At 41.8% G+C, this 57,671-nt stretch carries 52 protein-coding genes and 2 pseudogenes (2 of these 54 running past the window's edge); 36 read left to right on the plus strand and 18 right to left on the minus strand.

Going from position 1 to position 57,671, the window contains the following annotated elements:
• Positions 1-1,315: the 5' portion of a Na+/H+ antiporter subunit A gene (locus tag AC1DOK_RS03155; protein ID WP_477553088.1), read on the minus strand. 1,079 nt of this gene lie to the left of the window's left edge; 1,315 of the gene's 2,394 nt are visible here — the first part of the coding sequence; its start codon is at positions 1,313-1,315; the stop codon falls past the left edge of the window.
• Positions 1,316-1,445: 130 nt separating this feature from the next.
• Between AC1DOK_RS03155 and AC1DOK_RS03160 the strand changes: the two genes are divergently transcribed.
• The 7 genes from AC1DOK_RS03160 (at position 1,446) to AC1DOK_RS03190 (ending at position 8,998) form a co-directional block, all read left to right on the plus strand.
• Positions 1,446-2,099, plus strand: coding sequence for a histidine kinase (locus AC1DOK_RS03160; protein WP_477552781.1), 654 nt, complete (start codon positions 1,446-1,448; stop codon positions 2,097-2,099).
• 137 nt (positions 2,100-2,236) lie between these two features.
• Positions 2,237-2,920: a Crp/Fnr family transcriptional regulator gene (locus tag AC1DOK_RS03165; protein WP_477552782.1), complete on the plus strand. Its 684-nt coding sequence runs from the start codon at positions 2,237-2,239 to the stop codon at positions 2,918-2,920.
• Positions 2,921-3,260: 340 nt separating this feature from the next.
• Positions 3,261-4,106, plus strand: a complete 846-nt coding sequence (locus tag AC1DOK_RS03170; RefSeq protein WP_477552783.1) for a DNA alkylation repair protein — start codon at positions 3,261-3,263, stop codon at positions 4,104-4,106.
• 261 nt (positions 4,107-4,367) lie between these two features.
• On the plus strand, positions 4,368-5,150 hold the full coding sequence (locus AC1DOK_RS03175; protein WP_477552784.1) for a sensor domain-containing protein: 783 nt from the start codon (positions 4,368-4,370) through the stop codon (positions 5,148-5,150).
• A gap of 128 nt (positions 5,151-5,278) precedes the next feature.
• Complete coding sequence (locus tag AC1DOK_RS03180) at positions 5,279-6,802, plus strand: spore germination protein (RefSeq protein ID WP_477552785.1); 1,524 nt, start codon at positions 5,279-5,281, stop codon at positions 6,800-6,802.
• Entirely contained in the window at positions 6,783-7,877 is a 1,095-nt protein-coding gene (locus tag AC1DOK_RS03185) for a GerAB/ArcD/ProY family transporter (RefSeq protein WP_477552786.1), read from the plus strand. Before AC1DOK_RS03180 ends, AC1DOK_RS03185 begins: the two co-directional genes overlap by 20 nt.
• Positions 7,874-8,998, plus strand: a complete 1,125-nt coding sequence (locus AC1DOK_RS03190) for a Ger(x)C family spore germination protein (protein WP_477552787.1) — start codon at positions 7,874-7,876, stop codon at positions 8,996-8,998. Before AC1DOK_RS03185 ends, AC1DOK_RS03190 begins: the two co-directional genes overlap by 4 nt.
• A gap of 47 nt (positions 8,999-9,045) precedes the next feature.
• Here AC1DOK_RS03190 and AC1DOK_RS03195 read toward each other — a convergent pair whose 3' ends face one another.
• Both AC1DOK_RS03195 and AC1DOK_RS03200 read right to left on the minus strand, forming a co-directional pair.
• Positions 9,046-9,423, minus strand: a complete 378-nt coding sequence (locus AC1DOK_RS03195; protein WP_477552788.1) for an ArsR/SmtB family transcription factor — start codon at positions 9,421-9,423, stop codon at positions 9,046-9,048.
• Positions 9,386-9,808, minus strand: a complete 423-nt coding sequence (locus tag AC1DOK_RS03200; protein WP_477552789.1) for an SRPBCC family protein — start codon at positions 9,806-9,808, stop codon at positions 9,386-9,388. The genes AC1DOK_RS03195 and AC1DOK_RS03200 overlap by 38 nt, the downstream gene beginning before the upstream one ends.
• Positions 9,809-9,997: 189 nt before the next feature.
• On the opposite strand from AC1DOK_RS03200, the gene AC1DOK_RS03205 reads away from it, so the two are divergent.
• From AC1DOK_RS03205 to AC1DOK_RS03235, 7 genes are all read left to right on the plus strand, one after another.
• Positions 9,998-10,654, plus strand: coding sequence for a response regulator transcription factor (locus AC1DOK_RS03205; RefSeq protein WP_477552790.1), 657 nt, complete (start codon positions 9,998-10,000; stop codon positions 10,652-10,654).
• A 4-nt stretch (positions 10,655-10,658) separates the two neighbouring features.
• Positions 10,659-12,098 carry a sensor histidine kinase gene (locus tag AC1DOK_RS03210; protein WP_477552791.1) on the plus strand — a complete coding sequence of 480 codons (1,440 nt, stop codon included), beginning with the start codon at positions 10,659-10,661 and terminating at the stop codon, positions 12,096-12,098.
• The gene (locus AC1DOK_RS03215; RefSeq protein WP_477552792.1) at positions 12,095-12,868 is read left to right on the plus strand and encodes a hypothetical protein; all 774 of its coding nucleotides are present in this window, start codon (positions 12,095-12,097) and stop codon (positions 12,866-12,868) included. Before AC1DOK_RS03210 ends, AC1DOK_RS03215 begins: the two co-directional genes overlap by 4 nt.
• A gap of 231 nt (positions 12,869-13,099) precedes the next feature.
• On the plus strand, positions 13,100-14,512 hold the full coding sequence (locus tag AC1DOK_RS03220) for an ABC transporter substrate-binding protein (RefSeq protein WP_477552793.1): 1,413 nt from the start codon (positions 13,100-13,102) through the stop codon (positions 14,510-14,512).
• 14 nt (positions 14,513-14,526) lie between these two features.
• Entirely contained in the window at positions 14,527-15,420 is an 894-nt protein-coding gene (locus AC1DOK_RS03225; protein WP_477552794.1) for a carbohydrate ABC transporter permease, read from the plus strand.
• A gap of 55 nt (positions 15,421-15,475) precedes the next feature.
• On the plus strand, positions 15,476-16,309 hold the full coding sequence (locus AC1DOK_RS03230; RefSeq protein ID WP_477553089.1) for a carbohydrate ABC transporter permease: 834 nt from the start codon (positions 15,476-15,478) through the stop codon (positions 16,307-16,309).
• Between the two features lie 20 nt (positions 16,310-16,329).
• Entirely contained in the window at positions 16,330-17,469 is a 1,140-nt protein-coding gene (locus AC1DOK_RS03235) for an efflux RND transporter periplasmic adaptor subunit (protein WP_477552795.1), read from the plus strand.
• Between the two features lie 236 nt (positions 17,470-17,705).
• Here the strand turns inward: AC1DOK_RS03235 and AC1DOK_RS03240 are convergent, their stop codons facing one another.
• Positions 17,706-18,233 (minus strand): GNAT family N-acetyltransferase, encoded by a 528-nt coding sequence (locus AC1DOK_RS03240; RefSeq protein ID WP_477552796.1) that lies wholly within the window; start codon positions 18,231-18,233, stop codon positions 17,706-17,708.
• Between the two features lie 238 nt (positions 18,234-18,471).
• On the opposite strand from AC1DOK_RS03240, the gene AC1DOK_RS03245 reads away from it, so the two are divergent.
• Together AC1DOK_RS03245 and AC1DOK_RS03250 are read left to right on the plus strand one after the other, a co-directional pair.
• A complete protein-coding gene (locus tag AC1DOK_RS03245) occupies positions 18,472-18,810 on the plus strand; it encodes a S1 RNA-binding domain-containing protein (RefSeq protein ID WP_477553090.1) in 339 nt (112 codons plus the stop codon).
• Positions 18,811-18,822: 12 nt separating this feature from the next.
• A complete protein-coding gene (locus tag AC1DOK_RS03250) occupies positions 18,823-19,527 on the plus strand; it encodes a hypothetical protein (protein ID WP_477552797.1) in 705 nt (234 codons plus the stop codon).
• Between the two features lie 83 nt (positions 19,528-19,610).
• Here AC1DOK_RS03250 and AC1DOK_RS03255 read toward each other — a convergent pair whose 3' ends face one another.
• Positions 19,611-20,318, minus strand: a complete 708-nt coding sequence (locus AC1DOK_RS03255; protein WP_477552798.1) for a hypothetical protein — start codon at positions 20,316-20,318, stop codon at positions 19,611-19,613.
• Positions 20,319-20,507: 189 nt separating this feature from the next.
• Between AC1DOK_RS03255 and AC1DOK_RS03260 the strand changes: the two genes are divergently transcribed.
• Entirely contained in the window at positions 20,508-20,744 is a 237-nt protein-coding gene (locus tag AC1DOK_RS03260; RefSeq protein WP_477552799.1) for a hypothetical protein, read from the plus strand.
• Positions 20,745-20,915: 171 nt separating this feature from the next.
• Here AC1DOK_RS03260 and AC1DOK_RS03265 read toward each other — a convergent pair whose 3' ends face one another.
• Positions 20,916-21,158, minus strand: coding sequence for a hypothetical protein (locus tag AC1DOK_RS03265; protein ID WP_477552800.1), 243 nt, complete (start codon positions 21,156-21,158; stop codon positions 20,916-20,918).
• Positions 21,159-21,552: 394 nt separating this feature from the next.
• Positions 21,553-22,746 carry a multidrug effflux MFS transporter gene (locus tag AC1DOK_RS03270; RefSeq protein ID WP_477552801.1) on the minus strand — a complete coding sequence of 398 codons (1,194 nt, stop codon included), beginning with the start codon at positions 22,744-22,746 and terminating at the stop codon, positions 21,553-21,555.
• 185 nt (positions 22,747-22,931) lie between these two features.
• On the opposite strand from AC1DOK_RS03270, the gene AC1DOK_RS03275 reads away from it, so the two are divergent.
• Positions 22,932-23,114 (plus strand): hypothetical protein, encoded by a 183-nt coding sequence (locus tag AC1DOK_RS03275; protein WP_477552802.1) that lies wholly within the window; start codon positions 22,932-22,934, stop codon positions 23,112-23,114.
• A gap of 28 nt (positions 23,115-23,142) precedes the next feature.
• On the opposite strand, the gene AC1DOK_RS03280 is transcribed toward AC1DOK_RS03275, so the two are convergent.
• Positions 23,143-24,333 (minus strand): coenzyme F420-0:L-glutamate ligase, encoded by a 1,191-nt coding sequence (locus AC1DOK_RS03280; protein ID WP_477552803.1) that lies wholly within the window; start codon positions 24,331-24,333, stop codon positions 23,143-23,145.
• A gap of 124 nt (positions 24,334-24,457) precedes the next feature.
• On the opposite strand from AC1DOK_RS03280, the gene AC1DOK_RS03285 reads away from it, so the two are divergent.
• On the plus strand, positions 24,458-25,342 hold the full coding sequence (locus tag AC1DOK_RS03285) for a LysR family transcriptional regulator (RefSeq protein WP_477553091.1): 885 nt from the start codon (positions 24,458-24,460) through the stop codon (positions 25,340-25,342).
• Positions 25,339-25,458, plus strand: a complete 120-nt coding sequence (locus AC1DOK_RS03290; protein ID WP_477553092.1) for a DUF4272 domain-containing protein — start codon at positions 25,339-25,341, stop codon at positions 25,456-25,458. Before AC1DOK_RS03285 ends, AC1DOK_RS03290 begins: the two co-directional genes overlap by 4 nt.
• 146 nt (positions 25,459-25,604) lie before the next feature.
• Here AC1DOK_RS03290 and AC1DOK_RS03295 read toward each other — a convergent pair whose 3' ends face one another.
• Positions 25,605-27,449: a DUF2264 domain-containing protein gene (locus AC1DOK_RS03295; protein WP_477552804.1), complete on the minus strand. Its 1,845-nt coding sequence runs from the start codon at positions 27,447-27,449 to the stop codon at positions 25,605-25,607.
• Positions 27,440-28,588: a glycoside hydrolase family protein gene (locus AC1DOK_RS03300; RefSeq protein ID WP_477552805.1), complete on the minus strand. Its 1,149-nt coding sequence runs from the start codon at positions 28,586-28,588 to the stop codon at positions 27,440-27,442. The genes AC1DOK_RS03295 and AC1DOK_RS03300 overlap by 10 nt, the downstream gene beginning before the upstream one ends.
• 361 nt (positions 28,589-28,949) lie before the next feature.
• On the opposite strand from AC1DOK_RS03300, the gene AC1DOK_RS03305 reads away from it, so the two are divergent.
• Both AC1DOK_RS03305 and AC1DOK_RS03310 read left to right on the plus strand, forming a co-directional pair.
• The gene (locus AC1DOK_RS03305; protein WP_477552806.1) at positions 28,950-29,231 is read left to right on the plus strand and encodes an alpha/beta-type small acid-soluble spore protein; all 282 of its coding nucleotides are present in this window, start codon (positions 28,950-28,952) and stop codon (positions 29,229-29,231) included.
• 154 nt (positions 29,232-29,385) lie between these two features.
• Positions 29,386-30,009 (plus strand): class I SAM-dependent methyltransferase, encoded by a 624-nt coding sequence (locus AC1DOK_RS03310; protein WP_477552807.1) that lies wholly within the window; start codon positions 29,386-29,388, stop codon positions 30,007-30,009.
• 39 nt (positions 30,010-30,048) lie between these two features.
• On the opposite strand, the gene AC1DOK_RS03315 is transcribed toward AC1DOK_RS03310, so the two are convergent.
• Together AC1DOK_RS03315 and AC1DOK_RS03320 are read right to left on the minus strand one after the other, a co-directional pair.
• Positions 30,049-30,900: an alpha/beta hydrolase gene (locus AC1DOK_RS03315; protein ID WP_477552808.1), complete on the minus strand. Its 852-nt coding sequence runs from the start codon at positions 30,898-30,900 to the stop codon at positions 30,049-30,051.
• A 554-nt stretch (positions 30,901-31,454) separates the two neighbouring features.
• The gene (locus AC1DOK_RS03320; protein WP_477552809.1) at positions 31,455-32,405 is read right to left on the minus strand and encodes a DsbA family protein; all 951 of its coding nucleotides are present in this window, start codon (positions 32,403-32,405) and stop codon (positions 31,455-31,457) included.
• Between the two features lie 168 nt (positions 32,406-32,573).
• Here AC1DOK_RS03320 and AC1DOK_RS03325 point away from each other — a divergent pair, with 168 nt between their 5' ends.
• The 5 genes and pseudogenes from AC1DOK_RS03325 to AC1DOK_RS03345 all read left to right on the plus strand — a co-directional run bounded on the left by AC1DOK_RS03325 (position 32,574) and on the right by AC1DOK_RS03345 (position 36,198).
• Positions 32,574-33,176, plus strand: coding sequence for a TetR/AcrR family transcriptional regulator (locus tag AC1DOK_RS03325; RefSeq protein WP_477552810.1), 603 nt, complete (start codon positions 32,574-32,576; stop codon positions 33,174-33,176).
• Between the two features lie 24 nt (positions 33,177-33,200).
• A complete protein-coding gene (locus AC1DOK_RS03330) occupies positions 33,201-33,884 on the plus strand; it encodes a response regulator transcription factor (protein WP_477552811.1) in 684 nt (227 codons plus the stop codon).
• Positions 33,885-34,516 (plus strand): annotated as a pseudogene (locus AC1DOK_RS03335) (sensor histidine kinase).
• 101 nt (positions 34,517-34,617) lie between these two features.
• Positions 34,618-35,556 carry a VanZ family protein gene (locus AC1DOK_RS03340; protein WP_477552812.1) on the plus strand — a complete coding sequence of 313 codons (939 nt, stop codon included), beginning with the start codon at positions 34,618-34,620 and terminating at the stop codon, positions 35,554-35,556.
• Positions 35,557-35,580: 24 nt separating this feature from the next.
• Positions 35,581-36,198, plus strand: a complete 618-nt coding sequence (locus AC1DOK_RS03345; RefSeq protein WP_477552813.1) for an ABC transporter ATP-binding protein — start codon at positions 35,581-35,583, stop codon at positions 36,196-36,198.
• A 317-nt stretch (positions 36,199-36,515) separates the two neighbouring features.
• Here AC1DOK_RS03345 and AC1DOK_RS03350 read toward each other — a convergent pair whose 3' ends face one another.
• Positions 36,516-37,964 (minus strand): serine hydrolase domain-containing protein, encoded by a 1,449-nt coding sequence (locus AC1DOK_RS03350; protein WP_477552814.1) that lies wholly within the window; start codon positions 37,962-37,964, stop codon positions 36,516-36,518.
• Between the two features lie 147 nt (positions 37,965-38,111).
• Positions 38,112-38,357, minus strand: a complete 246-nt coding sequence (locus AC1DOK_RS03355) for a hypothetical protein (RefSeq protein WP_477552815.1) — start codon at positions 38,355-38,357, stop codon at positions 38,112-38,114.
• 112 nt (positions 38,358-38,469) lie between these two features.
• Between AC1DOK_RS03355 and AC1DOK_RS03360 the strand changes: the two are divergent.
• A pseudogene (locus AC1DOK_RS03360) lies at positions 38,470-38,652 on the plus strand (TetR family transcriptional regulator); the annotation flags it as partial.
• Positions 38,653-38,705: 53 nt separating this feature from the next.
• On the opposite strand, the gene AC1DOK_RS03365 reads toward AC1DOK_RS03360, so the two are convergent.
• Positions 38,706-38,987, minus strand: a complete 282-nt coding sequence (locus AC1DOK_RS03365) for a helix-turn-helix domain-containing protein (protein WP_477553093.1) — start codon at positions 38,985-38,987, stop codon at positions 38,706-38,708.
• Positions 38,988-39,513: 526 nt separating this feature from the next.
• Here AC1DOK_RS03365 and AC1DOK_RS03370 point away from each other — a divergent pair.
• A complete protein-coding gene (locus AC1DOK_RS03370) occupies positions 39,514-40,350 on the plus strand; it encodes a CPBP family glutamic-type intramembrane protease (RefSeq protein ID WP_477552816.1) in 837 nt (278 codons plus the stop codon).
• A gap of 233 nt (positions 40,351-40,583) precedes the next feature.
• Here AC1DOK_RS03370 and AC1DOK_RS03375 read toward each other — a convergent pair whose 3' ends face one another.
• Both AC1DOK_RS03375 and AC1DOK_RS03380 read right to left on the minus strand, forming a co-directional pair.
• Positions 40,584-41,993, minus strand: coding sequence for an MFS transporter (locus AC1DOK_RS03375; protein ID WP_477552817.1), 1,410 nt, complete (start codon positions 41,991-41,993; stop codon positions 40,584-40,586).
• A gap of 24 nt (positions 41,994-42,017) precedes the next feature.
• A complete protein-coding gene (locus AC1DOK_RS03380; protein ID WP_477552818.1) occupies positions 42,018-43,472 on the minus strand; it encodes an aldehyde dehydrogenase family protein in 1,455 nt (484 codons plus the stop codon).
• Between the two features lie 252 nt (positions 43,473-43,724).
• Between AC1DOK_RS03380 and AC1DOK_RS03385 the strand changes: the two genes are divergently transcribed.
• Positions 43,725-45,344, plus strand: coding sequence for a PucR family transcriptional regulator (locus tag AC1DOK_RS03385; RefSeq protein WP_477552819.1), 1,620 nt, complete (start codon positions 43,725-43,727; stop codon positions 45,342-45,344).
• Between the two features lie 175 nt (positions 45,345-45,519).
• On the opposite strand, the gene AC1DOK_RS03390 is transcribed toward AC1DOK_RS03385, so the two are convergent.
• Entirely contained in the window at positions 45,520-48,666 is a 3,147-nt protein-coding gene (locus AC1DOK_RS03390) for a hybrid sensor histidine kinase/response regulator (RefSeq protein ID WP_477552820.1), read from the minus strand.
• Positions 48,667-48,801: 135 nt separating this feature from the next.
• Here AC1DOK_RS03390 and AC1DOK_RS03395 point away from each other — a divergent pair, with 135 nt between their 5' ends.
• The 6 genes from AC1DOK_RS03395 to AC1DOK_RS03420 form a co-directional block, all read left to right on the plus strand.
• Complete coding sequence (locus tag AC1DOK_RS03395) at positions 48,802-49,791, plus strand: substrate-binding domain-containing protein (RefSeq protein ID WP_477552821.1); 990 nt, start codon at positions 48,802-48,804, stop codon at positions 49,789-49,791.
• Positions 49,788-51,248: a sensor histidine kinase gene (locus tag AC1DOK_RS03400; RefSeq protein ID WP_477552822.1), complete on the plus strand. Its 1,461-nt coding sequence runs from the start codon at positions 49,788-49,790 to the stop codon at positions 51,246-51,248. The genes AC1DOK_RS03395 and AC1DOK_RS03400 overlap by 4 nt, the downstream gene beginning before the upstream one ends.
• Entirely contained in the window at positions 51,223-52,590 is a 1,368-nt protein-coding gene (locus AC1DOK_RS03405) for an AraC family transcriptional regulator (RefSeq protein ID WP_477552823.1), read from the plus strand. Before AC1DOK_RS03400 ends, AC1DOK_RS03405 begins: the two co-directional genes overlap by 26 nt.
• 300 nt (positions 52,591-52,890) lie before the next feature.
• Entirely contained in the window at positions 52,891-54,234 is a 1,344-nt protein-coding gene (locus AC1DOK_RS03410) for a sugar porter family MFS transporter (protein WP_477553094.1), read from the plus strand.
• Between the two features lie 263 nt (positions 54,235-54,497).
• The gene (locus AC1DOK_RS03415) at positions 54,498-56,168 is read left to right on the plus strand and encodes a sensor histidine kinase (protein WP_477552824.1); all 1,671 of its coding nucleotides are present in this window, start codon (positions 54,498-54,500) and stop codon (positions 56,166-56,168) included.
• On the plus strand, positions 56,165-57,671 hold the 5' portion of the coding sequence (locus AC1DOK_RS03420; protein WP_477552825.1) for a response regulator transcription factor. The gene runs 20 nt beyond the window's last position; the window shows 1,507 of its 1,527 coding nt (coding positions 1-1,507); its start codon is at positions 56,165-56,167; the stop codon falls past the right edge of the window. Before AC1DOK_RS03415 ends, AC1DOK_RS03420 begins: the two co-directional genes overlap by 4 nt.

The following is a 57,671-nucleotide window of genomic DNA, read 5'->3' on the forward strand; positions in this document are numbered from 1 at the left end:
ATAAGCTTGCGATCCAAGCGATAATCGGTATAAAGACGAAGTAGCTATCCATCGTACGCGAAGTCGTAAGCACACCACTAAAGAACATTTCCTTGCTTAAGAAGCCGCTGAATGGAGGAAGACCTGCCATGGAAAATGCACCGATCATGGTTAAGGTGAATGAAACGGGCATGACATGGATCAAACCAGCCAAGCGGCGTATATCCCGCGTACCCGTCTCATGATCGAGAATGCCAATCATCATAAAGAGACAACCTTTGAAGATCGAGTGGTTAATTAAATGAAAGATCGCTGCTAGCGTAGCACCTGCAAATAGTAAAGAACTGCCGCTATACTGAGTATTGATTGCCATAGAACCAATACCTAATAAGGTCATAATTAAACCAATTTGGCTAATAGTCGAGAATGCGAGCAGAGCTTTAAGGTCGCTCTGATGGATCGCCTTCAAGGAACCAATTAACAAAGTAATAAGTCCGATGATCGTGATCGTCCAGAACCATTCCTGATGACCACCGAATATTGGGGTTAAACGAGCAACGAGATATACGCCTGCTTTGACCATTGTAGCGGAGTGCAAATAAGCACTGATAGGCGTAGGGGCTTCCATTGCGTCCGGCAACCAGATATGAAAAGGGAATTGTGCAGACTTCGTAAAAGCGCCGAGAAGGATGAAGAACATCGCTGGAATAAAAAGCGAGTGCTGCGAAACTTGGTCGCCCAGTAGGATTAACTCCCGGATGCTGAATGTCCCTGATGCGACATACAGGATGATGAAGCCGAGCAGCATTGAGAATCCGCCGCCCATCGTAATGAACATTGATTTCTGAGCTCCGTAGCGGGATCTTTTGCGATGATACCAGAATGCGATTAGTAAGAAGGACGATACGCTAGTGAGCTCCCAGAATGCATATAGCACAAGGAGGTTGTCTGAAAGAACAGATCCAAGCATCGCACACATGAAGAGCATTAAGTAAGCATAGAAGAGGTGTAGCTTCTCCCGATCTTTTGACATATAGAAGATGGAGTAGAACACGACCAAGGCACCTATGCCTGAAATAAGCAAAACAAACAGCAACGAGAGGCTGTCCAAATAGATTGTGAAATGGATATTCAGTGATGGAATCCAGGGTGCGGAATGAAAGACGGGCTCTAACGGTTGTTGAATAGAATAATAGCTTCCAAAAAAGAGGAGCAGCAGGACGGGAATAACCAAGACGAACCAACCCGTATGTATGCGATGTACATATTTGTACAGGAGCGGGATGAGCGGGACGGAGAAAATGGGTATCAGTATAGCGATATGCAGTAAGGTCAACGAGTCCATTCCTTTTTCTTAAGTTTAGTTGAATCAATTTCATAATACCTGTAAATATTTATGTAATTTGACAACATCTAGCTTTGTATGTACTCTAAGGCTATCATTCAGCAGAGGTGAAGCGGAAACAATGAAGACAAAAAGCATGGATGAATGCATACTCGTCTGTGTATATTATGGACCCAACGGTGAACGGCTTATTCGCAGAGGCGGAAAAATGGCTAAAATGCTTAATTGTCCTCTGTATGTATTAACAGTCGATCGGCAACCGAAGGACGAGTGGGATATCGAAAAAAATCACCTTATTTCAGCATGGAAAAAAATCGCCGAAGAACTCGGGGCTGAGCAGTTCATTATGAAATACAATGAGAAGCGTCCTATTGTAAAAGTCATAAGCGATGTAACGAAGCAAAAAAATGTGACGCAAATCGTTTTGGGACAGACAGCTCAGAGTCGCTTGGAAATGATAACGAAGGGTTCCATAGTTAATGTGCTTCTGAGTGAAATTCCATTCGTCGATTTACACATTGTTTCAGTATCTCGTGAATTGGAAGTTCAAGAGGGCTTTTATGAAAAGGGGATCCGTGCATACTTACTGGAGGTAGAGGGAGGCTTCAGGCTTTGCTTCAATCACACGCACTTAGATAAGTACGAGGGAATTTTCTATAAAGAAGTAGGCACAGACTTCAACAATGGTGTCTTCAAGTTCATGAAGGGCAATGAAATGATCGAAGTTCGTGTTATTGATGATCATGTTAAAGATATTAATGAACGGATCAACTAACTCAGGGTTCATCTGCCGAATACGCTATACCTTAAACACAAACGGCCGAGATGCCGTTTTTTTGTTGTAATTCTTTAACATAGGCTTCACTTTGTGTTATTGTTTTGTACGTATTCTGGCATCTATGAGGAGGAGCAATGGATAAAATTCAATACTTATCACAATTCAATCTACTTCATTCGCTATCCATGGAAGATTTAATAGAAATGGATCAACTAACTTCAATAACAACTTTTCCGAAAAATATGTTTATTCAAACACCGGATACTTTTACAGAGGGGCTTTACTTTGTGAAAAAAGGGAAGGTGCGCTTGTATAAGCTAAATGCCGAAGGTAAGCAATTTACTTCCGATATAATCAATGAAGGAAATGTATTTGGTGAAATGGATATTATTTCGTTTGGAACAAGGGAACATTTTATAGAAACGATAGACGAAAGTCATATTTGTCTAATTGATAGTAAAAGATTTGAAGAATTCATTTGTCATCGCCCTCGATTTATGATGTCACTATTGAAAGTATTGAGCAACCGCATTAATAGTATGAGTCTTTTAACGCAAAATCTGGCTATTGGAAATCTGCATGATAAAATTTTGTGTGTTCTTATGAAGTTATCTGATCAGCTTGGGGTTAAGAGCGATGATAATTATTACAAAATTGGTGTTCCTCTTTCCCATCAAGAAATCGCTAATTTGATTGGAGCAAGCAGAGAAGCTGTTACTGTAGCATTGCAGGAACTTGTTAAAGAAGAAATGATTAAGACAGGATTTAGAACAATACATATACATCGAGAAAAGATCTTGGAAAAGAATATAACTTAGATTCCTGGAGAAGCGAAGCGTTTGCCTACAAGTTTTCCAAAGGAAAACTACTTCGTAAGCGTATGCTTTGCCACCGGATTTCTACCGTTATAAGCGGTATGCGATCAAGAAATCTGGGGGTGGGCAGTGATCGTAAGGACAATCCGTCCACGCAGCGTTCATCAATCGACACAATTCCATTTGTTCAAGCACTGATTTTGGTGTTGAGCCTTATTAAATGTTGCCTTTTTGGAAATAAGTTGTGAATGAGATTACATCTTATTTTCTCGATATAACATTATCATATGAATAAAAAGGAGATTGTCAAAATATTCAAATCGTATGCGAAAGGAAGATTTCCATGGATAATGAAAAGGTAATTCTGTTTTCCGATGCAATTTTACAGCGAAAAGGAGCTCGAAAGATAAGCGATATTCCGAATGAAGTTGTAGAACTGCTGCAAAAGGGACAATTACAGACAGTCAATTTGACTGAATGGCTTGCTGTTGATCATGTTGTACTACTACAAAACGTTCTGTATGATTTAGGGTTAGATAAGGAGTCCAAACCTATCATACAAAGGCTGGATGATTTATCCGAAAAGAGAATTATGAAAATAATACCTGCAATCGCGCGTGAGTGGCAAATGCTATTGGATTGCAAATCCGAGGTAGAACGTTCTGGGCTTTGCGCTATGTTATCTCGACATCGTTCAGACAGTGTCCGCTGCTGGGCTGCCTATATGATTGGTCAGAATCAACGATGGAGTTTAAATAAAAAACTAACAGGTATTCGCCCGTTTGCTGCAGATTCTCATTTTGGTGTACGTGAGATTGCTTGGATGGCATTAAGGGAGTCAATCATCAGAGATTTAATAGAATCACTTGATTATTTAGGTGATTGGGTTCGTGATGAAGATGCGAATATTAGGAGATTTGCTATCGAATTAACTCGTCCACAAGGTGTGTGGGCAAAACATATCACTGCATTAAAAGAAAATCCGGCCATTGCGCTTCCGCTTTTAGAATTTGTTATGTCTGATCCGGAAAAATATGTTCAGGATTCAGTAAGCAATTGGTTGAATGATGCTAGCAAAACCAATTCTGATTGGGTACTGCAAATTTGTGATCAGTGGCTGAAGGTTTCGGATACAAAGGAAACAAGGCGGATCGTAAATCGAGCTAAAAGAAGCTTAATAAATAAATGATAGGGCAAAACGGCAGAGATGCCGTTTTTTTGTATTGAGAATTGTTGTCTCTGCCCGTTAGCTGGACTTTTAGAGAAGGTTTCTTAGAATCCATTTGTAGCCGCATAAGCTAATCCATCGACGAGTCGGGAATAGACGAATACTGGTCTAAAGGCTAGTTTCAGATAGACCTTAAGGCGGTTAAGCTGTGGTGATAATGATGATATACTTCAAGTAATTGAGCATACATAACTTATTTCGACATAAAAGGGTGTGTAAAAAATGAAGGTTACTGAAGCAGCTTCTCCTCCAGCGGCAAAAGTGAAATGGGTTCTGTTTAATCCGAAAACATACGCGACGATTATATATTTTATATTGTCGCTTCCGCTAAGTATTGTTTATTTTACGTTAATGGTAACAGGTATTGCGTTGTCTATTGCACTTACGCCTCTGTTTATCGGTATTCCGCTTTTCTTTGCAGTAGATAAGCTATTGCAGGGCATCGTGAAGTTTGAGCAAGGGATAATCAGGCAGATACTTGGTTTACCAATGCAATCAAGTATATTCAACTATGACAAGCAGATGCAAGCAGGGCAAAACTGGTTTATGCGGATGGTTCGTGCCTTTGACGGACAGCTCTTTATTCGTAATGTTATGCTGATTTTACTGAAATTTGTTACCGGTATCGTGTTTTTTACTCTTATGGTCGTATTTGTGGCGTTAGGTTTAGGACTAATTGCTCTTCCTGTCATTCATGTCATCTTGCTGAAGGAGATTCAAGTTGACATTCTGCAAGATAGCTTGTTCCAATATTTCAATATGGATTGGACGATCAATCAACAATATATTTTCTATTCTGTAGTTGGTGTCATCATGTTCTGGCTCTCGCTTCGTATTGTAAACTCTTTAATGGCATTACAGCGGCAGCTCATGTATGTTGACGAGCCTTACCTGGTCGTTCAGCAGCAGGTAGTAGAGCAGCCAATGCCCTTAAACCAGCCTATAAGCGAGTCTTCAAGTCAAAGTCAGCCTGTGAAGCCAATGTATGCTGATTATCAGCTGTAAGGAGTCAAAATCTTAAACAATAGGACACAAATTTAAGGCTGCCATTCGGCAGCCTTTTGTTTATAGAATAATGTTCCACTTAATGGTTAAAATAATGAAAATTGGAATGACCTGGGTGGAATGAAACGATGGATCTTTTAAAGAGATTATTTTCAAACAACCGGCCAGAAAATAAGCCGCTAATAAAAATGGATGTTTATACTTCATTAGAAAAAAATAAGGAGTTCATTGAGAATCAGCTGTTTCATACGAGTGATTTGAAATGGCGAAGCATTAGGTTTAATCAATTAGAGGGTCTTATTGTTTATTTAGAATCCCTATCTGATGTACAGAGAATTCAAAAAGAGATCATCCAACCTATAGAAGAAAAAAAACAAGGAACCCTGGATGAAGTCATTACTTCTGTGGAGATTACCGAAAAATCGGATCTGGGCGAGTTGCCCCGTGCTTTGATTCAGGGGAATTGCGTGTTGTTATTCGAAGGTACAGCAGAGGTTTTTATTGTTGGTGTAGCCGCAGTTTATATTCGGAATATTACGGAGCCTTTAAACGAAGGAGTCATTCGCGGCGCTCATGATGGTTTTATAGAGCACCTCATGACGAATCTTTATCTGGTTCGGAAGCGCGTCGAGAATCCGGATCTTGTCGTTCGTTATTACCAGACCGGAAAGGCAACCAAAACAAAACTAGCTCTGCTCTATATGCAGGATCTGGCGAATCCGGATCTGGTCAAAGAAGTGGATCAAAGAATCGGTTCCATTACGATGGACATCACCATCTCGTCTGGATTCATTGCTGAATTGATTGAAGATAACCCATTTTCTATATTCCCCCAAATCTTATATACGGAAAGACCGGATCGGACGGCAGCTCATCTCATGGAAGGCCGAGTCGCTATTTTAACTGAAGGAGACCCATCTGCGCTAATTCTACCGGTGACTTTCTTTGCCTTTTATCAAAGCCCTGACGATTATAACAGCAGGTGGATTGCTGGTTCATTAATTCGGTTGATTCGGTTGATAAGTTTTATCATCGCTTCCCTATTGCCTGCTTTATATATTGCGATTATTGGCTTTCACCCCGAGATTCTTCCGGAAAATTTGATCCTTTCAGTAAAGAGCAGTATAGATAAGGTTCCCTTTCCGCCTATTATAGAGGCTATTCTGATGCAGATTACCTTGGAAGTCCTGCGTGAAGCGGGGGTGCGTTTACCGAGTCGGGTAGGTCAAACCATCGGTATTGTTGGTGGCTTGGTCATTGGTGAGTCGGTCGTACGAGCAGGATTGGTTTCCTATCCCATGGTTATCGTCGTTGCCTTAACGGCTATTTCTTCTTTTGTCGCACCGTCAAATGAAATAAGTACGGCGACACGTATTCTGGGCTTCCCGCTCATGATCTTGGCTGCGATGTTTGGTTTGATCGGGATTACGTTTGGTATGCTGTTCATCTTAATTCACTTATGTAAATTAGAGAGCTTTGGCACATCCTATTTTGCGCCAATCATGCCTCTTCGAATTAAAGATTTCAAGGATACATTTGTACGTTTTCCGATCTGGAGTCTGAATCAACGCCCCCATGATCCGCATCCCAAAAGGTATGTTCAAGAAAGAAATTCAAGAGAGTGGGAACAGGATGATTCCGGAAAAGAGTAGAATTACGCAAGGTCAGCTCATGTTTTTTATCGTACAGTCCCAAGCGGGGGTTGGAATTTTAACGCTTCCTCATAAAATGCAAGCAATCGCCAAGGGAGGAGGGTGGATTTCTGTCCTAATCGCCGGATTAGCCGTACAAGTCATTCTTCTCATCCTATGGGCTCTTTGCAAACGATTTCCTTCAGATACGATATACGGTTTCTTACCGAAGATTACCGGGAAGCTTCTTGGGAATCTGCTTTGCTTTGCCTATATTGGCTATTTCCTGCTTTCAGCAGGAACGATTCTGTCCAAGTTTGCCGATATTGTGCAAAGGTGGGTGCTGATAGAAACGCCTAGATGGGCATTATTAATTCTCACCCTTCTCACTTGTATGTACTTGGCAAAAGAGAACCTTCGGGTGATTGCCAAACTGTTTGTTATCTCTTCATTAACGATCCTTGTGATGGTGATATTATCTCTTTGCAGTTATGTAAATGCGAACTTCAGTTACATTTTCCCTATAACGGAAGCGGGATGGGGGAAAATCTTCGAAGCTTCGAATCAGGCATTGTTTCCTTTAATTGGGTATGAAGTTTTATTGGTGATTTATCCTTTTGTTGAAGGGGATAGCGGTGGGAAATTAAAGGCAGCTTCTTTAGGCAATCTGTTGATTACCCTTTTTTACACATTTGAGGTATTTACCAGTCTAATCATTTTCAGCCCGGAGGTTATGCCCAGGGTTTCGGAACCTGTCCTCTATATGCTGAAAGGTTTTTCTTTTCAGATCATCCAAAGGATCGACTTGATCTTTTTATCGTTATGGATCTTTGCTGTTACGACTGCTATGGTCTCTTGGATATACATGGCAACAATTGGATTGGGTCGCTTCTTTCACCGGGGCGAACATAAAAAGGCCGTACCCTATGTCATCTTCATACTCTTTATATTGGCAATGATTGCTCAAGACCCATCGATCACTGAATTCTACGATCGAATTCTTTCGATTACTCATTATACATTTGTGGTTGGACTTCCTTTGATTTTGCTCTGTTTATCGTACTTTATTAGGAAAAGGAGGACGAAAATCAGATGAAAAGGATTTACTTGGTATGTGCGGTAATGTTCATCCTCCTATTTATAGCTGGTTGCTGGGATCAGGATCTATTAAAGGATGCTCGTTTGTTATATGGAGTAGGGATTGATCTCGCCCCTAATGGTAAGCTTCGATCCACCTTTGTTATTCAGGACATGCCGCCAGGTGAACAACAGAATCCTAAAAACGATATTATATACACAGTTGGCAATACGCCAATGGAAACCCGCGAAAATGCAGACGACCAGATATCACGGCAGCTTGTTGCTTATAAAAATCGGACTATTCTCATTGGAGAAGAATTGGCAAAACAAGATATTTATCCGATCCTGGAAGTTTTTTACCGTTACCCTAAAAGTGCCTTAAACGCCAGAATCGGAGTGGCCCAAGGGACAGCAGAAGACATACTTTCCCTTAAGAAAGTTGGGAATGTCTTGATCGCAGAAGAAATTGATGAATTAATCAAAAACAAAGAAAGGACTACAACAGTTCCCAAGGTGACACTTGAAAAGATTTACACTGTTATGTTGGACCCTGGAGAAGATTTTGTTCTTCCATACCTAATGGAAAAAGAGGCTCGCGTAAATGTTTCTCGTATTGCCCTGTTTCATGACCATAAATTAACAGGCCTACTTAATCCTGATGAAAGTACGATGTATTTATTATTGAAAGACAGCAAGGGAGAAATAGCGAGACTTACCCGCAAATTAAATAATACCCAAGAAGGCGATCAAAGCAGATATGACTTTTTGACCTTTGATGTAGAAAAATTAAAGCGAAAAATGAAAGTGCAGGTTCAATCGAATGATAATATTACGGTTAAGCTGGAATTAAATTTGAAAGTGAGTGTAGTTGAATATCCGAAAGATCGATTGGATAAGAAAGAAGTGGTCGAAGAAATAAATCAGTATCTTTCTAAAGAGATGACTGATTTAGCCAAAAAAACACTTGGGAAAATGCAAGAAGCCCAATGCGATGGATTAGGTATCGGCAGACAACTCAAGGCGTTCCATCCCGACATTTGGAGGAAAAAGAAGGATAATTGGGGCAGCAACTATCAAAAAGTGCATTTTGCCCCTGTGATACAAGTGGAAATAACGAAAAAAGGGATATTGAACTAGTTTTTAAGGTAAATTTCTAAACAAGAAATAAAGAAAGAGAGACGCTCTCACGTCTCTCTTTCTTCTGTTTCAAGGAATTCTTTAAGTGCCGACAATTTGTTTTCCCAATATTGTTCGAAGAAGGAAAGCCACTGTTGTAATTCGTTTAAAGGATCTGGCTGAAGCTTGTACCGAGTTTCTCGTCCAACCTTTTGACTACTAACAAGTCCTGCCTCTAAAAGAACTTGTAGATGTTTATTGACGGCAGTTCGGCTTATAGAAAAGTGTTCTGTAATTGCAACAATGGACATTTCCTGACCAGCCTCAGCAAGCAATTTTAACAAATTACGTCGTGTAGGGTCGGCGATTGCCTGAAATACATCATGCTGAGGTTCGACAGCACCCAATTTAACCTTCGATAACGGAAGGGAGTTTTTCTTTGACAATTTTCTCCCACCCGCCTTCCATATGTTCACGAATCATTGCGTGCGGCTGTCCAAATTCTGTAACTTTTTCTGCATTCCAACCAGAATGTATTAGCGTAAACTCCGTTTTTCCATTTAAATTTTTCAATTCGAAAGTTAGGTGCCAATCTTTACCCCAGTTAAAACCAACACGGTTTGGTGGATCAAGTTCCGTTATTTTACAAGGCGAATCGCCGAAGTTACCTGCATGAAGTATAAATTCCTTTCCTAAAACAGCTTCAAAAGTACTTGGCATCCACCATGAGGCGATACCTTCTGCTGTTGCGACAGCGTTCCATACTTTCTCTATCGGTGCATTAATCACGATTGTTTTACGAATTTCTGGTAATGTTCCTTGTGTTTGCATTTTAGTACCTCCAATTTATATAACACCATTTGGTGTTACTTTTATTATAACACCAAATGGTTTCACGTCAAGCGACTGTCCCTTTTTGTTGATTAGCATGTCTATTATTTCCCACATCATGCTATTATAGATGGAGTATCTAACCACCTAGACATTTATACCCATCATTCGTGTTAGGAGATTCAGGGGATGAACAAAAAGATTTTGATAGTTGAAGATGATATTCATATTTCCAAAATTATTAAAATGAATCTCAACATCGTAAGCTACGAGACGACCGAGGTCTATGACGGCTTGGCAGCGCTGGAGCTGGTAAAGAAGGAGAAGTTCGACCTTATTTTGCTGGATGTCATGATTCCGAAACTGGACGGTTTTGCGCTGATGGAACGAATCAGACCTTATCGTATTCCAGTTATTTTTTTGACGGCGAAAAACTCGGTTTATGATAAAGTGGACGGGCTGAGGCTGGGGGCTGATGATTACATGGTCAAGCCTTTCGAAGCGATTGAGCTGCTGGCCCGTATAGAAACGGTACTGCGGAGATATGGCAAAGAAGAACAGGTGATGGCATTTCAAACCCTTCTTGTCGATTTGGACAAACGGGAAGTAACCAAACAGGGGGAAGTTGTAGAGCTAACGCCGAAGGAATATGAACTACTTGTCGTTCTACTGAAAAACAAGAACATCGCCTTATCAAGAGAGCAGTTCATCGATAAAGTATGGGGTGGTGACTATTATGGCGAAACAAGAACGGTCGATATGCATATTAAATCACTGCGCAAAAAACTAGAGCTGCAGGATCACATCAAGACCATTTATAAACTCGGCTATCGGCTGGAGGATTGAGGGGATGAAATTTTGGCAAAAGATTTATGTCTTCTCGATTCTGGTCTTCGTCATTATCTTTAATGCAGCCTCTATTATGGTTATCGAGCGCAGCCACAATAGAATGCTTGAACAGGAGATCAATAGCGCGTTAAGCCAGAATATGAGCATTCATTCCAGTGTCAACGCGATTGTGCCGATCCTTCGCATCTACGATTCAATCGATTACGAGAAAACGGTATTAACGAGAATCGCCAATGGATTTGTTGGCACGAATAACGAACAGCGTGTTTATTTGGATATCAGGGATGAGACGAATCGGGCGGTCTTCAGTAATGCCGATTTCCAGATGCCGGCACAGCGTAAGGAACTGGATAAGCTGGGCGCGGATGAAATCAATTATATTTTGCGGGATATCGATGAGCGAACGATCCTGTTCACCTCGAACATTGTGGATATTAATCATACAAGCTATCTATTTACCTATATGGTAGATGTCACCTCTTTGTATCAGGACCGTGTGGATCAATATCAGTTCTTTGTACAAGTGGATGTGGCTGCCTGTTTCCTCTATATGCTGATCATGTTTTTTGTAAGCAGAGGACTGACGAGATCGATTGATCGGCTGGGTCGAACAGCTCAGGTCATTGCACAGGGGAATTTCTCTGAACGAGTCCAGTTAAAATCAAAGGACGAAATCGGCGTGCTGGCCCACAATTTTAACAATATGGCTGCTGTTGTGGAGGACACAATCACTGAACTTGAGCGGAACAATCAAGAAAAACAGCGGTTTATCAATAATTTTACGCATGAATTAAAAACACCGCTGACTTCAATTATCGCCTATGCGAATTTTATGAGGACAACCAAATATGATGAGGAAACGTTTCTAGACGGTCTGAATGTGATTTATTCAGAAGGCAAACGATTAGAGATGTTGTCATTGAAGCTGATGAACCTGATTGTGTTGCAAGAGGATAACTTCGAGATGGAGCTGCACGATTTGGGAGCAGTTATAGCTGAAATCAAGCCTGCGCTGGACATGATGGCCAAAGAAAAGCAGGTGACTATCGTCACGGAGTGCGAACCGGGCGAGCTGAGATTGGAGAAGGATTTGATCAAAGTTCTGATCTTCAATCTGGTGGACAATGCACTCAAAGCTTCGGATGAACAGCAGACCATTACGCTGCGTATCGCATGGCACGGCGGGCATTGCATGCTTGAAGTGATGGATCAGGGCATCGGGATCGCTAAGGAACATCAGGATAAAATTTTTGAACCTTTTTACATGGTGGATAAATCCAGGACAAGAAACGGTAAAGGGGCAGGTCTTGGTCTTGCGATATGTCAAAATGTAGCGAGCGTCCACAATGCCGTCATCCGGGTAACCAGCAATGAAAACCAGGGCACGAAGGTAGAAGTCGTATTCACACTTACCCATCCGAAAGGCGGGATAAAGGAATGAACAAGCTTATTTTGGTTATCATATGCGCGTCGTTCATGATTCTGGGGACGGGTTGCCAAGGTGTTTTCGATACGATACCGAAAGAGACAGTCATGGTAAAACAAATAAGTAGAGTGAACGAGACCAATGAGGCGGAATATGAGGGCGTTCTGTCCCAGGATGCAGTGAAGACACTCAGTCTAAATGCGGTAAATAAGTACTTCGATGAGAATTTGACGATGGACGAGTTTCAATTCGAGTTGGTGGTTATTGATCAGAACAAGTTTAAAGCTTTGCTAAGTGAGGCGGAATATGTTCCGAAAGTGAACCCAGCAAAGGTTCCAGAACTAAAGCTGGACGATCAAATTGAGTTTGCGCCGTATTCTGGCGGCTTGTATTATACGACTCTGACCAAATTGAACGACCCTGATGAAGTCTATGATATCGTGCTGAATGCGAGGGACGGCGATGTCATTAAAGCTGTCAAGGGGGCAGAAACGATACAGAATTTTGCTAGGACTACAGTGGAAGACGATCTATTGGTGAAACAATACATGAACAAAGTTACCCCTCTCGCAACAAAGTTTATTCAGGATAAAGGGAGCTATCCGTTGTCCGATCTATTGCTGAATGAGGACATGACCCGCACGGGCGGTGTTGTGGAATTGTATTACATGAGCAAGGACGGCGATAAGTTAAAATACGCTGTCACAGTCAATTTGAAACGAAATGAAGTTGTCGGGTTCAGTAAGGACGTCATGGCGCTGCTTAGTTACTATTCTAGGCTCTAAGCCTGACCTACCCGCCTAACCGAACCAGTGCTGCAAGACCACACCTGCGGTTTTGTAGCCGCGCAAACAAGGACCGTCAGGGAACAATTCACCCCTGATGGTTCTTTTTTTTTTAATTTTTTACAACTTCAATACAAGTCTATCTAACTTCGCATATATCTCCGCACTATACTGATGGAGTAGCGCTGGGGATGATCGCGGAGAGATAGATTATGGGGAGGAAGAAAAACAATGAGAAAAGCTATGTTAATCCTGTTCACGTTTATCATGGTTATGGTTTCTGCTTGCAGCGCCCCTGCTGGCGGCAATACGGGGGGAGCGCAGACATCAAACGAAGGGCAGGCAAACACCGAGCAGGTGAAGAACGGGACAGGTACTACACCACCTAAGGGAGAAACGTCTGGAACGAAAAACAGCAAGGAGAAGAAAACAATTGTATTTTCGACCTATTTTTCTGACGATTTCTTTTTAGAAGCCAAGAAAAGATATGAAGCCAAGCATCCTAATATTACAATTGATCTTCAATATATCGAAACAAGTAACGAAAACGACAATACTGCTTGGGAAAAATTTAAAAAAACAACAAACGCAGCCATGTTATCCGGTAAAGGGCCTGATCTGATTCAGATGGATCAATTGCCATCAGGGGATTATGTCAAAAAAAATCTGCTGGCCAACATAGGAGATATGATCGATAAGGACCCTACTTTTAAGAAAGAGCAATACTTCAGTAACGTTCTGGACGGGATAAAGGTAAACGGCGGAATTTATGGAATGCCGATGGGCTTCTTTATTTATGGTCTGATGGGGAATGAAACCGCTATTGAGAAAAGCGGGGTAAAGATCGACGATAGCAATTGGAATTGGGAACAGTTTACCGACATAGCCAAGGAAATCGCCAAGAAAGCAGGCGGCAATCATTTCGCATTAGGTGGAGTCCCGCCGGAAAATATGATAAACGACCTGGTTAATGGTCAGTATGCGACGTTCGTAGATCTGGAGAGCAAGAAGGCTAATTTCGATTCTGCTGCCTTTATCGAATTACTCAAGGAAGTAAAGTTCATGTTTGATGAGAAGATGATAAGTGAAGATTATGGAGGGATTTTTTATAATGAAGTTATTAACTCACCCCAAACTTATATTCGTGAGTTAAGGAATAGTGATTTTTTGAAGAAACCTTACAAGTCAAAGTTCTACTCCAGACCGAATGCAAGCGGGCAGGCGGCAGGCGGTTTTTTCAGAACATACAAAACGATTGGCATCAATGCAAGTTCTGCTGTAAAAGACGAAGCGTGGGACTTCGTAAAATTCATGTTGTCTGATGAGATGCAAGATCAAGCAAGCGGTTTCTCGTTAAATAAAGCTTCATACAAGAAGGTTGCTCAAGATGTATTAAAAAAGGGAAAAGTGATGTCTGATCAACCCGAAGGGGCTATGAAAGGCAAAGAGTTCGAAATTACTCAAAAGGATATCGACGATCTGGAGAAGTTGATTACCGGCTTGAAATATCCAGTTGAGTTCAAACCCTCCAAAATCGAAGAGATTCTATTGAAAGAATCCAAAGCCTATTTCACTGGACAGAAAACACCCGAAGCAGTAGCAAAGCTGATTCAGAATAGAGTGACGACTGTTCTGAATGAATAGGGAGTGGTATGAACATGACAAACAAACGTTATTGGGATAAGCTGATCAGGCTGCTGCGAAAGGATTGGGCTGTGGCAGCCCTCTTTCTGGCACCAAGCCTGATTGGCTTTGCCTTGTTTTATCTTATTCCGTTTGCCATGGGATTTCTTTATTCGTTTCAGGATCGTACGGTTGACGGCTCATTTGTCGGCCTGGACAATTACATGGCACTGCAGGCGAGTGATTCCTTTCGCAAAGCGGCATCAAACACCTTTCTGTTTACCAGTGTGAGCGTTCCTCTCATGATAGCTTTGTCTTTGCTGTTTGCGCAGTTGCTGAATCAAAAATTGTTTATCCGGAATTGGCTGCAGACCGCTTTTGTATTGCCGCTTGTGGTACCTGTCGCATCCATTGTGATGCTGTGGCAAATCTTGTTCGATTGGAATGGCACATTAAATGCATGGCTGCAGAACTTAAATTTGGAGCGGATCGATTGGATGAAATCGGATTGGTCGATTGGTGTGTTAATAATCGTATATATATGGAAAAATATCGGATACAACATTATTTTATTTTTGGCTGGTCTACAAAATATTCCGAAGGACTACTATGAGACGGCGGATATCGAAGGGGCGGGCAAATTTCATAAATGGATTCATATTACGCTTGTTTATTTAACCCCGACGATGTTTTTTGTCATTCTGATATCCATTATTAATTCGTTCAAAGTGTTCCGTGAAACGTATCTGATCGCTGGCGGATATCCGCATGATCGTATTTATATGCTGCAGCATTACATGAACAACATGTTTATGGCGGCCGATGTTCAGAAGCTGACAGCGGCTGCAGTCTTAATGGTAGGCTGTATTCTTGTTTTTGTGACGGTCATGCTTACTATCGAACGTCGCTTTCGGAATTTCATGGAATAAGGTAGGGGCGGTGAGAAGATTGACTGTATTCCGCAAGCTAGTGCTGACGCTGATTATGGGGGTGCTAGCCGCGATGATGCTATTCCCCGTAGTAGTCACATTTACCAACTCCTTTATGACGGAAGCTGAGATTAACTATAACTATCATCTCATTGGCCAAATGGTCGATATCGCGGCAGGGGAGAAGGACCGATTTATCAATTTGAAGCTGATTCCCGACTGGGTGTCATTCAGTCAATATACGGAGGTATTGTTTAATAAGCCTGTATTCCTCCAAATGTTCTGGAATTCAGTGTTTATGGTCGTACCAATTATTGTGGGGCAAGTGCTGGTCGCGTCTTTGGCTGCGTATGCGTTTGCCAAGCTTCGATTTTGGGGGCGGGACAAACTGTTTGTCATTTATCTGATGACCATGCTTATGCCGTTTCAAGTTACTTTGGTGCCAAATTATATTATCGCAGATAAGCTGGGGCTTATGAACACAACTTCCGCCATCATATTACCGGGGATATTCAGCGCCTTTGGTGTCTTTATGCTCAGACAGTTCATGTTGCATATTCCGAATTCGTATATCGAAGCGGCTAAAATAGATGGGGCCGGACATTTGAGAATTTTTTATCAAATTCTGGTTCCGCTTGTTAAGCCGGGAATTGCAGCGCTTGTCGTATTGCTGTTTGTTGACAATTGGAATATGGTCGAACAGCCGCTCATATTTCTGGAGGATGCATTCAAGCAGCCATTATCTCTGTATTTGTCGAGCATTAATGAAGGGGCAAGGGGCGTCGCTTTTGCTGCGTCCGTTCTGTATATGACTCCGATGGTGCTGTTGTTTTTATATGCGGAATCCTATTTTGTCGAAGGTATTCAACTATCAGGAATTAAAGGATAGTCAATTACGGGGGGATTTTAATGGAAATTCAACCTGCTGGTCAAGCGTTAATTGGACGCAAACGGAAGATTCGCATCCTTCTCGGCTTGTTTATCGGACTGTTGATCGGATTTACCCTGTTCAGCAATACGCTGATGTCATTAACTTTACCCAAAGTGGCGTTAATAACGACGGGTCGGGGTGAACTTGTTCATACATTTCAAGGCAGCGGGACTGTGAAATGGCGTATGGAATCGGCCTTAACGGGCGCTGCGGGAGGGAAAGTCAAGCAGGTCAATGTCAAGGTAGGGGAGCTTGTCAAGAAAGGACAGGCGCTGGTCGTATACGATACGAAGGCTGCTGAATATCAGATACTGGATGAGAAGGCCGCTCTTGATAAGTTAAACATTTCTATTAAAGAGCTGCAGAATAGTTATAAAGAGATTTATCATAATGGGGATGAGAAGAGCATCGAAAGCGCTAGCAACGCTTTAAAGGTTAGCTCAATCGATAAGGATGTTCTGCAGCGTAGAATTCAAAAACTGCAGGAGGATTTGTCGGCAAATGGCCTACTAGCTGCACCTTTTGACGGAATCGTAACGAAAGTGGGTGCGGTAGAGGGGCTGGGTTCAACTGGAGGAGCACCTGATATCGTCATTGCCAACCAGAGCCTTGGCTTTGATTTCGAGTTCCTTGCCCCTGCCGATGCTATTGGTCTTCTAGAAAAAGGAGCTCAGCTGGATGTTCAATTGAGTGGCAGCAATGCCAGACAAGTCGAGGGCCGTATTGAAGAAATTGAGGATGCAGAGCTCCTCGCTCAAACAGGCGAAGGCGCAAGCCAAACGATATACACTGCAATGAAGCGACTGATCGTTGCTATTCAGGACGATGCTTTGCAGGGAGGGGAGCGGGCCGAGGTCGAGTTGACTAGAACGATGGACGATGTGATTCTAGTACCCAATAAAGCAATTCGCGATGAGGGAAATAAAAAGTACGTATTTGGTATTGAGGAAAGAAACGGGCCTCTTGGCAATGATTTTTACGCTCGCAAACGATACATTACAATCATAGATTCGAATGAAACTCAATCAGCTGTAACCCAGGGTTTATTCGATCAGGAACAAATCATACTCGAGAGCAGCGATCCATTGCAGGAGGGAGACAAGATTCGAGTCCATTAGTGCTGCCAAATAGACAGCTTATCTTTGTTGCAGATATGGCAAACTAACCGTTGGTTCAAGAATCGCAGTGGGTTACCGGCCAGACCCTTCGCGTTAATGGAGGGTTTGTATAAGAAACATCAAATAGGACTCCTGCAAGAAAAACGAGCCTGGAAGCGCTTCTAGGCTCGTTTGCATTATAGTCTCTACATTTACCATGAAGTTGATTGCCTCTAATATTCTCGAGCTCATGTCTTTTATTCTGTCAAATTCTTTGTGAGATAGAGTACAACATCATCATCTATTACGACTGTTTCGCCATATTTAATATATTCGTGTCCATCATGAATTCCCTTACCATCTGGAACATACCTACGTTTTGCATACAAAATTTGAGCATTGCCATAATCAGAAAAAATTCCAACTCCAATGCCCGCAATTTCTGATCGTTCTTTAATAATTTCCTCTGCTCTATCCATCAGTCTTGAACCAATACCTTGACGCTGATATTTGATTAAAACATTAAAATCGTTTATTTCTGGTATTCCCTGATCTTTAAAGGAAGGATAATGAGAATCCCATAATACATTTACGTAACCAGCAAAAGCACCATCAACTTCAGCTATTATCGAAACTCTATTACCATTTTTTTGTTCCTCAAGATAGTTAAGATATAAATCAACTGGTTTTTCCCATCCTTGTTCTTTAAATGCTTTTGAAATTACTACTGGATCACTTTCATTCAATTCTCTAATATGTATATTCATATATTTTCTCGCTTTCAAATATTTTTTTATTCCAATAGGGTAAGAAATAGGAAAATCCCAATATCGGATTGATTTTATGTATGAGCCAACAATGGAACCATGAGTTTGTTACTAACAAATAAATTCTCTTTGGTTTTTAGAAGAAAAAGGGTCGTATCTTCTGTATGTAATGCTTCAATCGTGCTATTTTCAGGAGAAAATATCATAACAAATCAGATTTTCACCATCATGTTCAGCCACTGTTCGTATTAACGATCTGTCTGAAGTATACAGTCCAGGTGATCAGTTCAGCGTTAAAGTGACTGAGGTTGATAAAGAAAACAAGCGTGTCAAGGTAAGTCATAAGGCATTGGAGAAAAATCCATACCCTGATTGCTTAACTCGTTATCAGAAAGGTCAAGAAGCATTAGGAATTGTTACTGGCATTGAAGAATACGGAATCTTTGTTAACTTAGAGCCGGCAGTAGATATCCTTTGTAAGAATCAAAAAATTGGATCAAAGCGGATTACTGTTGGGGATCGAGTAACCGTTGGAATTATTGAGATTAACCAGAAAAAAGAACGCATGTACGGCAAGTTAATTCGGAAAATTTAAGGGGGGAACCATATGTCATCCCCCTTCTCTATTGAAACGTATAAATGGGAAATAGATTACAACGTGATCCCCTCTACTCCACGGATATTAAGAACTGAATTTTCGAAGCAGGAAGTAAGAGCCTTAAATGCAGTTAAGCACTTAGGTATAATAGGTAGCGCACAATTCAGAAATTTATTTTTTCCTAAGAATAAAGCACATATTCATCATATGCTACGGCAACATAAGATCATAGAACACCCGATAAAACGTAGAGATGGAAACAAAATGACCACTCTGCAGGTCTACACACTTGGATATAAAAGCCTGGAATACTTTCATATTTTGGATTACATGAATTACTGGCTCGAGTACAATTCAAGTGAAGTCCTGCAGCGTCTTGCATTCTTCAAGCTATACCAACGTTTCGTAAGTAAAGAGCCGGTAGTTTACCGGGCTCCTCCTCCCTTTACTGGTATGTTTGATATTTCTGGTGACCCGATCGATGTTCTTGTTGTTAAGAACAACACCCAGGAGATTCAAAACGAGTGGAGATTTATAAAACCGAATCCTAATAAAAGAATGATCGTTCTTACTGAAAATCTCAACTGGTTAAAACCAATAAATGAGTTTTTAATTCCATGCAAGGTTAGAGTAGCGCTGGAGAGCGATTTAGATGTGCCTATCGAACAAATGTTTTATCATTGGGATAGTGAGAAAAATATGTGGTCTAAGTAACCCTATATACAAAATAAAAACGGCGATTCTTCCGGAAATAATGGATGAGATCGCCGTTTTTAATTATTATTTACTATTAAAATCTAAGGATATACTTTTGCCCAGATCAGTCCATCAAGCAACCCATTTTGTAATTTTGCTGGAGATTTCCCTTCAACATAATCATTTCCAATCAACTGATCCAAAAAAGGACCCCCATAAGTTTTCAAATACCCAGCACTTTTATTATAGTATGGTGTAAACCACACCTCTCCCCATCCACCTTTAGGTATGTATAAAACATAAGTATCTGAAATACTCGCAGTTTTAGACCAAGTAAAGCCTGCATTAGCTCTTACAATACTTCTCAAAAATTCAGTATCAAGATTTGCTGACCATTGTTCTGTTTCAGATGCTGTCCAATTAACATGGTTTTCACATATTTGTGGTGCGTTTGAAGGGCATGTTTTTGTAGGTACAACTTTATAACTCAATCCTGAATATCGAGTATTAGACAATTCATCATATTCAAGCCTTAATTGATTTCGTGGTGCGATAGTAGATTGAGGATCAATTGTACTATTTAATGCTACCTGATTTGACATTTCTTCTTTTTCGGCTTCCATGGAAGCCGCTCTTAAAGCTTTAAATTCTTCAAAGCTAATTTCTTGCAATCCATTTTCAGTTACTCTAAACATACCAGTTATTGTATCTCCAGTTAGCTCATCATAGTAGAATTCTGGTTGAGGTTGACTATCTTTGCTTTTGGCAAACCCCTGTTGCGGAATAATCAAAACTAACGATAAAGCCAATGCTGCAAAACCAAGTAAAATTTTTTTTCATACTTCAAATTACCTCCCTAAAATGGTATAATGTTACATATCGAATCTATCAGATTTACAATAATTTGTCAAAATATTTTAAAAAATAGTAAATTTTAAAATATTTAGTATAATATTAAATGATTTTTCCATTTATCTAATCTTGAGAGGAGTCATGTAATGTCTAGACGTACAGCAGGTGTGATTTTTATTCTAATTGCTGCATTCTTATATGCAACATACTACTTGTGTGCTGCTATTTATGGATCTAGTTCAATTAACTGGAATGAAGTAATGTTTGGAATTTTATTAGATAGTGTGGGTACAAAGCTTATATCAATTAGTAAAATATCTTTATCTGCTGGGGTGATCTACTTAGTTTGGGCAGAGATAGAAGCATATTGGATAAAAAAATAATCAAAAGATAAAAAAACAACAAAACCACTATTTTACCTAAAACAGTAAAGTAATGGTTTTGTTGTACTAACGTCATCCGTTATTATTTAAGAAACCTAAGAATTTCAATTACTGCCCTCTCACGCCGTTCGCTAATAATTTTTCAAGTCCTGATAACGAAACTGGATGATTCTATTTCGTTACTGCACCGCGGTTTCTTATCAATTCTTTTACTGACTCGTCAAGATCATCCTGACCAATAACTTTTAATAGAGTGAATTTCCATTTGTGGCACATTGTATCTTCATTATTATGGAATTCTTTTTCGTAATAATACGGTCCAACTGTTCCTATGTATACATAGTCATTATTAGTAATAAGGACGATATCTCCCTCCTGCATAGTATGAACGAATGAACTAAATGTGTTCCACATAATATATGTTTTCTCTCATAAATTGAGAGCAGTAGAACATAAGCAACCCGGAGTTATTTTCCATTGGTAGTGCAGAAAAAGGAGTGGAAAGCTCATATGTTATGAGTAACAATTGAATATCTTTTCTCCCCAATAACCATTTTGATACCACGATTTAAAATCAATATCGAATGTTTCTTTTGCAAGTTGGTTAAAGCTTGTTCTAATCTACTCGTTTTCTCTGACGTTTGTAATGTAATCATACTCATAACCTTTGATGATATATTTCATAAAACACCTCGCCTGCTTCTCTTCTACTAGATAATCATATCTTAAATATGACACGATGAGAAACTCTGAAATTAAAGGAGCTGCCCCTCAGTCATTCATGACATTGGGACAGCTCGTTTCATGATTATAAGTTGCGTTGTTTCATGCCAAGAATCTTTTTACTTACAAGAACCAAGGCTACTGCCAATACGAGAAAATACATAGGCATCGTTACTAATGAATCATTGTGAAGGTAACTCATGCCACTCGTAATGAGACTGACAACAATGTAGTAACCTAATCCAAAAATTGCACCTGCTGTACCAAGTACATCACTATAATGGATAAGCGCCAAGCTTAGGCAGTTCGGAATCGCCATACCAATGCCCAGCAGAAGGATAAAGATACAGGCTACCATTAAAGTCAAAAATGTAACGGAAGGACTCATCCCATAAAGAGCGAGACCAGTGAGACATACAGCTCCCACAGTCGTTACGATGGAGCCAATCAAGATGATTTTTTCTGCTGGAAATCTGGTTAGCAGTTTTTTCGATAACATCGCACCGAATATGGATGACATCGCTACAAAAATACCAAAGAAACCATACATACCAGGACTCATGTGAAAAAAATCAATAAAAATAAATGGAGCTTCGGCGTAGTAACTAAACAAGATGCCATTGGTTGTTCCAATCAGAAAACCAAATGCCCATACTCTGCGATCAGAAACCATGCGTTTAGCGACTGAAAGTGTGCTAATGTTTGAGTTTGTGGATACTTTTGTCTCAGGTAGAGAAACAAACGTGTACATATAAATAGCAACACTCATCACAACAAGAGTGAAGAAAACAGCCCTAAAGCCAAGCGATTGATCGACCCATCCACCAATTAATGGTCCCATAGCCGGAGTAAAGGCAAGAGCAGCAGAAATTTGAGCAAACACAACATGACGTTTAGCTCCATCGATACTCTCGCGCAGAATGGTTTGTGTTACCACAGAACCGGCACTAGCGCCAAAAGCCTGAATGAATCGGCTTACCAATAACCACTCAGCCGAAACAGATAGGTAACATCCTAAGCTTCCTACTCCATAAACTACAATTCCCCAAAGCAATGCAGGACGCCGTCCTATGGAATCAGAAAGCCTTCCCCAGCAAAAAACACCAACGGCAAAACCTAGGAAATAAATACTGAGTGTCAGTTGGATCATGTTGCTACTTGCATTTAGATTATTGGCGATATCAGGTAAAGAAGGTGTATATATCGTTTCGCTAATTTGTGGAAAACCCACAAGGATAATTAAAAGCAACAATGATGGTGCTGAGATTTTACTTTTCACAGCTAATGCCCCCCTATAATTCGAAAATCTCAATTAGTTTATCGAGAAATTAGGGAATTGGGGGCTTGCATTTGGTTAATCTAGTAAATGAGAGCATTATTTTTCACCTGTATTTTTATAGGGGGGAGATATATCAAGCATTATAGCAAAATATAATGAGTATTGTAAGATTGGAGGATGATACAATGCTAGTTGCGGTAGTGGGTAGTGTTGCCTTTTTGATACCTGTAGTTTTATATGTCTTGTTAGTATTAGGATTTCCTTATGGTGAATTTGGAATGGGCGGTAAATATAAGGTTATGCCGATACGAATGAGATTTTTTGGATTACAGCGATTACTGGATAATATACAAAAAACCACAGTTTAGACTGTGGTTTTTGTGTTTATTAAGCTTTTTAATTTGTATAGTTATCAAAATATCCTTGAATGAAGATAATCGGTGTACCTTTATCTCCACTACCAGAAGTTAAATCGGATAGAGAACCGATAAGATCAGTTAATTGTCTAGGTGTAGTACCTTGTGCTTCCATCGCTCCCACTAGGTCAGCGTCTTTATTTCGGATATGCTCCGAGATCGCTTGCTTAAGTTCTTCACCTTTTAAATGAGCAAAGTTATTATCAGCTAGATACTTTAACTTAACTTCATTAGGTGTACCATCAAGTCCTGCTGTGTAAGCCGGTGATACAACTGGATCAGCCAGTTCCCATATCTTGCCTACTGGGTCTTTGAATGCTCCATCTCCGTAAATCATAACCTCAACATTTTTGCCCGTTTTTTCTTTGAGCATATGCTGGATTTTATCAACTATTGGTTGGCAATTACGCGGGAAGAGTTTAACACTATCTTCTGTTGATTTATTGGATCCTAGCAGACCATAGGCTTCATTGCATCCACTGCCATCAATAGACTCGGATAAGATGTTATCGAGGCTGTAAATTTTATCTCCACCATTTGCTTTTAAAATTCTCTTCGTTCTGAATCTCGTATGGATGTCACAAGTAAGAACATTTTTGGTGTACTCCAGAATTGTCTTTGGATTATTGGAGAAAATGACTTCGCACTCCGTACCGTATTCTTCAATTAACGATTTATAGTAATCAATATAATCAATGCCAGTAAAGGGATGTTTCTCATATCCAAAATGCTCGCGGAATTGCTGTTCGGTTAAAACATCTGTCCAAGGATTAACTCCTTTTTCATCAAGCATGTCTAAATCCACTAAGTGATTTCCAACTTCATCAGAAGGATAGCTAAGCATTAAAACAATTTTTTTAGCGCCTTTGGCGATACCACGAAGACAGATTGCAAAACGATTACGACTTAAGATCGGGAAGATGACGCCAACGGTTTCTTCTCCATATTTGGAACTTACATCTTTAGCAATATGATCGATAGTAGCATAATTACCTTGGGCACGAGCAACGATTGACTCTGTTACAGTTACGATATCTTTATCATTAATGTTAAAGCCTTCAACTTCTGCAGCTTTTAACACACTATCTACAACGATTTCCTCGATATTATCTCCACGGTTTACTATGGGGCAACGGAGACCTCTAACAACTGTTCCAACTACTCTTTCCAAAATAATCGCTCCTTATAACTATTAAAGTTAATTTAATGATGTGACGTATATATTTGTAATATACATCAATCTAATGGTATAAGTGAAATTAATATATCAAATAATAGATATAAGAGGTGGTTATATAGTGAGTAAATTAGATTTATATAAGGTGTTTTGTAAGGTAGCCAAAAGTAAAAGCTTTTCCGAAGCAGCCAAAGATCTTTACATGACACAACCAGCTGTTAGTCAAGCGATCATGCAGTTAGAAAGAGAGTTAGATACACGTCTTTTCACAAGAACACCTAAAGGGGTATCGTTAACAAACGAAGGTAGTCTTTTATTTGAATATGCTAATTCGGCTATTAATTTAATTCATGTTGGAGAAGAAAAGATTTTGGAATTTAAGAATTTAACGACAGGTGTATTAAAGATAGGTGTAGGTGATACGATTTCTAGGTATTTTTTACTTCCCTATTTAGAAGTTTTTCATAATAGATATCCCAATATTAAGTTTAAGATTGTTAATGGTACAACACTCGAGATCTGTTCCATATTAAAATCGGGGGAGGTTGATATTGGAATTTGTAATTTTCCGCTTGATGATCCTACATTAGAACTACGACCATGTATTGATATTCATGATATTTTTGTTTGTGGGGAGAAATATAAGACTATATTATCTAAACCGTTAAGCCTCGATGAAGTAGTAAAATTGCCGTTAATATTACTTGAACCGAAATCAAATTCCAGAAAGTATATAGAAGATTATATGATAACTAAAGGAATAAAGATTTCGCCAGAATTTGAATTAGGTTCACATGATTTATTATTGGAGTTTGCTAAAATAAATTTAGGGATCGCATGTGTGACGAAAGAATTCTCCCAAGAGTATTTAAATAAAGGATTATTATATGAAGTACAACTAATGGAGGAAATACCAAAGAGAAATATAGGCGTATGTTTTTTGAAAAGCGTGCCACTATCACCAGCATCAACAAAATTTGTTGAGATCATGGAAAGTAAATAGGACAAGAATCTCCAGCCGATATGAATGAAAGCATCGTAATGGAGAGACGCAAGGGATTGTTCTGGATGATGGGTCATCGGAATGAAGAATGGGATGATATTATGATGGATACCTAGCCTGCTTGTTGATTCTGCTTATCTATTCGGAGGACATCGTTAAGTCCAATGACGAGTTAGGTCAAATGGGGGAAATGCCAAAAGACCGTTTTTGCCTGTCAAATGGTTTTAAACGGTCCTTTAGTAGTGTTGGGTTACAAAAGTACTTAAAGCTCGATTAATACTTTTTTATTCGAAGGATCTACTATACGCAGCTTGTCTGTTTCAAAAGTAACCTCATACCACTTTTTCCAATCGTCTATAGAGAAGCATACATCTGTTCCAGGCTCTCCGTAAATTGCAGATACAAGCAAATGAACTCCTGACTCAAGACTTGTCTTCAGAGTTGGAATAGCCGTTCTTGTATGCTGCAGGTTCGTATTGGCTTGAACACGGAGTAGCTCTGCCTGCTGATATCCAACAATGTTGACAATACCACATATACCAAACGTACTTTGTCCAGCTATGGCATTTTCGCCTTCAATTAAAGTCAGCGTTGGATCCAGAGGTAGCGCAAAGCCTCCTTCAGCTGCATCCAAATTTCTGGATGTCTCAATTCGATGAATTCGAAGATGCCAAGGCAGTCCAGCAAGAATAATCGTTGTAACTTCTACATCTGGCCATGGTTTCCATCTTGATGTAATTTTATTTCCGATAATGGAAATCTCTTCATTCTTTCTACGGACACGGTAAAGATTGTCGCCTTCGCTAAGGGCCAGCATGGAATCATAAGCACCCTGCATAAGTCCCCACTCTGCCCGTGGCACACTAAATCCGAAGGAAGCTGAGTAGACAAACTTTTCATATTTGGCTGAAGTATGTGTATGCTCATTCGTTTTCAGATGTCCGGAGTTAAATGCAGCAATATGATCTGATTTCGGTTGCCGGCAAATAACCAGATGAGGAGCCTGCTGAATCGATATGTTTTGCAATTCAGGCAACGGTTGCTCCTCTGCCTGCCAAAAAGGATGATCTTCCGAAAGTGCAAGCGGTAGGAATGCCTTCATCGCCCAGTATACAGAACCCGGCGCATTATAGTTTTCTGCCATGATGAGATTTGGATAGGCATAGCCAATCGTCATGACACCGTCATTTGTAAATATTGGTTGTTTAAACCACCAGCGTAGATGCCGTAAGAACAATCCCTTGAGTACTCCTGGAGAAAAGCTTTCTACATCTGCAAACGCGAGTGCCCCCCAAAATGCCCCCTGCGCAAAACGGTAGGCCAGACTTCGACCATAAGGTATCGCGCGTCCATCTTCAGCAAACCAGTAAATGAATTGTTTGGCGAATTCTCCGGCACGGCTTTTGAAGCGGCTTGCCCGCTCTGGGTCCTCTTCTCCCATTAGTTTGGCGTAGAGCAAACCATAATAGTGTATGGCAAATGGAACATAGTAATCACAATGTCCGTAAGCTCCGTCGGAATACCAACCATCCTTCAGGTAAAATTCTTCAATCCGCTGTAGATTCGATTCCATCTGTACTTTATCATATGGCAATCCAAGCTTGTAGAAACCTACATTCACTAACACATGGAAGAATAGCCAATTGCAGTCCCAAACGGGATGACTATTAATCTGGTTTAGCCAATTATATAAATTTTGCTGTGCTGAGAGACTAAGCTTCTCCCATATTCGATCGGGGATGAAGGCCAAAGCAAATCCGAGAGATGCCATCTCAACGAGACGTTGATCAAAATCAATAACCTCTCCCCAATACTCTTCATGAGAAGGGTCGGTCCCATTAGTCATACCTGCAAGACAAAATTGAAGTAATTCCTCGTTAATGCTTCCGCCTGCTAGAAGAGGAATCAATCCCCACATGACTCGAGAGAAGCCTTCCATCTGTGCAACCTCAGGATCATAACTTGTACCCGTAACACCGAGCGTTAATCGTGCCTTGCCGATTGAATAATACGGGATCAAAGGTTTCACCAATTGATTAAAGGCTAGCTCCAGGTCATCTTTACAACGAAGCGGATTAGAAGCAATTGCCTGCTCGATTATTCCCATGGAATGCTGATTCCCCCTTTGAGCCTTGCAAGACCTTCAATAAAGAAGTAATCACCGTAAATGAGTGGTACATCCATATTTTTGCGGGAAGGATAATGACTGGTTCCATGCAGAATAAGTCCTTCTTCGTCTTCTCTTTGAAATGTGCCATAATTGCGATATAGCGACTCCAGAATTCGCTCTCCTGCTTTCCTATAGCTTTCTGACTCCGTATCGGGAACAAGCTCGGCAATCAGGAGAAGTCCGCAGGCTGCACAAGCACCAGCAGATGAATCACGCAGTACTTTCGTCTCCTCAGGTGCTCGAAAATCCCAAACTGGCACGTAATCCTCAGGTAATTGCGAAAGAAAGAAATGTGCTACCCGTTTGGCACTATCCAAATAATCTTGTCTACCTGTATGCTTACTAGCGAGGGCAAGTCCATAAATTGCCCAAGCCGCACCTCGGGACCATGCAGATTCAGCATCATATCCTTGTCCTCCAATATATTCGGCAACATGTCCAGTCATCGGATCAAACCGCACGATATGCCGGACCGAACCATCAGCACGAATGAAATGTGATAGTACGGTTCCCATATGTGCTTCTGCTACGTGGTAGTACCGTGGATCTTCACTCTCTCTCGCCGCCCAGTAAAGCAGCGGAACGTTCATTGAGCAGTCTATGATCGCAAGACCTTCATTTTTCTCTCCCTCTTGCCAAGGATTCCAGGCGCGGATATAATTCCCTTTCAAATTAAAGCGGCCCATTAAGTAGTTAGCTGCTTTAAGTGCCCGCCTACGTGATTGCTCACTTCCATTAAGCTTGTAATTGGCGATACTCGTAAGCGTCCACATAAATCCGAGATCATGATCAAGACGATCATAGCCGTCAAGGACCGCATCGAGCTGTTGCTCGCACTGTTCAGCAATTACACGAAAATTGTGTTCTCCACTTCCTTCGTACAATAGCCATAGTAATCCTGGCCAAAAGCCAGCTGTCCACCAATGAGGCGGTTCCAGTACATAGGCCCCTCCTTGGCTAGCATGAGGAAAGTTTGCACCAATTCGCGCACTGGTTCGTTTAACTTTCAGTACGGTTTGTTCCCAAGCCTCATTTACCCATGGTGCTGTTTCAATTTTACTCGAATGTGATTGCATAATTTGATTCCCACCAATCTTTAAAATGTAATCCTAAGATGATCTACTGCATGAAAAGCAGACAGATAAGAGGGGGTTAAAATCCAGCTAATCCACGATGACTGATAGGCTTAACCCGATTTTATGCAAGTAGCAGTGCTGAATCAGTCACATCCTATAATTCGGCAAAAAAAGACAAATTCCTACCGCAGCATATCGGGAATAGACGCTACATTTTCGGTATCGAACCAAGTCTTAATATTGTCCAGTGACATGCAATCGTAGCGAGTTTTGATTCATTAATCCATCGAGAATGATAAGGCGAGGATGATTTTCAGGTGCTCGGGCAACTTATTGGAAAAGAATTCGAGGAGCGAATCAGATGGCAAGAAGAAATCGAAAATATGTGGTGCCAGGGGCAGAACAGGCGATGCAAGCTTTTAAAGCAGATGTGATGAAAAACGAAGGCTATGCCGTTAATCCCAATCGACCAGATGACGTGAAATTCGAAGTGGCAAAAGACCTCGGCGTACCGTTGCAACCTGAAGGTAACGGCCAGCTAACCACGGAATCGGTAGGACAGGTCGGTGGTAAAATCGGAGGTTCGATGGTGCGTGAAATGATTCGTCTTGCCCAAGAACGGTTAGCCAATCAAGATCAGTAGATCAGTCTGATAAATGATATTGAAAAGAGCTTGGAATTTTCCAAGCTCTTACTTATGAGTACGACCTGTATGGGCGTGACAACTAAAGAATCTGAATGTACGATTAAAATACTAATTAGTACGGATGAGAAGCTGGTTAGAGGACGTGATTTAGATGAAAAAAGAAAAGCTCGTAAGTATATTCGACAAGCAAGCAATAAAGTACGAGAACAGAAAAGAAGGCCAGTCTCTCCCACAATGGCGTCAAAAATTGCTGCAGGATGCGAAAGGGAATGTGCTTGAACTGGCAGTAGGAGCGGGCGCGAATTTCCCATTTTATCCACCAGAAGTGAAGGTAACTGCTACCGATTTTAGTGGGGAGATGCTGAAGAAAGCCCAAGAAGCGGCAAAAGGAACTCGTCTTCAAGTAGATTTTATTTTGTCCGATATTGATGAGCTTGAGTTTGCTGACCATTCGTTCGATACGATCGTTTCGACCTTGTCTTTTTGTTGCTATGAGAATCCGTTAGAAGTGTTAAATAAACTTCATCGGTGGTGCAGGCCTGATGGACAAATTTTGCTTTTGGAACATGGAATTAGCTCGAATTGGGGGATTCTTGCGGCTCAGAAACTACTGGATTCGCTTATGTATCGATACATCGGTTGTCATCATACAAGAAATTACCCAGATTTGCTTCATGCGTCCAAATTATCGATAAGTAAAATGGAAAGCTATTGGTTTGACATGGTAAAACTCATTTGGGCGAAACCAAAGGGGCTGGAAATAAAAAAACACTAAGAATCAACTTAGTGTTTTTTCGTTATACAAATGAAAGCCTCAATTGCCCTCAAGAATCCACTTGTTTAGCTCTTTGTCAAAGGTTCGAGGTTCTTCAAACATCGGATTATGACCACTATGCTCAAAGATCACTTTCGTCACGTTCTTATACTTGTCATCAACAGAATTCCAAAGTGAAACTGGCGCTACCAAATAATCATATCTGCCGAGACCGATAAATACGGGTTTATTGAAGCCGGCTAGCGATTGTATCAGGTTCAACTCTCCGAATGCCTCTCCCCACAGATGATCGATAATTGGCATATTCGTATATACATCTTTCCACATATAAGCTGCATCAAATGTATAGTCATAGAAGCTTTGAGCTCCCATCCGAATACACATGTGAACGAAGCGCCGTTCAGGATCTTTCTTGATGTCATTTTCTAACAGAGCAATATCCTTCTCGAACTGTTTTTTTCTCTCTGGACTTGCGGTCTCATTAAAGAATGCAAAGCTTTGACACTGTCTTTCCTCGCTATTTGTAGGTGCTGAATTCAATAAGACAACTTTTTGAACATGGTCCGGATATTTGTTAGCATATTCCAAAGCCATGAAAGCATGTCCTGAATGCCCTAATAGAATGAAATTTGTTAAGTTAAGAGCCTGCCTTGCCGTCTCTATATCATTTAATACTTTGTCCAATCTATAATCTTCGGGCTGCAGAGTCCGGGGCGGCTTCACAAATCCTCTATGATCAAGGAAAATAAACTGGAATGTATCATATAAATCTTCTGAGAATAGTTGAGGATAATAAACACTGCTGCCTATCACCAAAATGGGGTTCCCGGTTCCTTTTACACAATAATTCAGTTCAAATCCATCGCTATTTATACTTTGGTATTTATTCATTGTAATCGTCCTCTTTTCTTTGTTTATTCTACACATCACTCCTTTCTTTCACGGATTCCATTACATTCTCCATGGAACGTTCTAACATTCCGATCACCTCAAATATTGTGGCTTGTAATAGATAATATGTTAACATACTGCTCACTGTTAATCGAGAAGGTGTTCGGCGGTAGTCTTGGGCTGAGCTGCTGCGTCGTACTGACAGCGGCTGAGCTGATTTATGGGCGTTTAAGATAAATCGGGGGGAACCGTATCATAAGTGTCGGCGAAAAGTTTTGGACTTGACCGCTCACGGGGCGCAGAAAGCTGGGTTACTTGTGCAAGAAGCTTAAAGTCAAATAGCAACTTTGAGTTTATGATTCAGTTTAGGGACTTTTCCGTCGAAAGGAAAAGCCCCTTTTTGAACTATTTGCGGAAAGGCATATAGACTGTCCATTTTGCCTTTCGATTTCGCATTATGGAAGTTAAGCTGAACCATTAAGAGATCCCCCCAAACCTATTTTGGACCGCGGGGAGGGGTTGCCCTTATCGAGGTTTCAAGACTTTTTCCATTATTATTTCGTGGTTGTAAAATAGGACTCCCCTAGAAGTTCCTTCACTTGATAACTGCTTGGTGAAAGTTGTTTTTCAACAAAAGCTTTAATTTCCGACTTTTCAATATCATACATAACTTCAATTTCTTTAGAAAATAATAGCTTTTCTTTTTCAAGCAAGTTAGAAAGGGATGGTTGTTGTTTTGGTTGTATTTCTTCCGTATTTAGAATTTGCTGTAGACCCTCAACATAGGACTCTAACGGACGACTACCTACGATTTTCAATCCTTTATTTTCCTCATTGATCATAATGATCGTCGGGAAACCTCTAACTCCAAGGCTTTTAGCGAGACTAAAATCTTTATTCAATAATTGTTGGCCGGTTTGTTGTTCGGCATCTTGAACAATAGCTTCTCCATCAAGTCCAAGCTGATTTACGATGTCTATCATGATGGATTCATCAGCGATATTTCGATTAAATGCGAACAGAGCTTCTCGTGATCGTCTTAAGTAATCATAGGCTAATGCATCGTTATAAATTTTTTGAATCACTTTAAATACACGAGAAGGCGGGAAGGAGGATTGGACCGGATTGTCGAGCATCAGTGAACCGTCAATCGGCATGCGCGAATATTCTCCAACCTCTCTCCAGTGGCCGAAGACGTCAGCAGGACCTGAAATTCCGTTAACTGGGTCGACAGGCTCATCACTCCATTTTTCCAGCAATCCACCCATAACCGTATGAAAGTTGAAATAATGCCCATGTTGCTCTTTAAAACGACGAAGAACTGGTTCAAGCGCCCAGCAGTGAGAGCAAACTGGATCCGTTACATAATAAACTTCAATGGATTTTTGGTGTTGATTAAAATCGATAATCTCCACTTCTTCCTCCCCAGCTACTCCACATACACCTGTTTCTAAATCACAAATCATATGATTATCGTTCGCCATTCGTTTATCCTCATTTACCATGATTGTTGGCCTCCTTGAAGTGTCATAAACAAGCGTTATTAGTAACATCTCTTTGTTTTACAATCATATTCTAGCCATAAAAAATCTATCGGAACACCAATAGATCATTCCATTTGTCGTTTATGCAACACATTGATACAATTGTTTAAAAAGTTGGAGGGACATCATATGACTCAATCAAAGACAGATCCCCGAGTTTTACGAACTCGTAAGTTAATCATGGACTCTTTTATTGAACTTTCAGAAAAAAAAGAATTCAAGGACATTACCGTTAAGGATATTACAACAGAGGCTAAGATTAATCGTGCAACGTTCTATTATCACTTTGAAGATATATATGACTTGCTCAACAAGGTATTATCGGAAGTTTTATTGATTAATTTGAATGCCATAGACTTCGAGAAAAGCGAACTAAATGAAGCATCGATTATTGATATCTTCGTGGCCATATCGGATTTTCAAAGAGCGTTATCCAGTCGGTGTCATAGAGGATACGATGAGACCATAGCCCGTATTATTAGGGAACAACTTGAAATCATTTTCTATGGAATGTTGCGAAAGCAACATACAACAGAAGAAGATGAATCTCTAAAAATTACAGCTGTCATTTTAAGTTGGGGCATTTATGGTGCTTCTGTGGAGTGGAGGAGAAATCGTAAGGAATTATCGCCGGAAGAATTTATCAAGTCGGCCATTCCTTTTCTGATGTCTGGGATTGAACACGTGTGGGGCTGCTATAATGTCGAATCTAAGATGGAGAATAAAATTTAATCCAATCGTAAGGATGATCTGCATATGAAAATTTTATTAGTCGAGGATGATAAGACGATCGCATCGGGTCTGGAGTATTCGTTGCAGCAGGATGGTTATCCAACCGTTCTCTGTCATGATGTCGCCTCAGCCCAACAGGTGCTCGCTGAAGACATGGATCAGTTCGCTTTATGCTTGTTCGATTTACAGCTACCGGACGGGAGCGGCTATGAATTGTGCAAGATGGTGAAGGAGCGGCGAGACATTCCGGTCATCTTCTTAACAGTGATCGACGATGAGGTCAATGTCGTGATGGGACTCGACATGGGAGCCGACGATTACATTACCAAACCTTTTCGAGTTCGTGAGCTCCTCTCCCGGATCAAGTCCGTGTTACGGAGATACCAGAAGCCGTCCCAAACGAAAACGACCATAGACATCGATAATGTCCGAATCCATACGCTGGAAGGCAAAGTGCATAAAAACGGCGCCGAAATTCCGCTCACCGCCTTAGAGTATCGCTTATTGCTGATCTTCGGCAACCACATTGGACAGGTTCTCTCAAGGAATCAACTTCTAGAGCAAATCTGGGACGTGGCTGGCGACTTCGTGAACGACAATACGTTAACGGTCTATATCAAAAGGCTGAGGGAAAAGCTGGAGGATGATCCAGGGCATCCGACATTGATCAAAACGGTACGCGGTTTAGGCTATAAGGTTGGTGATTAAATGTTGCGTAATCGAGAAATTCAACGATTATTGCTCCTCATGGGCTTGATCAGCTTAGCGGCGCTCGTTGCCGCTGCTTTCATTTCGACTGCCGCCGCGGCGCTCGTATTCATTCTATCCATGCTGCTCATTGGCAGTAGTTTGTTATTCACGAGATGGAGATACCGCGAACTCGAAAAATTGTCCGTCTATTTGCGGAAAATTAGCAACGGCAGGCATTAGAGCCGGTTATGATTCCGATGGATATTAAGGGACAAACGGTTTCCATCGCGGGCAATGACAACGTCTCGTTTGTCGGCGATTTCAATTGGACTTCCGAAGCGGTCATCAATATATTGAAAAACGGCGTGGAGCAAACGCCTGAAGGCGGAGCGATCGGCATCACATTTTCCGAAAACGCGTTATTTACGGAAATCGTCATTGCTGACAATGGAAAAGGCATTCCGAAAGAAGATTTGCCTTATATTTTTAAGCGTTTTTACAAAGGAAAGAACGCCGGCGAAGGGAGCATCGGCATAGGGCTTGCGATGGCTCACAGCATCATTGCCAGCCAGAACGGAGTGATCGATGTGACAAGCGACAGCGAGAAGGGTACGCAGTTTCGGATTAAGTTTTATAAGCAAGTGATTTAGCGGCACTCCGTAAGTGACTGAATTGTCACCTCCATTGTCACTTGAAAGTCATTTTAGACAGATAAAATGATATTCATCAGCTGAACTATGGAGGTATGACAATGCATTTGAAGCAACAGCGTAAGATTATTTTTGCCATGACCATATCCTATACCCTTTTGATTCTTTATTTTATGTTTCTCGCTTTCGGCAGAGTAGGTACTGTAGAGCACATAACCGAATACACCTTTATTTTTTTACCGGACGGTTTTTTTAGGCTGCCAAGCCTATCGGATCTTCTGCATCCTACGCTGATGGATTTTGTCGGTTTTGGGAACATCGCAGCCTTCATCCCTTTTGGCATATTGATTCCGTTGTTATATCGGACCAATTTTATTCGATTCATGATGTTGTTCATCCTGTCCATTCTCATGCTGGAGACCATTCAGGCACTGACTTTGCTCGGCAGCTTCGACATTAACGACGTCATTCGGAACTCATTGGGCGCAGCAGTAGGATTCGGTGCGTACAAACTTGGCTTTCGTACGAAAAATGTCTGGAGAAATATGGCTGCTACGGGCATTTCCATTGTTGTCCTTATGCTCGGGGTCTGGGGGACCTTCGGGATCGTTGACAAAGCGTCCACCAAAGAAATTGGCCCCTTTGTGGCGATAAACGAATTGAAAGATGGCACCGGCAATACATCAACGGGAACCAAACGATACAGTCTCAAAATTGGCGGTCAAAACGTAGAACCCAAATATAATGTGTATAGCGTCGAAGGCAAAAATAAGGAAACGTACACGTATACGTTAGGCAATAAGGAGGAGATGTATCTCTCCTTGAATTATGGAATTCCCGATCAAAAGGATTTCCATGGCAGCATCAGAGTTACCGTCGATGGACATGAGTTCCTGTCCGTATCTGCAGAGAATCAACGCCATGAGCCGGATTTGTCTTTAATTTTTCTCCCACAGGCAAATGAGCTTACGATAACCATTGAGGGAAATGAAACCCTATGGGATGTTGGATTTAGAGAGATGATATATTTCTGGAACTGAGCATCAGGGCAAGGAGGTATGACAATGGAAATTTTAAGAATCGAACATTTATCTAAAATATACGGCACAGGCGAATCGGCGGTGAAGGCGCTTGACGAAGTTTCTTTTTCGGTCCAAAAAGGCGAATTCGTCGCGATTATCGGCCCGTCCGGTTCGGGAAAATCGACGCTTCTCCATATGCTGGGCGGCGTGGATCGGCCGTCTGGCGGTAAAGTTTTTGTTGCGGATACGGACATGTATGCCTTGAACGAAACACAGCTGGCCATCTTTCGACGCAGGCAAATCGGCCTGATCTACCAGTTTTTCAATCTGATTCCCGTCCTGACGGTGGAGGAAAATATTACGCTGCCGCTCTTGCTGGATAACCAAAAGGTAGATCAAAAGCAGTTGGATGGCCTTGTGCATACGTTGAATTTGCAGCATCGATTAAACCACTTGCCGAATCAGTTATCCGGCGGACAGCAGCAACGGGTCTCGATCGGCAGAGCGCTCATCGGCAATCCTGCGATCATGCTGGCAGACGAACCGACCGGGAATCTGGACAGCAAGAATAGCAACGAGAACGTCGACTTATTAAAAATGTTGAATAAAACCTATTTGTCATTGTCGGTTCCGCCATGCTATATTCAGGCGCGAAAGTAAAAAAGGAAAACATTATTGATGCATTAAAGCAAGAGAATATATGAAGGCCATCGGCCCTGACTTGGTTGAAGTCAGGGCCTGCTTCGTTTAGGGGAGTCTCAATGAGCAGCACGACATTTATAGCACGCGTTAAAGTAAAAGAGATTCAGGTTAAAGGGATCATTGGGTAGTTTTCGCTGATAGCCCCGTTAAGCTGAACCCTACCATAAGTAACGGCGAAAAATAGGGAGTGTGTGTGGACACTCCCTTTGAGCTAACATTGTCTGTTATCAAATGTCTACTTCACATTAATCCAATAAGGCGAACGAACAAAATGCTTATTTTCGGAGCGAGGCATTATATCGGAGAGTGTATACAAACCATGTAATGCTTGCTGTTAATAATGCCGACGAAATCAAAGCTGTAAGAACACTATATGTTTGCCAAATAAGTATCGTTGACCAATCTAATGCACAGCACATTATACACAGGGCAATCGTAGCAATCAGCAAAATAGCTGTTACGATTATTCGCTTTTTTGTCATAGGCTGCCGCTCATTCGTTTTCCTTCTGCGTAATCCTAAGAGAAAGAACAGAACGGCCAATAGGCAAAGAATAATTGTGGTAGACGACAAAATGATGTCCAAAAGCTGTGTGCCGCTTATTTCATATGACTGCGTTAGATTGCCGTCTAATATATCTTTAACTTTTAGTACCATGCTTCTATTGGTATTTGCGCCGTTGGTCAGCAAGCAGACGGCTGTTCGTTCATTTGGCAGTATGGCCACTTCGGTTCCGAAATTGGGATTGCCCCCTGGGTGCTCTATAATCGTTTGGTTGGCGTTTACCGACCAGCCCGCCGCATAATACATTTCGTTGACAGCCGGAACAGACATATCACCCTGATGTGATTTTTCGATAACCGTATGGAATATTTCGGGTATGTCCTGCACAATACCCATCTGTATGCCCATCCAACGCGCCATATCTTTTGTACAAGAAATGATGTAGCCTGCGGGTTTATTCCCGGAATAATCCGGCGCGTTATATGGAGTTGTCATAAAAAAGGAAGAACGGTAGCCCTGTGCCAACTGTCCGGTGGCTTGAGCATCTTCTTTATAAACATACGTCTGGTGAAGACCTAACGGCTGAAATACCTGTTCCCTCATAAAGTCTTCATAGCTTTGTCCCGACACAATCTCAATAACCAAACCCAATACGTCATAATTAACGGTTCCATAGTTATACTGTTCACCGGGAGGGAACGCCAACTCAGCATCTACCAGCATTTCTACAGTCTTTTGCAGCAAATCTGGCGTATTGCCTTGTGGAATATTTTGAGTATGCCTACCATTTGTTAGGCCGCTAGTATGGTGAAGAAAGTTATTGAGTGTAAGGCTTTGCATATCAACAGGTTTCCCTTGATACTTTAACGTAAACCAAGGTAAATATTTTTGGACAGTGTCAGTCATTGACAGCAGCCCTTGCTCTTCCAGCAGCAGAATACCCATGCCGGTAAAAGCTTTACTGACCGAGGCCAACTCATATAGTGTATTTTCACTTGCAGACAACCCCTTTTCACGGTCTGCATACCCGGAAGAAAAGTAGAACACTTCATCATCAGCAAGTATTGAGATTGACATTCCCGGCACACCTGATATACGACAGGCATCATCCAGCAACGCTTGTATTGCCGCAGATTGCGTATCTGACAACGCATAACTTTGTGTTGCGAATCCTGAGAATAATATAAGTATCGTTAATACAAAAACAATAGTCTTTTTCATAAACTCTCCATTTTGAAAAAATTATGCGAGGATAATATAAACAACCCGTAGAACGCCTTATCCGCCTAAAGTGTAATAAGGTATACATTATTAAGCTTATCATTGTAAAGTCTTATTGCATGTGAAGAATCATACGATGTAAAAATATTAGATCGCTATCGTAATCCTCTCCTTACTACGAGCTATTTTGCTAGGAACACAAAAATCCCCCTCTGCTTCATCAGCAGAAGGGGCAATGGTTTGGAAGTATTCCTCTATGTTTTTATCAAAGGTTAGCTCAATCTCTTCAATCTCTTTCTGTCCGTTTAGCCTGATCTTTTGGACAACCAGATGTAGCAGGGTTTTCTTTTGCTCAAAATCGGTGGTCTCCAGAAGATGCTGGAACTCAGACATCAGGGCGTGGACTCGTTCGACAGAGATCGTCTGCACATTGTCGTCTCTAAGCTCACATTCCAGCCTGGACTTGTCGGTTGCCAGCTTGTCTAGCTCGCCTTGAAGCTCCTGGTTGGTTGAAAAGCAATCACATCATACTGCCTCCCTCCCGGATACTCGTACGCGTGTACTTACTGCAGCTACTGATATGTTTGCAGAACAAGGATACTCCAATGCTTCACTGGATAAAGTAGCAGCACGAGCAGGCATGAGCAAAGGTGCCGTATACTGGCATTTTTCCAGCAAGCAGGATTTGTTTCTAGCGATTTTGGAACAAAATTTATCTCGAGATCTAAGGGTGCTTGCCGCTCAAATCAAAGATGTTCTGACAGCAGAAGATCCATTGGCTGCTATACACTCGTGGTTAGAGGCGATGCGCGCTTGTACCAAATCAATAATCACCCTAATATCGCTGATGGCAAGTGCATCGGCAATTTTTTCGATATGAGAGAAATTGATGTTTTCTCTTTTGCCATTGGATAGCTCGCTTAGTGCAGCGTGGCGTACGTCGGATAGGCGGGAAAGTTCCCGTAGTGAGATGCCGTGGCGATTAAGCAATTCTGGAATTTTGACGACGACTTTTTTGGCTATAAACAATCACCTCATTTGAGTGACTAATCGCAATCATACTTCTAGGGTCTATTCATTTCCTCGCACAATCTCTCTGATTACATTTTTAGATATTCGCACCTTGTCCTGACTTGCCTCTTACCTGTTGGTTGCAGGCTCTCGCAAACCTACATGAACCTCACTCCAATGTTCCTACATCAGAACCTCCCCAAACCCTGCCTCATCCTTAGTGACTGGTCGTTAGAAATCATGCTCAAAGCTCTATATATCCAAGAGAGAGAATATTTTTCCGCCATATCATTTGCAACTAGAAGATCTATTAGATCTGACACGAAATGAGACAGGTACTGACTTTGACTCCGTTAATCTAATCGAATCGGTAAAGTTCCTTGCGAACTGTCCAAGTGCATCTTGGGTACAGAATATGAGTGCAGCGCATCTTCAGAGACTTATGCGGAGAGTGGACGAGTTATTATGCCGACTTTCCCCCAGAGTTACTAATTCACCTACCGAGCGGTATACTTCCATATTTTAAAAGAAGAGGGATATGGAACCTAAAGATGATGTTTGTAACAGTCACTGGCTTCCAGATATTGATATAATGGCGACAGTTCTATTTTTATCTGAGGGTGGGAGAAATGTGCTTAAGATGACAAACAAAGTAGCATTAAAACTGACTTTGCTGTTGGTAGGATTATCGTGTTTATGGGTATTCTCAGCTTTATTTAAGATGATCTTTATTTGGTTTCTGTTATTTGGAATAATCTCAGTGGTTTATATTATAAAAAATAAGAACACCAAATTAAAGGATGTTATTATCGGTTGTGTACTTGGAATGATAGCTATGCCAGCTAGTATGTTTATGGGCGTGTCGTCAATTATCATATATATTGGTGCCACCAGCATGATGAAAGGTTCTAGTCATAAAATTATTTTAATTAAAAATAGTACGAAGAAAGATGTTGTGATCTCGTGTGTAACTTTGGTGTTGGTCGGCGTGGTATTGGGTGCAATCAATGTCCTACTTGCTGTAGGAAGTACAGCGATTAATCCCTCATTCCAACTGTCATTTATTATAGAAGCCATAAAAGCAGGGGTGACTGAAGAAATTATTTTCAGATTTTTTCTGTTTGCACTTTGTGTTGTAATAGCGGGGAACCACAAGTTTACTAGGCTTCAAAATGTATTATGTTATTTGATTATGGTGCTACCTCATGTATTCATTCACTTTGAATTAAGTACTTTCAATATTGCCAATGTAATTGTGCTAGCACTATTATTTGGATTACCATTTGCATTGCTTCAACGCAAGCGCGATTTGGTATCAGCTATGGGTTCGCATGCTATTGTAGATATAATTAGGTTCTGTGTGTTTAGTGCATAGATGATTCCCTTGATAAACTGATTCTTTGGTTGGTCAGATAATGCGGAGTATTCGAAGCGACTGACGCCTTATATTAAATTTCAAGTCGTGGAGGTTTACGACGAGAAAGCACCGGAGACGATGAGTGAACGAAAGGAAGAACATCATCTTCCTTTCGTTATGAGACCAGCGAATGTTTCTTAAAATTTCGATGCCTCAGATTTACGATTCGATCGTCATATTATGACGATCGATCATCCGTGAGTGGAAACATCCGTACTTGTTTTGATGCTTTCACCTTTTTTCGAATCTTTGGCCAAAAATGCCGCAACGAAATTCAGAATGAAGGTAGCCGCGATTGCACCAATAAAGCCGATTGTATAAGCGCCTGTCGAGTCTTTGATATAGCCCATGATAAAGGGATAGGCGAATCCTCCTACCAAGAAGCCTATCCCCAGAATAAATCCGTTGGCCGTTGCAACATGCCTCGTTCCCGCGGATTCCAATGCTGAGGCCAGCGCGACCGGCATTCCGGTATAAACACCCAAGCCTACTACCGGCATCATCCAAGCGACAAGATCATATTGATTATTGGCTATACCGATGGTTAGAACGGTAAGCGAAAGCGTCATCAACAAGCCGGCAAGTATGATAAACGGTTTTCTTTTCCCCATGCGATCGGATATCAAGCCAAAGAAAATGGAAGGAACGATACCGACCAAGACATACAACGATGTCAAAAATCCGGCAAGTCCCTCAGACCAGCCCGCTTCTTCTATTAGAATGGTGGGCACCCAATAAGCCATTACGGCATATAAACCCCATTCACCGATGAAAAAAGCTGTTGCCATGAGGACATTTCTGTCCCCGATCACTTTGAGATAGCCTCGGAAAGAACTTTTTTCTCCTGATGGTTGTGATGAAATTTCACGATTTTGGACGTGAGGAGGATTCTTTAATAAGAAGAAGGAGATGAAGAGCACAACAATCAAGAAAATACCCCCGATAGCCGAGCCGTTTTTCCATCCTATCGCAGTAAGCACGAAGGAAAATAAGTAAAGCGAGAAAACGGTACCGATCCCGTCGGATGTAAACATGACACCCATGGCAGAACCCATACCATTTGATTTTTCAAACCATTGAGCCGCCATCGAATAAGGCCCTACAAACAACAAGCCGACTCCAAGTCCAATAACGCCTCTGGCAAAAACCAATGATGGAAAACCAGACATATAGGCAAACATAATTTGCCCGATGGCACTAATTAATAAACCCCACAAAATAATATTTCGAGCTCCCCATTTATCTAACAATATCCCAACAAAAGGTAAAATCAGGCCCCCTACTAAAGCGGTAACAGAAGCCAGCAGCCCTGTTTCAGAGTAACTGATGGAGGTATCCTCCATGATTTGAGTAATTTGGGTCGAGTATCCAATGTAAGGAATAAAACAGGCAATTAAAGCTAAATAAGACAGCCAGAGCATCTTCCACTTGCGATCCTTCATATTCTCCATAGAAACACCCTCCTGTATTTTTAGTGATATAGAATTCATTACTTTCGTCTCATAAATTCTAAGTATCACCTGCAGAAACAGATGCCGCCTGATAAGGACGGTGAAAATGTTTCTACTTGTATGGTTGCGAACAGGCTTGTTCGCAACCATATATTCATAACCGGTTATTCAAGATCAAACTGAGAAATCCCAGGTAACCGTGCGAAGATGGGTCATATCTAACATGGTGTATCGACCGCCAATACGTCCCCAGCCTGTACGAGTTCCCGCCGCTCCGCCAAACGGTACATGAGGTTCCCAATACCCTCCATGTTCATTGATAATTATGTTGCCGGTTTTTAAACGGTTCATGTACTGGAAAGCGCGAGCAGAGCTTTTGGTATAGACAGCAGATTGTAATCCTAAATAGGTATCATTGGCGACCCGGATCGCCTCTTCATCATCCTTAACCGTAATAATGGGAACAATCGGTCCGAATGTTTCATGCTTTTGGATTAAAGTATCTAATCCTACCTGGTCGATAACCGTTGGCTGGTAATAAAGATTCGTTGGATAATTTGCTGCTCTCTTGCCTCCCAAAAGAATTTCCGCACCTTTTGCAAGCGCATCTTGCACGTGTGCATCCATCTTGGAAGCTGTTGCTTCATTGTTCATGGGTCCAACTTTCGTTGACTTATTAAACGGATCTCCCATTGGCCATTTTTGGGCCTCCGCCACAACACGTTCTACAAAATCATCATGAACCTTTTCATGAACAATCACTCGCGCAGTAGCACAGCAAACTTGCCCGCCATTAAAGAATCCTCCGTGAACAGCTCCGGCAGCCGCTTTATCAAGATCGGCATCATCACAAACAACTGTCGGACCGTTGCCGCTTGCTTCAATAATGGATGGTTTTAATCCGGCTGCACGGACGATTTTTTCGGCAGTTGTATGCGATCCAATAAATCCTACTGCATCAATGCCTGGATGTTCGACCAGCTGCTGTCCTACTTTCCCATCGCCATAAACCAAATTGAAAATGCCCGGCGGGATGTCAGCTTCATGCATCACTTCCGTGAACAAACTGATGATGGCCGGTGTATACTCGGAAGGCTTAAGCACAATCGTATTGCCGGCTGCGATCGCAGGAGCCACAAACTCTGCCAGCATAAGCGTAGGAAAGTTCCACGGAATAATAATGCCATAAACCCCATTTGCCCGGCGGAATGTGAAAATTCTCTTGTTTTGATCCATAGAAGGGATAATGGCTGTTTCCATCCGTTTGGCATCTTCTGCGGCAATTCTAAATAATTCTGCTGATTCTTCGATATCCGGCAGTGATTCGGCTTCATAGGGTTTGCCTTGTTCCAGCGTAAGTGCACGACACAGCTTTTCTTTGTTCCGGTCGATGGCATCGGCGATTGCATAACAGATTCGGGCACGATCCCAAGCTGTACCCGCTTCCAAAGAGAACTGAGCCTTTCGGGCTGCTGAAACGGCCGCATCAATTTCTTCTGCGGTTGATTCCGGAGCTTGGCAAATGATTTCACCCGTAACGGGAGATACGATGTCCCGTATTTGATTACTTGCCGACTCCGACCATTTCCCATTAATAAAATTGCGTAGCACTACCGTTTTTGTTTGCATTTTGACAACTCCTTTTTCATTTTTTATTTAAAAGAATTACTCGTTGCCCTTTTCAACAATCAGATCATTGTTTCAAGCGATCTTTTTGAGATGTATACGGTTTCAAAATGTGTCCCTCCTATTCAAAATTTTCAGATAATTATTTTTATGATTATTGTACATCACTCATTTCAGGAAAACATTCTCTTTTATGGATAAATTTAGTTACATATTATTATCAAGAATGGATAGTTATTATAAAGGGGAATGAAAATGAATTTAATCGAGGCATTGGAGCTGCCATCGCTGCAGGATGCCCGCGTCGTGGCGGGGGCTGAAGGTCTCCACAGGACCATTCGTTGGGTGTCTATAGTCGATTTGCCAGACCCGTTGTCTTGTGTAAGCTCCGGGGACTTGCTTCTGACGACAGGCTACGGATTGCCCAGAGATGAAAAAGAGCTGTCGGATCTCATCGTCGAGATGTCGAAATGCGGGCTGGCAGGATTAGGACTTGCGGTTCCCCAATATTTCAGCAATATGCCGTTGTCCGTATGCAAAGTGGCAGACGACCTGAAGTTTCCTATCATCGAAATCCCGTGGGAGGTTCAATTTAATACAGTCACGGAAGAGATCCTCATTTCGGTTATGACCTATCAATATAACCTGCAAGAACGAACGGAATATATCCATCAGAAGCTCATTGAAATTACATTAAATGCGAATGACCTTCAAGACATCGCTTCAACATTGGGTAAATTGATTGAAAGAACGGTGATCGTTCAACATCCGGAAGGCCCCATTTTAGCGGCTTATCACTCGAACCCCAACGATCTAGGAGAAAGCCGGGAATTATCGCTTCAAGAGATGTTTTACTTTCGCAAGGAACAACTCGAACATATTCCCTTGCATTCCCTCTCCAAACCGATCCAATTTCCTGCCGTGCCGGATTCGGGTTTGCCCGTGCGGCTTTTATGTCCGATCTCTATCGATAAACAGTTGGCCGGTTTATTGTGGATTGTTGATGATCAGCAATCGCTGCGGGATTTGGATCTGCTGGCCATTCAATCCGCATCTCTAGTCATGGCTCTGCACATCTCACAGCAGCGTGCGCTGACTTCTTTGGAATTTCAGTTAGGATATTCGTTTTTGGATTCTTTGCTCGAAGGCCCTTCCAATCCAACTCCGCAAATTTTGCATCGCGCAGGCATATTGGGCTTTGATACGGAAAGCAAGTATTCCGTTGGTATTGTCATCATGAACATTCCTACTCCTCTTTCCCGTAAAAGTATTTTGAAACGCGAGCAGCTCGCCGAAAAACTCAAACGGAGCATGCAAGACCTGCAAATACCTCCCGTCTCTTCTTTAACGCAAAACCAAATCCTGTTTTTAATACCTGACCGGGTCTCGGCCAAGGACATTTGGAACGCGATCAAAAATCCGGATATCGCGCTGGCCATAAGCCTCCGCCACGAGTTTAAAAACGCCCGTCAAGCGTATAAGGAAGTGAAGTCCCTTCTCCCTTATATCCGTTACGGCCAATTTCACAGTTACGAGGATTTGTTGATCCCTCGCATCCTGATGGGCGATATCGATGCGCATTCAGGGTTTCTTGACCAATTGTTCGATCCCCTGCGGCATCATAAGAACGGCGAGGTTTTTATTCACACTTTATTGACGTATGCCTCTTTGGGATTTCATATCCAAAAGACATCCGATGCTTTGGAAATCCATCCTAAAACTTTAAGATACCGATTGGATAGAGCCATTACGCTGGGTAATTACGACCTGAACAATCCGGACACGCAATTCCATTTTCAACTGGCTATCCGCATCCTTCAAGGTTTTAACGAAATGAATATAGAAAAAAAGCCCTTTCAATCAGCCATACAGTAAGGCGAATTGAAAAGGCGATCTCTTCAGCTTGCGTGTTTATTCCTCACTCCCACCAATGCTTCATTTCAATGATTCCAACGTCCCACAGCTTAGCGTTTCCAGAGACTATAATCGTAACTTCGCTTCCATAATATCTCCTTTGGTTTTCTCAGGTCGCTGCCGCGAAGGATAGGGACTATTCAATTGATTTCATCTGCTTATTTCGGCTATCCGCAATGACAAACGACACGGTTGTTCCTTCACCCGGCTTACTGATAATAGACAAGCCTTGGCCGTACAATTGGATCAATCGTCGATTGGTATTGGAAAGTCCAATTCCGCCCTTGCCCTTCATTGTTGGACTGAGCAGCCTAATTAGCTTTTCTTGTTCCATACCCTTGCCATTATCTTGTACTTCAATAAGCGTGGAACTGTCCTGGCGAGTAATCCGAATATGAACCGTACCACCTTTCCTCTGACTAAGGAGGCCGTGCTTGACAGCATTTTCAATTAGCGGTTGAATCGTAAGCGGAGGGAGAAGCAAGTTGATGCCCGGTTCAACTTCCCATACGACAGATAACCTGTCCTTAAACCGCTCTTTTTCGATATACAAATAGGCTTCGGCAAGCTTCAGTTCATAGGAAAGCTCGACCAGTTCACCCGTATTTAGAACATCAAAGCTAATCCGTAAAAATGATGCAAAAGCTTCACCCAAATCTCGCATTTTCTCCATATCTATCTCACTAAGAGCCATAATGGAATTAAGCGTGTTGAATAGAAAATGAGGATGAATTTGTGCTTGCAGATAGGCGGCTTCCATTCGTAAACGTTCATTTATGGACTGCTTCAGCGTGGTCAACGCCCTGATTCGGTACTTGAGTTCCAGAGCGTCTACAGGCTTGGTAACGTAATCGTTGGCCCCCGACGCGAATCCGGTGTAGATGTCAGCAGGCTGACTACGCGCTGTCAGCAGCAAAACTGGAAGCTCTGATATCGAGTAATGCTCCCTTACTTTCTGCGTCAATTCGTAGCCTGACATGTATGGCATCATGACATCAGCAATTAGCAAATCCCATTGCCTCGTGCTTAGTAATTCCAAAACCTCGCGCGCCGAATTAGCTGTTGTTATGTTATACGGCTCCGTTGAAAGGATTCCAGCGAGCACTTTCAGGTTGACGGGGTCGTCATCAACTGCAAGAATATTTACCTTCCCGTCATTCAAAAGCGGCGGGAGTACCGAGGCTGCCAATTCGGCGATTGCAGTGTCTGGATAAATTAATCCGGCGGGCTCGTCATCAGTTCCTTTCACTATCTGGTCGAGATGAAGAGCGTCTTGCGACAATGGAATATTAGACACATTCGCTAACGGCAGAGTAAAACTGAATACAGACCCTTTGCCCAGTTCGGAGTGAACTGTCAACGCACCACCGTGCAATTCTACCAACTGCTTGCAAATGCTTAGACCAAGTCCGATTCCTCTTCCATCATTTATTCCATATGACCCTTGCTCATATGGAATAAACACTCGAGACTTTGTTTCCTCATCCATTCCGACTCCAGTGTCGGAGACATGGATAACGGCATGTCCGTCCCGAGTCTCGGCCGAAACGAAGATTGTTCCTTCTTCCGTGTATTTGATAGCATTATGCAATAAGTTATACAAAGTTTGCACGAGTCTTTTCTCATCGGCCATTACTAGCGGTACCGATTCCGATAGATCCATATCCAGTTGAATGGGCTTGCCTTCTATCATATATTTGAGCATACCGATTACGCCGGGAATGATCGATTGGATCTTTAAGGGCTCTTGCTGCAGTACAATGCGGTGTTCCTGAAGCCGTGCAACATCGAGAAGATCGCCAAGCATATGCGACATGCGGCGACTTATTGTTATAAGCAGTTCCATGTCCTTAACGCTGCTCTCATTCATCTTCTCTTTCTCTTTGGTTACAACGGTTTCAGCGATATTCATAATACCGTGAAGCGGCGTTCTCAGCTCGTGTGAAGTATTGGCGAGAAACTCGTCCTTCAACTTGTCGGCTTTCTTTAACTGCTCGTTTAGCTCAGCGTTTTCACTAGATTTGCGGAAGTATTTCCTAAACCAATAAGTGGAAAATCCGATAATAGCCGCAATCATATCGATCGGATAATAAACGGTAGTAAGATCTTTAGCAGACTCCGCCATTCTCCATGATAAGTTGGATATTATGCTTGCTGCGGTCAGTAATAAGAAGATGACGTCTTTATCAGCCTGCTTCTTGAAAATCATTGTTCCTACTATATAAATAAACCAAACGAGTGGAATTAAATAAAAGACATCATATATCTTTAAATCGACCATTCCATTGACCCATGAAGTGGGCGCAGCTAACAGGAATCCTGTAAGGGAAACAAATGCTGCTGTTAATACTCGCAGCCATACGTTTCGTGGAGGAGCCGATGAAAATTTTCTAAATAGAAGTAGAATAAGATAGTTTTGCCACAAAAGGGAGATTAGTCTGATTTTTATCGCCCATGTATAATTGATTGGCGGCAGCCACAACGAGAGCAAATTATCATGCCCGACCAGAATCGCTATTCCAACCGTCAGCATCAGCAGAACGAAAAGGAGCAAGCCCCGTTCTCGACGATTAAACAAATAGACAATACAGCCATACACACTGTGAAGTAGCAAAACAATAAAAGTCACCAGTTGAAACCCGATGGAATACCAACGCACGTAGTCGATCGCTGCCTGAGAGCCAAAGCGAATGGAGCGGACGATCCCGCCGTTATACGGCTTGTCAAAGTTAGCAACACGAATAAGCAATTCTATCTCCGTTGTCCCTTCTTCAAAGTAGGAAGCTGTGTAAGAGATATTCTTGGGCGTGTACTCATTCGCATTTTCGGCAATTTTTCCAAATTCGCCTGCAACTTGCCCGTTGATTTCCACCGAAGACGAGGCTTCTATTCCTCGAACCCAAAATGAGATAGGCTGCTTCAACGGATCGATTAGAATGCGCAGCCGATACGTTCCGTACCCATATGAGGAGTCCGAATCCTTATTCAGCACACTTCCCCAATCTCCCGGAACCTGAATATTGCGGAATTGGTTCTCCGAAAGCTGCAGGTCCTGATAAGAAATCAATTTTTCAGGACAGAGTTGCCACTCGCCATCCAAAGGGATTGTGGAGGTGTTATCTAGATCCCAGTCACGTAAGTCGAGTACACCATTCACAGCACGTGGGCGCTCCGATGTATCAAAAATTCCAGACCAAATGCATCGCATGCTAAGGAGAATGCTAAGAAATAATATAATTATGGCAATATGTTTTAGAGTGGTTTTATTCTTTAATCGCATCATCATAGTACAAGGAAATTCGACATAAATAGCATTTATCCTTTATTTAATTGCCTTAGTTGTTTGCATGGAATTTTCGTTTCTTCATCAGGCTCGGTATAATAAGTTTATTTTTCCACAAAACCTTGGAGGTACTCCATGCTAAACAAAAACTGGACTTTAGGGCTATCTGGCATACTCCTTGTTTTCTGCTGTTTTTTATTCCAGTTTGTATCTTCCACATTGAAAATCGATCATTTGGTACAGGAAATGGATCAGAGCGGAGCCTGGAATACACCAATGAAGCATGTTGTGCTGATCGCTCAAGAGCTGGACAATCCGTTCTGGAGGTTGGTAGAAAAAGGAGCTAAAGAAGCCGCGGAGCAGCACGGGATGGAAATCGACTACATGGGTCCACTTCGTATAAATCCTTCCGAACAAACGAGGCTTCTAAAAAAGGCGATTGCTGCGAAGCCGGATGCTATTCTCGTGCAAGGGATCAAGGATCAGCAATACGTCCAACTAATCAACAAGGCTATCGATCAAGGTATTCCCGTGATCACCGTAGATACGGATGAGCCAGAGAGCCGGCGGCTTGCTTACGTAGGAACAAATAATAAGGAAGCAGGCAAACGCATGGGTGAGCTTGTAGTAAAAGATGCTGCCGGGACAGGCTCTATCGGCGTTATCATCGGAAGTGAATTGGCGGACAATCAACAGCTGCGGCTTAAGGGGTTCCGTTCCATTATTAACAATACGGCGGGTTATGAGATCGTTGCCGTCCGCTCATCGAATATTTCACGGATTCAAGCTGCGAAACAGACGGAAGCCATGTTGAATGAGTACGCGAGTATTCAGACATTGGTGGGATTTAGCTCCTTGGATGCTGCAGGAATTGTTGAAGGAATGAAGGCGGCGAATAGAACCGATGTAAGTGTATTCGGATTTGATGATTTAGAGGTTACCAGACAAGGTATTGCGAGTGGAGCTATTACGGCTTCTGTAGTTCAGCAACCCCAAGAGATTGGATCTCAATCTGTTGAATTGTTAGATGCATTTTTCAACGGGCGCTCTTTCCCGGTTCAGAACTTTACAACAACGACTATTCTGGATCAAAATCATTTGAAATCAGCGGTGGGCAGCCCATGAATATACGCAGAATGCTGTTTATTGTGATCCCGTCCCTTTTTATTGTGAGTAACGCAGTTTCGTTCTTCATTTTCCAGAGCGGAATAACGGTACAGCAAAGTTATAATGTGATGCTCAATCGGGTATTATTATACAAGCAAATTGCAGGGCAAACGCAGGACAATCTCCATGCTCTGAATGTTTACATAACGGATCGAAGCGATCCTAGCCGACAGGCATATATGCGTCAGCGAGATGAGCTGAATCTTCTGCGGGAAAGCCTGTCTGCACAAGACACGATTCCATCGACAGAGCTTACAGTCAGTAGCTATCGCCATACGATCGATACTTTTACGGAGCAAGAAGCGAGTGTAATGAATGCTTTAAGTGGTGTAGATTCTTTAGCGTATGCAGCTTTCTATGAAGAGGCTGAGCAGACAGCCGCGTTCATCCAGGAAGAGGGACATCATCTCATTGACTTGGAGCTTAGTTATTATCAACCCTTTTATCAACAAATTCTTACCCAAACGAAAGTGATGAATTATTGGGGAGTCGCGGTCTTTATCCTGAATACGCTGATCAGTGTTCTATTTGCTTATTGGATTTCTCTGGGGATTACCAGACCCATTAAGCAGTTGACAAGAACCGCACAGCAAATATCGAACGGCAATTTACAAGCTCATACTCCACAGATGAACGAACATCATGAGTTTGGGATATTATCCAGAGCATTTGAGCAAATGCAAGATAACCTGAAGGAACTTATTGAGAAAGAGAAAGAAAGCTTGGAGAAGGACAGGCTGGTCAAGGCACTCGAGCTGGAGGTTCTACAGAATCAGATTAATCCGCATTTTCTATTCAACTCCCTGAATGTTCTATCCAAGCTTGCGTTGCTTGAAGGCGCTGAGAAAACAAGCGATCTGACGGTCACCATGTCCAATCTTCTTCGGTATAATCTTCGAAAGTTAGATCGTCCGGTAACGCTTAGGGATGAGGTGGAGCATACCAAAGAATACTTTACAATTCAACAGGCCCGTTTTCGTGATCGGATTCGGTTTGTAACGGATATTGACGAGAGAGGACTGGATGTATGGGTTCCACTGCTAACCCTCCAACCTCTATTGGAAAATATCTTTGTCCATGGCATTGAGGGTATGGAAGAAGGAGCTGAGATTAAGCTTGTTATTACATGCGAGCCTGGGGAGGTCAGGGTTTCAATATCAGATAATGGGATCGGGATGAGCGAGGAGGTCCGCAAGTCGCTGCTTCAAATCGAATCCGAGCCTTCGGTTGCACATAATAAGGGACAGTCTACGGGCTTAGGAACGCGCAATGTGTTCAAACGACTTGAATTATTTTATGACCAAAAAGATCTTATAGACATCTACAGTGAGCCGGGCCTTGGGACGACTGTTCTGATTCGGCTTCCTGCTGCAGAAAAGGAGGGTGGGGATGTATCGCTTATTGATCGCAGATGATGAAGCCCTGGAGCGAGAAGGCATTGAATGGATTGTTAACCGAATGCTGCCGAATACTTTTGAGATTATTCATGCGGAGAATGGTCGCATAGCGATTCAGAAGGCCTATGAATTTCGTCCGCATATCATTATGATGGATATCAAGATGCCGGGCATTCAAGGCCTTGAAGCGTTAAAGGAAATTAAAGCTCACAACCCGCAGGTCAAGATGATTCTGGTTACAGCCTATGAATATTTTGAATATGCCAAAGAGGCACTTTCTATGGGGGTCAAGGAGTATTTGGTCAAACCGGCTAAACGCGATCATATCGCCCTACTCCTGCAGCGGCTGGTAGCTGAGATTGATCAGGATCAAAGAAAGCGCGACAAGGAGTTCGCGATAAGAGATAAGTTCTACCAGCTGCTCCCGCTGGCAGAAACGGAAATGGCATTGGTCTTTATGACCGATCAAGTAAATGAGATGGAAGTGGGACAGCTAGCTGATATTCTCGAGCTCTCCACTTCTAAAGGATGTGCACTTGTGCTCGCCTTGCCGGAAATGGGGCAGCCATCCCAAAAGGAATTGGGCAAGGAAAAGAAAAGGATTTACGAAACGGTAAAAACCGTTGCAAAAGGATTTATCAAGGATAGGACCGGCTGTGTGGTCAGTTCCATGGTTCATTGGCATATGGTCATTTTTCTGCTTGAGAAGGCTGCTATGAAGGATGAGGTATTACGGGAAGAGGCTCTCGGTCTCAGTACGAAGCTGATAGAGAATCTTTGCGAACAGCGCGGTATCGACGTGACTGTAGGCATTGGCTCCGTCCGGATGGATATCGAGGGAATCCGAAGATCGTATTTTGAAGGCGTATTTGCATCTACATATCATAAACAATGGGGCAGCGTGTGTCATTTTGAGGATCTGATCATTCCTTCCCTGGAAGGACCAGGGGGAACTGCCGATTCTGATATTACAAACAATTTAACTAAACATACTTACGTGGAATTAGCAATCCAGCAAATCCGGGAGGAACGGGAACGGCGCACATGGAGTGTAATCGATGATGCGATCACGTTCATTCAAGAAAAATTCTGCGAAGAGCTTTCCCTTGAGGATGTGGCGGATCATGTCCACTTAAATTCGCATTATTTTAGTAAAGTATTCAAGCAACGAATCGGGGAAACCTTTATCGATTATGTGACAAGGCTGCGAATCAACAAGGCCAAAGAATTGATAAGGGACGGTAAGCTCAGCTTAAAGGAAGTCTGTTATTTGGTGGGATATAAGGACCCTAATTATTTTAGCCGAGTTTTTAAGAAGGCAGCGGGGGTATCACCTACAGAATATCGCAATCAACTTTAATGCGAAATAGAAGGTTCATGCAGATATGCATGGACTTTTTTGTTATTTGGGGGTCTATATTATGCTAGTCCGAGGTTCTAACTCCTACCGAGAAAGGCTGGAATCAATATTATGCTGGTAAACATCATATAAGTGAAGGCAATTAGCCCCATATATGAACAAAACACATGCTATAATGAGTCTCTCTAAACCCCGATTTGTCATGTATTACAAGATAAAGAAACCGTATGCAGATGCGGAAGTTAGAAAGGATAATCGTTTGTGAAATTAAATACTAACAATGAAGGTCAACAAGTAAGCATGAAGTTTGTAATCCTAGTTTCTATCGTGGCTGCCCTTGGAGGGTTATTATTTGGATTCGATACCGCTGTTGTATCGGGTGCGATTGGTTTTATGAAAGAACACTTCGCCTTGAGTGAGGTTGAAGTCGGTTGGGCCGTCTCCAGTTTGATCATCGGCTGCATCGCAGGAGCAGCAAGCGCTGGTGTACTTGGCGACAGGTTCGGTCGCAAAAAAGTGCTGATTATGGCTGCGCTCCTCTTTATTGTAGGGTCTTTCGGTTCCGCTATTCCAGCTACGTTCAACGGTTATATTATTGCCCGGATCGTTGGCGGAATCGGGATTGGGATTACCTCTGCACTATGTCCTCTTTACAATGCGGAGATAGCGCCTGCCAAGTATCGCGGCCGACTGGTAGCTCTGAATCAGTTCGCAACGGTAACGGGTATCTTCCTTACCTATTTTGTCAATCTGGCTATTGTAGGGTACGGCGATAACTTGTGGGATATTTCGATGGGTTGGCGGTGGATGTTTGGTTTCGGGGTTGTTCCCGGCGTGCTGTTCCTGGTGTTGTTGTTCTTTGTACCTGAGAGTCCGAGATGGTTGATTAAGCAGGGAAGGGCAGCAGAATCCCTTCCGATTCTACTTAAAATCCATGGCGAGGAACTAGCGAGACAGGAAGTACTGGACATTAAGAAATCGTTCGAACAGGAAAACGGATCGATCCGTCAATTGTTCAGTCCTAACTTACGAATTGCTCTAATCGTAGGCGTCGGATTAGCTATTCTCCAACAAGTTACGGGTATTAACGCCGTTATGTACTATGCACCGGAAATCTTTAAGCAAACAGGTGCAGGCACGAACGCTGCGCTGATCCAGACCATCCTGGTTGGTTTTATTAATTTTGTGTTTACCATTCTTGCCATTTGGCTTATCGACAAGGTGGGACGCAAGGTGCTGCTGCTCGCTGGGTCGGCTTCCATGACACTGAGTCTGGCGGTGATCGGTGCTGCTTTTCAAACGGGGCATACTTCAGGGCCTTTGGTACTCATATTTATTTTGGTGTATGTAGCCTCCTTTGCTATGTCGCTTGGACCCGTCGTGTGGGTGATTATGTCCGAAATATTCCCAAATCGTATTCGAGGCAAAGCAACGGCGCTTGCTGCTATGGTGCTATGGGCAGCGGACTATATCGTGTCCCAGACATTTCCTCCGATGCTTGCTTCTGCAGGACCGGCGATTACCTTCTGGATATTCGGTTTCATGTCCTTGATTACGTTCTTCTTCACCTGGCGTGTTGTACCCGAAACCAAGGGGAAATCGCTGGAGGAAATCGAATCCATGCTGTCTTCGACAAAAGCTTAAATAGAAGAAATGACAAAATGCCGGATCTATGATCCCGGCATTTTTGTCATTATTTATACTTGGCTGGTTCTCCTTTCATGATTGCAATGATTTGAATTTTAGCTAAACACCGCCTAGAATGATACTAAGTAATCACAACTAAGAACGGGACGAAACCAATGAATAAATTCAGAAAAGCTATACTTAACACAAGCCTGAGAAACAAACTGATTATCGCCTTTTCCTGTTTTATCGTCACTTCCTTTTTTATAATTGGAGGGACGTTGTCCTGGTTATATTTTAATTCCAACAAAACAATGATCCTTGACGCTGCTACTGATAATAATAAGCAGATTGTGAACAACATTGATTCTGCCTTAAATCCACTATTAAGAATGTCTATGTATCCATTACAGGATGAAAAAATAATCCACATTCTCAAAAAAGATTACTCCGCCTCCAGTAAACCCGAATATGAGATTTCCCGAGATTTTGATACGGTTAACCAAGTCATTAAAAACAGCTTGCTTCTGAATACAGATTTAATCGATTCAGTCGTAGTTTACCAACTTAACAATCATTTGGTTATCGGCAGAAGCAATACGAGTTATATAAACCAGAGTTATTTGAAGAATGAGTACATGAAGGAATCCTACGTACAGGAAATTATCCAGAAGAAGGGACTGCATGTTTCTGTCGGTGTACATCCTGACAAACTATTGTCTACGAATAACAAACCGGTTGTTTCGATAGGGCGAGCTATTGTGGATCCTCTCACGTATGAGGAACTTGGATTTATCATGCTAAACATCGGGATCGATAAGCTAAAAACCGTATGGAGCAATATTCTCTTTACTGAGAACACACAATTTTATTTAATTGATGAAAAGGAGAATTTGATTTACAGCGAGCAAAGCTCACAGATTGGTCAAGCTGCCGCCAGCATTCTGGCGGAATCGGAAGAATCGTCCCATTATGTTATCACGTCAGCTTCTCAAATTACAGGCTGGAAAGCCGTCACGATTATTCCGAAGAATGAGTTGTTTCAAATACTGGATTTGATGGTAAAAACAATCATTATCTCCTTACTGATCCTGCTTTTTCTTGCGATAATGACCTCGATTTATATTGCAACGAGTGTGACGAAGCCCTTGTCCGTCCTGCAACATAAAATGGAACTGGTATCTCAAGGAAATCTGGATGTTGTCATAGACTATCAGTACGGTGAAGTGGGGAAAATTAGCATTACTATTGATCATATGCTCAAGGATATCCGTAGTCTGATCCAAAGAATTTATGAAGAAGAAACGGAGAAACGGAGATTAGAATTATTGGCGCTGCAATCTCAGATTAAGCCTCATTTTATATATAATACGATCAATGTCATTAAATGGATGGCTAAAATCCAAGGTTCAACAGGAATCGAGGAAGCCTTGACCGATTTTTCCTCTGTCATTAAATTTACAGCAAAAAAAGAAAATGAATATGTGAACTTCCGGGAAGAAGTCGATTTTATTAAAAGCTATACCCGTATTCTGGATTTCCGTTATTTAAATAAATTTGAGGTATCCTATGAAATTGAAGAAAGCATATTGGAATATAAAACGTTGAAATTCCTTATTCAGCCTTTGGTCGAGAACGCTGTTTTCCATGGATTTGACGGTATTGATTATAAAGGAAAACTGCTTATTCAAATCTATAGACAAGCGGATACAGTCGTTGTAGAAGTATCAGATAATGGACGAGGAATGTCGGATCAAGAGCATAATGCGTTAGAATCAACAGCAACTTCAGGTCAGTTTAATGCAATCGGGGTTAAAAATATACAAAAAAGAATCGAGCTCTTCTACGGCGATGGCTATGGATTATGGATCACAAGTCAAGAGAATGTTGGTACAACAGCCAAGATCGTAATTCCCGTAATCATAAATGAACAATCAGGAGATGAACGATGAAAATACTAATCGTAGATGATGAACCGTTGGTGAGAATAGGGATCAAATCGGTTATCCCTTGGGAGATCAATGGAATGGAAATCGTAGGAGAAGCAGCAGATGGAGAAGAAGCGATCAGACTTATGATGGAGCAAAAGCCCGATGTTGTCATACTCGATATCAAGATGCCTAAGAAAGATGGAATTGAAGTTATGACAGAAATGAAATCCAAAGGAATTGAAGCTAAATGTATCATTTTAAGCAGCTTTGATGATTTTGTGTATGTCAAAAAAGCAATGAAACTGGGGGCTGTCGATTATTTCCATAAGCCTAGTATGAATGTTAACGATATTTTGGATGTATTGAGAAAATTGCAGCATGAACTTCAACCTGCTCAGGAGAAACAAATCGACAGAGGTTTTAGCAAAAAAGTTGATCTCCAGAATATGATGCATGGCAAAATTGAAGATGCGAATCGGACCAAGCTGAAGGAAGGCAATTTGCATGTCGCCCTGTTCTCTATCAAAAAATATGCGCATGTACTCAAAAGGTATACCAATGACAATGTAACCTTATTACCGAATACGATCATTAATATCTTATCTGAGCTCTTGGCCAAAGAGAAAGAAGTCGAATTTACGCAAATAGACAAGAACTTATATGCGATTGTTATCAGCAATAGCGGCTGCAAGAGCGAACAGGCCTCGCACGCCTATGTACATGAGATCATCCAGCTTATATCGGTCTCCTTAAAGCGGTTCGTAAACATTGACATTACTTTCGGGGTCAGCCAAGCTTGCAGAACCTTTGCAGAATTAGAAGCTGCTTATACTCAGGCCAAACAAGCGCTTGCCCAAAAATTTTATCATCCCGAAACATCTGTTTTCTATTATCAGCACCACAATAATCTCGACGAACAAGTACTCGAGCGGGCAACGGATATGATTAAAGCAATGAAAAATGGACTAAAGGATGAGAACCGCGAACAATTCACGAACAATCTGAAAGCATGGGAACAATATGTGCAAGAAAAAGAATGTATGAACGAACAAGATGTTCGCAAAGTTTATGATTTTATCCTGTTTATGCTGGATAACGGTGAAGATTATACCGTGTACCGAGTTAAATCAGAAGAAATTGAGGATTTCAATGCCTTGATGAACTTATATCACCCGATTTTTGATGATAAGCTGAATACCGGGGTTTTTGCTAACCATAGTCAATATAGTCCCATAATCCGTAATGTTTTGCAGTATGTAGAGACGAATTATGCGCAAGACATCTCTCTCAAGATACTGGGAGAGCAATTCTATGTAAGCGCTAATTATTTAAGCAGATTGTTTAATCAGGAGGTTGGAAGGGGTCTGTTTGATTGCTTAAACGAAATACGAATTGACAAGGCCAAAGGCCTGTTAAAGGACTATCGGTATAAAATCTATGAAATTGCTGAAATGGTCGGTTTCAACAGCAACGTTCACTTTGCGATCGTATTTAATAAATATGTCGGTATGTCTCCCAAAGAGT

This window comes from Paenibacillus sp. P5_B5 (assembly GCF_056400365.1).

What these genes read in the sequence shown, in the direction of transcription:
- AC1DOK_RS03340 (WP_477552812.1), top strand. Translation starts at nt 34,618, where the DNA reads ATGCATTTGAAGCAACAGCGTAAGATTATTTTTGCCATGACCATATCC.
- AC1DOK_RS03175 (WP_477552784.1), top strand. Translation starts at nt 4,368, where the DNA reads ATGAAGGTTACTGAAGCAGCTTCTCCTCCAGCGGCAAAAGTGAAATGG.
- AC1DOK_RS03265 (WP_477552800.1), bottom strand. Translation starts at nt 21,158, where the DNA reads ATGTGGAACACATTTAGTTCATTCGTTCATACTATGCAGGAGGGAGAT.
- AC1DOK_RS03370 (WP_477552816.1), top strand. Translation starts at nt 39,514, where the DNA reads ATGGAACCTAAAGATGATGTTTGTAACAGTCACTGGCTTCCAGATATT.
- AC1DOK_RS03200 (WP_477552789.1), bottom strand. Translation starts at nt 9,808, where the DNA reads ATGCAAACACAAGGAACATTACCAGAAATTCGTAAAACAATCGTGATT.
- AC1DOK_RS03250 (WP_477552797.1), top strand. Translation starts at nt 18,823, where the DNA reads ATGTCATCCCCCTTCTCTATTGAAACGTATAAATGGGAAATAGATTAC.
- AC1DOK_RS03210 (WP_477552791.1), top strand. Translation starts at nt 10,659, where the DNA reads ATGAAATTTTGGCAAAAGATTTATGTCTTCTCGATTCTGGTCTTCGTC.
- AC1DOK_RS03180 (WP_477552785.1), top strand. Translation starts at nt 5,279, where the DNA reads ATGGATCTTTTAAAGAGATTATTTTCAAACAACCGGCCAGAAAATAAG.
- AC1DOK_RS03170 (WP_477552783.1), top strand. Translation starts at nt 3,261, where the DNA reads ATGGATAATGAAAAGGTAATTCTGTTTTCCGATGCAATTTTACAGCGA.
- AC1DOK_RS03275 (WP_477552802.1), top strand. Translation starts at nt 22,932, where the DNA reads ATGCTAGTTGCGGTAGTGGGTAGTGTTGCCTTTTTGATACCTGTAGTT.
- AC1DOK_RS03215 (WP_477552792.1), top strand. Translation starts at nt 12,095, where the DNA reads ATGAACAAGCTTATTTTGGTTATCATATGCGCGTCGTTCATGATTCTG.
- AC1DOK_RS03395 (WP_477552821.1), top strand. Translation starts at nt 48,802, where the DNA reads ATGCTAAACAAAAACTGGACTTTAGGGCTATCTGGCATACTCCTTGTT.
- AC1DOK_RS03330 (WP_477552811.1), top strand. Translation starts at nt 33,201, where the DNA reads ATGAAAATTTTATTAGTCGAGGATGATAAGACGATCGCATCGGGTCTG.
- AC1DOK_RS03410 (WP_477553094.1), top strand. Translation starts at nt 52,891, where the DNA reads ATGAAGTTTGTAATCCTAGTTTCTATCGTGGCTGCCCTTGGAGGGTTA.
- AC1DOK_RS03355 (WP_477552815.1), bottom strand. Translation starts at nt 38,357, where the DNA reads ATGTCTGAGTTCCAGCATCTTCTGGAGACCACCGATTTTGAGCAAAAG.
- AC1DOK_RS03375 (WP_477552817.1), bottom strand. Translation starts at nt 41,993, where the DNA reads ATGGTTGCGAACAAGCCTGTTCGCAACCATACAAGTAGAAACATTTTC.
- AC1DOK_RS03220 (WP_477552793.1), top strand. Translation starts at nt 13,100, where the DNA reads ATGAGAAAAGCTATGTTAATCCTGTTCACGTTTATCATGGTTATGGTT.
- AC1DOK_RS03325 (WP_477552810.1), top strand. Translation starts at nt 32,574, where the DNA reads ATGACTCAATCAAAGACAGATCCCCGAGTTTTACGAACTCGTAAGTTA.
- AC1DOK_RS03385 (WP_477552819.1), top strand. Translation starts at nt 43,725, where the DNA reads ATGAATTTAATCGAGGCATTGGAGCTGCCATCGCTGCAGGATGCCCGC.
- AC1DOK_RS03345 (WP_477552813.1), top strand. Translation starts at nt 35,581, where the DNA reads ATGGAAATTTTAAGAATCGAACATTTATCTAAAATATACGGCACAGGC.
- AC1DOK_RS03300 (WP_477552805.1), bottom strand. Translation starts at nt 28,588, where the DNA reads ATGCAATCACATTCGAGTAAAATTGAAACAGCACCATGGGTAAATGAG.
- AC1DOK_RS03350 (WP_477552814.1), bottom strand. Translation starts at nt 37,964, where the DNA reads ATGAAAAAGACTATTGTTTTTGTATTAACGATACTTATATTATTCTCA.
- AC1DOK_RS03205 (WP_477552790.1), top strand. Translation starts at nt 9,998, where the DNA reads ATGAACAAAAAGATTTTGATAGTTGAAGATGATATTCATATTTCCAAA.
- AC1DOK_RS03230 (WP_477553089.1), top strand. Translation starts at nt 15,476, where the DNA reads ATGGGGGTGCTAGCCGCGATGATGCTATTCCCCGTAGTAGTCACATTT.
- AC1DOK_RS03305 (WP_477552806.1), top strand. Translation starts at nt 28,950, where the DNA reads ATGGCAAGAAGAAATCGAAAATATGTGGTGCCAGGGGCAGAACAGGCG.
- AC1DOK_RS03295 (WP_477552804.1), bottom strand. Translation starts at nt 27,449, where the DNA reads ATGGGAATAATCGAGCAGGCAATTGCTTCTAATCCGCTTCGTTGTAAA.
- AC1DOK_RS03380 (WP_477552818.1), bottom strand. Translation starts at nt 43,472, where the DNA reads ATGCAAACAAAAACGGTAGTGCTACGCAATTTTATTAATGGGAAATGG.
- AC1DOK_RS03310 (WP_477552807.1), top strand. Translation starts at nt 29,386, where the DNA reads ATGAAAAAAGAAAAGCTCGTAAGTATATTCGACAAGCAAGCAATAAAG.
- AC1DOK_RS03260 (WP_477552799.1), top strand. Translation starts at nt 20,508, where the DNA reads ATGTCTAGACGTACAGCAGGTGTGATTTTTATTCTAATTGCTGCATTC.
- AC1DOK_RS03225 (WP_477552794.1), top strand. Translation starts at nt 14,527, where the DNA reads ATGACAAACAAACGTTATTGGGATAAGCTGATCAGGCTGCTGCGAAAG.
- AC1DOK_RS03165 (WP_477552782.1), top strand. Translation starts at nt 2,237, where the DNA reads ATGGATAAAATTCAATACTTATCACAATTCAATCTACTTCATTCGCTA.
- AC1DOK_RS03315 (WP_477552808.1), bottom strand. Translation starts at nt 30,900, where the DNA reads ATGAATAAATACCAAAGTATAAATAGCGATGGATTTGAACTGAATTAT.
- AC1DOK_RS03320 (WP_477552809.1), bottom strand. Translation starts at nt 32,405, where the DNA reads ATGGTAAATGAGGATAAACGAATGGCGAACGATAATCATATGATTTGT.
- AC1DOK_RS03160 (WP_477552781.1), top strand. Translation starts at nt 1,446, where the DNA reads ATGAAGACAAAAAGCATGGATGAATGCATACTCGTCTGTGTATATTAT.
- AC1DOK_RS03400 (WP_477552822.1), top strand. Translation starts at nt 49,788, where the DNA reads ATGAATATACGCAGAATGCTGTTTATTGTGATCCCGTCCCTTTTTATT.
- AC1DOK_RS03235 (WP_477552795.1), top strand. Translation starts at nt 16,330, where the DNA reads ATGGAAATTCAACCTGCTGGTCAAGCGTTAATTGGACGCAAACGGAAG.
- AC1DOK_RS03185 (WP_477552786.1), top strand. Translation starts at nt 6,783, where the DNA reads ATGATTCCGGAAAAGAGTAGAATTACGCAAGGTCAGCTCATGTTTTTT.
- AC1DOK_RS03390 (WP_477552820.1), bottom strand. Translation starts at nt 48,666, where the DNA reads ATGATGCGATTAAAGAATAAAACCACTCTAAAACATATTGCCATAATT.
- AC1DOK_RS03405 (WP_477552823.1), top strand. Translation starts at nt 51,223, where the DNA reads ATGTATCGCTTATTGATCGCAGATGATGAAGCCCTGGAGCGAGAAGGC.
- AC1DOK_RS03190 (WP_477552787.1), top strand. Translation starts at nt 7,874, where the DNA reads ATGAAAAGGATTTACTTGGTATGTGCGGTAATGTTCATCCTCCTATTT.